The sequence below is a fragment of the Enterobacter sp. MF024 genome, from assembly GCF_005843915.1.
Taxonomy (GTDB): domain Bacteria; phylum Pseudomonadota; class Gammaproteobacteria; order Enterobacterales; family Enterobacteriaceae; genus Enterobacter; species Enterobacter barmai.
In genome coordinates, this window is the sequence record NZ_VCBB01000013.1 from 56,887 (window position 1) to 114,557 (window position 57,671).

The 57,671-nt window shown below is 59.0% G+C and carries 49 protein-coding genes and 1 pseudogene (2 of these 50 only partly in view); 18 read left to right on the plus strand and 32 right to left on the minus strand.

All coding sequences use genetic code 11. The annotated features are described in order from the left end of the window. Window positions 1–702, minus strand: the 5' portion of a protein-coding gene (queA, locus tag FFB58_RS18375; RefSeq protein ID WP_138370631.1) for a tRNA preQ1(34) S-adenosylmethionine ribosyltransferase-isomerase QueA. 369 nt of this gene lie to the left of the window's left edge; 702 of the gene's 1,071 nt are visible here — the first part of the coding sequence; the start codon lies at window positions 700–702; the stop codon falls past the left edge of the window. Between the two features lie 92 nt (window positions 703–794). On the opposite strand from queA, the gene acpH reads away from it, so the two are divergent. Then, entirely contained in the window at window positions 795–1,376 is a 582-nt protein-coding gene (acpH, locus tag FFB58_RS18380; RefSeq protein ID WP_039032352.1) for an ACP phosphodiesterase, read from the plus strand. Between the two features lie 127 nt (window positions 1,377–1,503). After that, window positions 1,504–2,106 carry a peroxiredoxin C gene (locus FFB58_RS18385; protein ID WP_032616797.1) on the plus strand — a complete coding sequence of 201 codons (603 nt, stop codon included), beginning with the start codon at window positions 1,504–1,506 and terminating at the stop codon, window positions 2,104–2,106. 50 nt (window positions 2,107–2,156) lie between these two features. Here FFB58_RS18385 and FFB58_RS18390 read toward each other — a convergent pair whose 3' ends face one another. From FFB58_RS18390 to phoB, 7 genes are all read right to left on the minus strand, one after another. Continuing rightward, complete coding sequence (locus FFB58_RS18390) at window positions 2,157–3,551, minus strand: DUF3999 domain-containing protein (protein WP_138370632.1); 1,395 nt, start codon at window positions 3,549–3,551, stop codon at window positions 2,157–2,159. Further along, window positions 3,548–6,184 (minus strand): DUF2339 domain-containing protein, encoded by a 2,637-nt coding sequence (locus tag FFB58_RS18395; RefSeq protein WP_138370633.1) that lies wholly within the window; start codon window positions 6,182–6,184, stop codon window positions 3,548–3,550. The genes FFB58_RS18390 and FFB58_RS18395 overlap by 4 nt, the downstream gene beginning before the upstream one ends. Before the next feature lie 147 nt (window positions 6,185–6,331). Then, window positions 6,332–8,149 carry a maltodextrin glucosidase gene (malZ, locus tag FFB58_RS18400; protein WP_138370634.1) on the minus strand — a complete coding sequence of 606 codons (1,818 nt, stop codon included), beginning with the start codon at window positions 8,147–8,149 and terminating at the stop codon, window positions 6,332–6,334. Window positions 8,150–8,280: 131 nt separating this feature from the next. Continuing rightward, window positions 8,281–9,654 (minus strand): proline-specific permease ProY, encoded by a 1,374-nt coding sequence (proY, locus tag FFB58_RS18405; protein ID WP_138370635.1) that lies wholly within the window; start codon window positions 9,652–9,654, stop codon window positions 8,281–8,283. Window positions 9,655–9,734: 80 nt separating this feature from the next. After that, window positions 9,735–11,054, minus strand: a complete 1,320-nt coding sequence (gene brnQ / locus FFB58_RS18410; RefSeq protein ID WP_039031481.1) for a branched-chain amino acid transporter carrier protein BrnQ — start codon at window positions 11,052–11,054, stop codon at window positions 9,735–9,737. A gap of 409 nt (window positions 11,055–11,463) precedes the next feature. Continuing rightward, entirely contained in the window at window positions 11,464–12,759 is a 1,296-nt protein-coding gene (gene phoR, locus FFB58_RS18415; RefSeq protein ID WP_039031480.1) for a phosphate regulon sensor histidine kinase PhoR, read from the minus strand. A 21-nt stretch (window positions 12,760–12,780) separates the two neighbouring features. Beyond that, complete coding sequence (gene phoB, locus FFB58_RS18420; RefSeq protein WP_039031479.1) at window positions 12,781–13,470, minus strand: phosphate response regulator transcription factor PhoB; 690 nt, start codon at window positions 13,468–13,470, stop codon at window positions 12,781–12,783. Between the two features lie 194 nt (window positions 13,471–13,664). Here phoB and sbcD point away from each other — a divergent pair, with 194 nt between their 5' ends. Together sbcD and sbcC are read left to right on the plus strand one after the other, a co-directional pair. After that, window positions 13,665–14,870 (plus strand): exonuclease subunit SbcD, encoded by a 1,206-nt coding sequence (gene sbcD / locus FFB58_RS18425; RefSeq protein ID WP_138370636.1) that lies wholly within the window; start codon window positions 13,665–13,667, stop codon window positions 14,868–14,870. Next, the gene (gene sbcC, locus FFB58_RS18430; RefSeq protein ID WP_138370637.1) at window positions 14,867–17,998 is read left to right on the plus strand and encodes an exonuclease subunit SbcC; all 3,132 of its coding nucleotides are present in this window, start codon (window positions 14,867–14,869) and stop codon (window positions 17,996–17,998) included. The genes sbcD and sbcC overlap by 4 nt, the downstream gene beginning before the upstream one ends. 98 nt (window positions 17,999–18,096) lie before the next feature. On the opposite strand, the gene mak is transcribed toward sbcC, so the two are convergent. Further along, window positions 18,097–19,002 carry a fructokinase gene (gene mak, locus FFB58_RS18435; protein WP_171029976.1) on the minus strand — a complete coding sequence of 302 codons (906 nt, stop codon included), beginning with the start codon at window positions 19,000–19,002 and terminating at the stop codon, window positions 18,097–18,099. Window positions 19,003–19,126: 124 nt separating this feature from the next. Here mak and rdgC point away from each other — a divergent pair, with 124 nt between their 5' ends. Beyond that, entirely contained in the window at window positions 19,127–20,038 is a 912-nt protein-coding gene (rdgC, locus tag FFB58_RS18440) for a recombination-associated protein RdgC (protein ID WP_138370639.1), read from the plus strand. Between the two features lie 45 nt (window positions 20,039–20,083). Here the strand turns inward: rdgC and ppnP are convergent, their stop codons facing one another. The 5 genes from ppnP to FFB58_RS18465 form a co-directional block, all read right to left on the minus strand. Continuing rightward, the gene (gene ppnP, locus FFB58_RS18445; RefSeq protein ID WP_039031475.1) at window positions 20,084–20,368 is read right to left on the minus strand and encodes a pyrimidine/purine nucleoside phosphorylase; all 285 of its coding nucleotides are present in this window, start codon (window positions 20,366–20,368) and stop codon (window positions 20,084–20,086) included. Window positions 20,369–20,440: 72 nt separating this feature from the next. Continuing rightward, window positions 20,441–21,118 carry an AroM family protein gene (locus tag FFB58_RS18450; protein ID WP_138370640.1) on the minus strand — a complete coding sequence of 226 codons (678 nt, stop codon included), beginning with the start codon at window positions 21,116–21,118 and terminating at the stop codon, window positions 20,441–20,443. Between the two features lie 225 nt (window positions 21,119–21,343). Further along, window positions 21,344–21,535 (minus strand): protein YaiA, encoded by a 192-nt coding sequence (yaiA, locus tag FFB58_RS18455; protein WP_039031473.1) that lies wholly within the window; start codon window positions 21,533–21,535, stop codon window positions 21,344–21,346. A 46-nt stretch (window positions 21,536–21,581) separates the two neighbouring features. After that, window positions 21,582–22,106: a shikimate kinase AroL gene (aroL, locus tag FFB58_RS18460; protein WP_138370641.1), complete on the minus strand. Its 525-nt coding sequence runs from the start codon at window positions 22,104–22,106 to the stop codon at window positions 21,582–21,584. A gap of 274 nt (window positions 22,107–22,380) precedes the next feature. Next, complete coding sequence (locus FFB58_RS18465) at window positions 22,381–22,839, minus strand: YaiI/YqxD family protein (protein WP_138370642.1); 459 nt, start codon at window positions 22,837–22,839, stop codon at window positions 22,381–22,383. Between the two features lie 86 nt (window positions 22,840–22,925). Here FFB58_RS18465 and proC point away from each other — a divergent pair, with 86 nt between their 5' ends. Then, window positions 22,926–23,735 carry a pyrroline-5-carboxylate reductase gene (proC, locus tag FFB58_RS18470; protein WP_039031470.1) on the plus strand — a complete coding sequence of 270 codons (810 nt, stop codon included), beginning with the start codon at window positions 22,926–22,928 and terminating at the stop codon, window positions 23,733–23,735. 14 nt (window positions 23,736–23,749) lie between these two features. Here the strand turns inward: proC and adrA are convergent, their stop codons facing one another. The 6 genes and pseudogenes from adrA to FFB58_RS18500 all read right to left on the minus strand — a co-directional run bounded on the left by adrA (window position 23,750) and on the right by FFB58_RS18500 (window position 28,379). Then, a complete protein-coding gene (adrA, locus tag FFB58_RS18475; protein WP_138370678.1) occupies window positions 23,750–24,850 on the minus strand; it encodes a diguanylate cyclase AdrA in 1,101 nt (366 codons plus the stop codon). A gap of 105 nt (window positions 24,851–24,955) precedes the next feature. Further along, window positions 24,956–25,276 carry a phosphate starvation-inducible protein PsiF gene (gene psiF / locus FFB58_RS18480; protein ID WP_039031469.1) on the minus strand — a complete coding sequence of 107 codons (321 nt, stop codon included), beginning with the start codon at window positions 25,274–25,276 and terminating at the stop codon, window positions 24,956–24,958. Between the two features lie 153 nt (window positions 25,277–25,429). After that, window positions 25,430–25,704: pseudogene (locus FFB58_RS18485) on the minus strand (alkaline phosphatase); the annotation flags it as partial. Window positions 25,705–25,802: 98 nt separating this feature from the next. Beyond that, window positions 25,803–26,063 (minus strand): anti-adapter protein IraP, encoded by a 261-nt coding sequence (gene iraP, locus FFB58_RS18490; RefSeq protein WP_039031467.1) that lies wholly within the window; start codon window positions 26,061–26,063, stop codon window positions 25,803–25,805. A gap of 239 nt (window positions 26,064–26,302) precedes the next feature. Then, window positions 26,303–27,526 (minus strand): multidrug efflux MFS transporter, encoded by a 1,224-nt coding sequence (locus FFB58_RS18495; protein ID WP_039031466.1) that lies wholly within the window; start codon window positions 27,524–27,526, stop codon window positions 26,303–26,305. 133 nt (window positions 27,527–27,659) lie between these two features. Then, a complete protein-coding gene (locus FFB58_RS18500) occupies window positions 27,660–28,379 on the minus strand; it encodes an extensin family protein (protein ID WP_052246231.1) in 720 nt (239 codons plus the stop codon). 106 nt (window positions 28,380–28,485) lie between these two features. Between FFB58_RS18500 and ddlA the strand changes: the two genes are divergently transcribed. Further along, window positions 28,486–29,586 (plus strand): D-alanine--D-alanine ligase, encoded by a 1,101-nt coding sequence (gene ddlA / locus FFB58_RS18505; protein WP_138370643.1) that lies wholly within the window; start codon window positions 28,486–28,488, stop codon window positions 29,584–29,586. Here the strand turns inward: ddlA and FFB58_RS18510 are convergent. Then, on the minus strand, window positions 29,583–29,801 hold the full coding sequence (locus FFB58_RS18510) for a DUF2754 domain-containing protein (protein ID WP_039031465.1): 219 nt from the start codon (window positions 29,799–29,801) through the stop codon (window positions 29,583–29,585). The genes ddlA and FFB58_RS18510 overlap by 4 nt on opposite strands. A gap of 246 nt (window positions 29,802–30,047) precedes the next feature. Between FFB58_RS18510 and FFB58_RS18515 the strand changes: the two genes are divergently transcribed. Then, window positions 30,048–30,350: a DUF2755 family protein gene (locus FFB58_RS18515; protein WP_039031464.1), complete on the plus strand. Its 303-nt coding sequence runs from the start codon at window positions 30,048–30,050 to the stop codon at window positions 30,348–30,350. Here FFB58_RS18515 and FFB58_RS18520 read toward each other — a convergent pair. Then, window positions 30,347–31,447: a DUF1615 domain-containing protein gene (locus tag FFB58_RS18520; protein ID WP_138370644.1), complete on the minus strand. Its 1,101-nt coding sequence runs from the start codon at window positions 31,445–31,447 to the stop codon at window positions 30,347–30,349. The two genes, FFB58_RS18515 and FFB58_RS18520, sit on opposite strands and share 4 nt — an antisense overlap. 14 nt (window positions 31,448–31,461) lie before the next feature. Then, window positions 31,462–32,682 carry a peptide antibiotic transporter SbmA gene (gene sbmA / locus FFB58_RS18525; protein WP_138370645.1) on the minus strand — a complete coding sequence of 407 codons (1,221 nt, stop codon included), beginning with the start codon at window positions 32,680–32,682 and terminating at the stop codon, window positions 31,462–31,464. A 287-nt stretch (window positions 32,683–32,969) separates the two neighbouring features. Between sbmA and ampH the strand changes: the two genes are divergently transcribed. Next, window positions 32,970–34,127, plus strand: a complete 1,158-nt coding sequence (ampH, locus tag FFB58_RS18530; RefSeq protein ID WP_039031461.1) for a D-alanyl-D-alanine-carboxypeptidase/endopeptidase AmpH — start codon at window positions 32,970–32,972, stop codon at window positions 34,125–34,127. 3 nt (window positions 34,128–34,130) lie between these two features. On the opposite strand, the gene FFB58_RS18535 is transcribed toward ampH, so the two are convergent. Both FFB58_RS18535 and FFB58_RS18540 read right to left on the minus strand, forming a co-directional pair. After that, complete coding sequence (locus FFB58_RS18535) at window positions 34,131–34,757, minus strand: helix-turn-helix domain-containing protein (RefSeq protein WP_039031460.1); 627 nt, start codon at window positions 34,755–34,757, stop codon at window positions 34,131–34,133. Between the two features lie 65 nt (window positions 34,758–34,822). Further along, window positions 34,823–37,597: an autotransporter outer membrane beta-barrel domain-containing protein gene (locus FFB58_RS18540; protein ID WP_138370646.1), complete on the minus strand. Its 2,775-nt coding sequence runs from the start codon at window positions 37,595–37,597 to the stop codon at window positions 34,823–34,825. A 528-nt stretch (window positions 37,598–38,125) separates the two neighbouring features. Here FFB58_RS18540 and hemB point away from each other — a divergent pair. Both hemB and FFB58_RS18550 read left to right on the plus strand, forming a co-directional pair. Further along, window positions 38,126–39,100, plus strand: a complete 975-nt coding sequence (gene hemB / locus FFB58_RS18545; protein ID WP_138370647.1) for a porphobilinogen synthase — start codon at window positions 38,126–38,128, stop codon at window positions 39,098–39,100. Window positions 39,101–39,217: 117 nt separating this feature from the next. After that, window positions 39,218–40,906, plus strand: a complete 1,689-nt coding sequence (locus FFB58_RS18550; protein WP_138370648.1) for a GNAT family N-acyltransferase — start codon at window positions 39,218–39,220, stop codon at window positions 40,904–40,906. A gap of 181 nt (window positions 40,907–41,087) precedes the next feature. On the opposite strand, the gene tauD is transcribed toward FFB58_RS18550, so the two are convergent. The 5 genes from tauD to FFB58_RS18585 all read right to left on the minus strand — a co-directional run bounded on the left by tauD (window position 41,088) and on the right by FFB58_RS18585 (window position 45,473). Next, a complete protein-coding gene (tauD, locus tag FFB58_RS18555; protein WP_138370649.1) occupies window positions 41,088–41,939 on the minus strand; it encodes a taurine dioxygenase in 852 nt (283 codons plus the stop codon). After that, a complete protein-coding gene (tauC, locus tag FFB58_RS18560) occupies window positions 41,936–42,763 on the minus strand; it encodes a taurine ABC transporter permease TauC (protein WP_039032433.1) in 828 nt (275 codons plus the stop codon). Before tauC ends, tauD begins: the two co-directional genes overlap by 4 nt. Next, the gene (gene tauB / locus FFB58_RS18565; protein WP_039032434.1) at window positions 42,760–43,527 is read right to left on the minus strand and encodes a taurine ABC transporter ATP-binding subunit; all 768 of its coding nucleotides are present in this window, start codon (window positions 43,525–43,527) and stop codon (window positions 42,760–42,762) included. Before tauB ends, tauC begins: the two co-directional genes overlap by 4 nt. 10 nt (window positions 43,528–43,537) lie before the next feature. Further along, window positions 43,538–44,500 (minus strand): taurine ABC transporter substrate-binding protein, encoded by a 963-nt coding sequence (gene tauA / locus FFB58_RS18570; RefSeq protein ID WP_138370650.1) that lies wholly within the window; start codon window positions 44,498–44,500, stop codon window positions 43,538–43,540. Between the two features lie 523 nt (window positions 44,501–45,023). Beyond that, the gene (locus tag FFB58_RS18585; protein ID WP_039032436.1) at window positions 45,024–45,473 is read right to left on the minus strand and encodes a hypothetical protein; all 450 of its coding nucleotides are present in this window, start codon (window positions 45,471–45,473) and stop codon (window positions 45,024–45,026) included. A gap of 744 nt (window positions 45,474–46,217) precedes the next feature. Between FFB58_RS18585 and FFB58_RS18590 the strand changes: the two genes are divergently transcribed. The 6 genes from FFB58_RS18590 to fbpC all read left to right on the plus strand — a co-directional run bounded on the left by FFB58_RS18590 (window position 46,218) and on the right by fbpC (window position 54,027). After that, a complete protein-coding gene (locus tag FFB58_RS18590; RefSeq protein ID WP_039032437.1) occupies window positions 46,218–46,847 on the plus strand; it encodes a response regulator transcription factor in 630 nt (209 codons plus the stop codon). Beyond that, window positions 46,847–48,388, plus strand: a complete 1,542-nt coding sequence (locus tag FFB58_RS18595) for an MASE1 domain-containing protein (RefSeq protein WP_138370653.1) — start codon at window positions 46,847–46,849, stop codon at window positions 48,386–48,388. The genes FFB58_RS18590 and FFB58_RS18595 overlap by 1 nt, the downstream gene beginning before the upstream one ends. 67 nt (window positions 48,389–48,455) lie before the next feature. Next, entirely contained in the window at window positions 48,456–49,775 is a 1,320-nt protein-coding gene (gene uhpC / locus FFB58_RS18600) for an MFS transporter family glucose-6-phosphate receptor UhpC (RefSeq protein ID WP_138370654.1), read from the plus strand. 13 nt (window positions 49,776–49,788) lie between these two features. Then, window positions 49,789–50,820, plus strand: a complete 1,032-nt coding sequence (locus FFB58_RS18605) for an ABC transporter substrate-binding protein (protein WP_039032440.1) — start codon at window positions 49,789–49,791, stop codon at window positions 50,818–50,820. A 77-nt stretch (window positions 50,821–50,897) separates the two neighbouring features. Then, a complete protein-coding gene (locus FFB58_RS18610) occupies window positions 50,898–52,976 on the plus strand; it encodes an iron ABC transporter permease (protein ID WP_138370655.1) in 2,079 nt (692 codons plus the stop codon). A 4-nt stretch (window positions 52,977–52,980) separates the two neighbouring features. Then, window positions 52,981–54,027, plus strand: coding sequence for a ferric ABC transporter ATP-binding protein (gene fbpC / locus FFB58_RS18615; RefSeq protein ID WP_138370656.1), 1,047 nt, complete (start codon window positions 52,981–52,983; stop codon window positions 54,025–54,027). Window positions 54,028–54,808: 781 nt separating this feature from the next. Here fbpC and mmuM read toward each other — a convergent pair. Both mmuM and mmuP read right to left on the minus strand, forming a co-directional pair. Beyond that, window positions 54,809–55,741 (minus strand): homocysteine S-methyltransferase, encoded by a 933-nt coding sequence (gene mmuM / locus FFB58_RS18620; RefSeq protein WP_138370657.1) that lies wholly within the window; start codon window positions 55,739–55,741, stop codon window positions 54,809–54,811. Then, window positions 55,728–57,125, minus strand: coding sequence for an S-methylmethionine permease (gene mmuP, locus FFB58_RS18625; RefSeq protein WP_138370658.1), 1,398 nt, complete (start codon window positions 57,123–57,125; stop codon window positions 55,728–55,730). The genes mmuM and mmuP overlap by 14 nt, the downstream gene beginning before the upstream one ends. Window positions 57,126–57,559: 434 nt before the next feature. On the opposite strand from mmuP, the gene FFB58_RS18630 reads away from it, so the two are divergent. Continuing rightward, window positions 57,560–57,671 carry the start of an AI-2E family transporter gene (locus FFB58_RS18630; protein WP_039032445.1) on the plus strand. The gene runs 998 nt beyond the window's last position, so 112 of the gene's 1,110 nt are visible here — the first part of the coding sequence; the start codon lies at window positions 57,560–57,562; its stop codon lies beyond the right edge, outside the window.

Sequence of the window (57,671 nt, forward strand, 5' to 3'; positions counted from 1 at the left end):
CTGCGGTACTTCGGCATATTCGGAGTGCATGATGTGGTCTTCAATGCTGTCAACGCGCACCGGCTGGAAGGTTCCCGCGCCGACGTGCAGCGTCACAAAGGCCATCTCAATGCCCTTCGCACGCAGTTTTTCCAGCAGAGGTTCATCAAAGTGCAGGCCCGCCGTCGGCGCCGCTACGGCACCCGGCTTCTGGCTGTAGACGGTCTGATACAGCTCGCGGTCAGCCTCTTCATCCGGACGTTCGATGTATGGCGGCAGCGGCATGTGGCCGATAGCGTTAAGGATATCCAGCACCGTGCGGTCGTCATCAAACTCGACCTCAAACAGCGCATCGTGACGCGCAGTCATGGTCGCTTTAATGCTCTCGTCATCGCCCAGCAGCAGCTCCGCGCCCGGCTTAGGGGCTTTGGAAGCGCGAATATGTGCCAGAATACGTTTATCATCGAGCATTCTTTCGACCAGCACTTCAATCTTGCCTCCGCTGGCTTTGCGGCCGAACAGACGGGCCGGGATCACGCGGGTGTTGTTGAACACCAGCAGGTCGCCCGGGTTGAGCTTGTCGAGCAGATCGGTGAAAGTACCGTGCGTCAGCGCCCCCGTCGGCCCATCCAGCGACAATAAGCGGCAGCTACTGCGCTCAGGCATAGGATAGTGGGCAATCAGGGACTCGGGTAAATCAAAGGAGAAATCGGCGACGCGCATGGCATATACTCGTGACTTAAAAACAGGCGGCTTAGTCTAGTGCTCACACCTCTTTGCTGCAACAACTAGCCTCGCTTCGGATAACGAATCGCATGAATTTTCTCGCTCACCTGCACCTCGCCCATCTCGCTGACAGCTCCCTTTCCGGCAATTTGCTGGCCGACTTCGTGCGCGGCAACCCTGCTGAGGATTACCCCGCCGACGTCGTGGAGGGCATTTTCATGCATCGCCGGATCGATGTTCTCACCGACAATCTGCCCGAAGTGAAAGAGGCTAAAGAGTGGTTCCGCCCGGAAACCCGCCGGGTAGCACCCATTACGCTGGATGTGATGTGGGATCACTTTGTCTCCCGCCACTGGGCGCAGCTCTCCCCCGAGATGCCGCTGCCGGCGTTCGTGCGCTATGCCCATGCCCAGGTGGCGATTATCCTGCCCGACTCTCCGCCGCGCTTTGTGAATCTGAATGACTACCTGTGGTCAGAGCGCTGGCTGGAGCGCTACAGCGAGATGGATTTCATACAGCGGGTACTTAACGGCATGGCCAGCCGCCGCCCGCGTCTCGACGCCCTGCGCGACTCCTGGCAGGATCTGGACGCCCATTACGACGCGCTGGAGCAGCGCTTCTGGCAGTTCTATCCCCGGATGATGGAGCAGGCGAAGCATAAGCAGCTTTAATATAAATGTGATTGATAGGTAAAAGCTGGGTTAACGATTGTCAGCGCCTCTTTGTCTTTAGGACGAACACTCTCTATACTGGCCCGCGTTGCGTTCTAAATAACCTTAGTAATCACAGGAGAATCATATGGTTCTGGTAACTCGTCCGGCTCCGGATTTTACAGCAGCAGCCGTTCTGGGCAGCGGTGAAATCGTTGAAAACTTCAACTTCAAGCAGCACACCAACGGTAAAGCGACCGTTCTGTTCTTCTGGCCAATGGACTTCACCTTCGTTTGCCCGTCTGAACTGATCGCGTTCGACAAGCGTTACGAAGAATTCCAGAAGCGTGGCGTGGAAGTGGTTGGCGTCTCCTTCGACTCTGAGTTTGTACACAACGCATGGCGTAACACCCCTGTCGACAACGGCGGCATCGGTCCAGTGAAATACGCAATGGTTGCGGACATCAAACGTGAAATCCAGCAGGCTTACGGTATCGAACATCCGGACGCTGGCGTTGCACTGCGTGGCTCCTTCCTGATCGACGCGAACGGCATCGTTCGTCACCAGGTTGTGAACGATCTGCCACTGGGTCGTAACATCGACGAAATGCTGCGTATGGTTGACGCGCTGCAGTTCCACGAAGAGCACGGTGAAGTGTGCCCGGCTCAGTGGGAAAAAGGTAAAGAAGGTATGGCTGCCTCTCCGGCAGGCGTTGCTAAATACCTGACCGAGAACGTATCCAGCCTGTAATCGGCACGGTTTACGAGAAAGGCCCGCAGATGCGGGCCTTTTTTATGGCGTTACGCCGCCCCGTCTTTTTTCACTTCCCGCCAGATCCGCCAGGCCATCAGCGCCAGCGCTCCAACCCCGAGCAGCAGCGCGCCCCACACCAGCAGCGTTTTCCAGCGTGCCTGTTGCTCGGCAGCCGAGGTCGCCGTCAGTCGTTCTTCGCCGCCCAAAGTGACGTCCTCTTGCGCCAGCGCCCACGGCAGCGCGTTTACCGGATGGGTGTTACGCAGCGATGCCGGGATCAGCATATCCAGCCCGATGTCCGCCTTTTTGGCCGCCCGGTTTCCCCAGGCCAGCATATAGGGGCCTTTGCCCTGGGCATTGAACACCAGCTGATAGCTGTCGCGCGCGCCGCTCATTTCAGGCAGCGTCTCGGGCAGGCGGGTATTGATGGTCACCATCCGCACCGCTTCAACCGGCTGACCGGAAAGCAGGATATCGTCCGAACGTTTACCATCCAGCTGGTAGAGCACGGTTTTGCTCAGCGGCTGCCAGGGCTCTTTTTCGCCACTGCGCCAGCTCAACTCCACCGGCAAGACCCCTTCATTTGCCAGGGTGATCCTGAGCGAGCTCAGCGGCTGCGGCTTTTTCCAGCGCCAGACGACCTGGTCATCGCCCGCTTTTTCGGCCCGGGCAGCGATCACCACACGTTCAGGTTCCGGCTCGCGGCTATCGGCAATGGCGCTGACGCCGTTCAGGGCCAGCGCCGGGCTTTGCGAATCGAGGATCACCAGCAGGTATCGCGTCCCTTCCCCGGAGAGCATCAGACGGGCGCTGATGGTATCCATCTTCAGCCGATCGTTGTCACGGGTCAGATCCATCAGAGGCGCATCTTGCTGCACCTGTCGCCAGTAGCGGAGATCCTCGCTGGAATAGACCGACGCTTTCCCCTGCCAGTTACCCGGCGGCGTGTTCCAGTTCAGGCGCAGTTGCGCCAGATAAAGCGGATCTTTTCTCTCCTCGGGCAGCGTCAGTAAATAACTCTGGCCGAACCTTTTTACCTCGTCGCTTTCCAGATGGATTTCAATCCCGCTCCTGGAGCGTAAAACAACGGATGCCGGCCCCTTTTCCTGCTGTTCAGCCGACGAGACCGGCGCCCTGTCCAGCGGGAAAAGCCGCAGATCCAGCGTCTCTGGTGTCACGGGCTGCTGTTTTTGCACCTCGAGGGCAAAGGGCACAGCATCCCCACGATGGTTAAAGACCCGCACATCACGCAGGTCCAGCCATGCCGTGGTCTGATAGACCGCCTGGGGCAGCGCAACGCGATACCAGGGCGATGCGTCAAGCGTTCCAAGTGACATCCCCGTGGCGTAATCCTGCGGCGTTTCCCCTGCCTTATCGTTGCCCGAGGCCGCCCCGGCGGCACTGAACAGCACGCCCCATAACACCGCTCTCATCCATTTCATTTTGCTTCTCCTGCTTTTGGCGGTAACGGGGAGAAATACCCGACGATTAACACCAGAATAGCCACGCCGATAAACGCGATTGCCCGCGCCAGCCCGCCGCCGCCCGCGCTGTCCACCAGCATCAGTTTCACAATTACAATTCCCAGCAGCACCGCGCCGCACAGCCACTGGCGGCGGGAGTGACGCCGGGTGGCATGGAGCATCACCACCAGCGCCGCCAGCATCCAGACCAGCGCAAAGCAGGTCTGCACCAGCCGCGAATGCCATAGCGCGTCCGCATCCCAGGCAATTTCTCCGTACCAGGCCAGGGCCCGCAGCAGCATGCCGTTCAGCCACCAGCAGCTCAGGGCGAGCAAGGCGACAACCGGCCAGGGGCGGGAGACCGCGACATAGACCGGGAAGTAGCGCAACGCCGCGCGATACAGCATCACCAGCCCCAGCAACGCCAGGGCCGCCCCCTCCTCCAGCGGATTGATTAACGGCAACCAGGTCTGACGATAAACCACGCCATCCTGGAAGTTGGTCAGCACTAACAGGCCTGTCAACGCCACCGTAACCGGCAGCATCGCCTGTACCCCATACAGCGCAGGCCAGACGCGGAATGGCCAGATATTCCGCCCCACCGCCTCGTTAATCAGGAAGATTGTCAGGCCACCCGCCGCCATCATCAGGCCGCTTCCCCAGGCCGCCATGCCCCACGGCAGATCGCGTGCAAACCAGAAAAGCTCCATCGCCAGCGCCAGCAGAACCATCCAGAATAGCGACAAATGCGCAATCCTGGACAGCCGCGGCGGCAATGCCGCTCCGTCGCGCCAGAGCAACGCCACCGCCGCGGGTAACGCAACACACCACGCCAGATTCGACCAGCCTGCGGCGAAGATCTGCTGCTGTGATATCTGATACAGCAGCACCACCAGCATCATGGGCCACAGCAGCCATTTACTGTGATCCAGCGCCTGCCATGCCAGCCGCCCCGCAACGCTGCGCCAGCCCCAGACCGAGATCGCCAGCAACCCCAGCACGCCCGCCATCACCCGTGAGTCATTGTTCAGCACCCACTGCGATGCGCCCGCCAGCGCGACCAGCCAGAAAAGTAGTCCGCCTGCGAGAAGCCCCAGGCTGACCTGAAGCTGGACCGCACGCCACAGCCATGCCCCCGCCAGCCAGCACAGGCTGAGAACCGCGAAGATCAGCATCAGAGACAGCGGCACCGTGCCATTTACTTGCGCCCAAAGCGCGCTGCACAGCGCCAGAACCAGCAGCGCCGTGCCGCTGTACGTCATGCGTCGCTGGTGCTGTTGCACCCCCAGCCAGAGGATCCCCAGCCCTTCCAGCGCCCAGGCCATCGATGTCCAGCGCGCCGAGAGCGCCAGCGGGATAGCGAGGGTGATAAAGGCGCCGCCAAGCGCCAGCGCAGCCAGGACCAGCGGTTTCCCCAGCGAAGGGTAGCGACGCAAGGCCAGCCAGGCTAATGCGACATAGAAACCGCCGTACCCCAACGCGCTGAGGGCTGGTCCATACTCCCAGTGCCGGGTAATGGCGTACTGCATGCCAAAGCCCACCAGGGGCGGCGCAAACAGCAGCACGCCATCAATAAGTTGTTTCCCCTTCTCCTGCGCACGCAGCGACAGCGCCACGCTCAACACGCCGAAAAGGATCGTATTTGCGATCAGGAACAGCTGACAGCTCAGGTAGTACGCGGGCTGGTAAGCATTTGCTCCCCATAATCCCCCGACGCCAAAGGTGAAGGCCAGGCCGAGCAGATTCAGCTCCCGCCAGTGCTGCCAGATGCTGATGGCGAGAATGCCCACGGAAAGCAGAAGATAAAACGAGAACAGCGCCACATGATTGCCGCTGCCGCTGGAGAGCAGCAGCGGCGCCAGATAACCGCCGAGGCTTGCCAGCATCGCCAGGCTGAGCGCCTTTTGCAGGATTGCCAGCCCCACGCTCGCGGCGCAAATCACCACCAGCAGCGCAAAAGCCAGGGTCATCGGCAGCATCTGCCACAGGCGGAACGCGCCAAAAACGGTGAGATAGAGCGCCCCTGTCGCGCCCCCCTGTAATATCAGGGCGTAAACCGGCTGTTTATGACGTAATCGCCAACCTGTCGCCAGCAGCACAAGAGCAAATAGCGCGGCCGCGACGAGACGTAATTCCAGAGGGAAGAGTGAATGTTCAACCGTATAGCGCAGCAGGAATGAGAGGCCGAAGAACAGGAGCAAAATACCAAGCTTCGCCAGCGGGTTACCCTGCATAAACCAGCGTACCAGCGAGGTAATCATGCCGCCCAGAGCAGAAGGCTCCCGGTCTTTGGTCGTCGCGTTAACAGGGTCTGGCTCCCGGGCAGCGGGTGCAGGCTTCGCCCGGGAGAGCCAGGGATCGGCGGGCTCAGGCACAACGGCGGCGACCGGTTCCGGGGCCACAAGTGTCGGCGCAGTTGTCACCGCTTCAGCCTGCGGCATGACAGGTTTTTCTGCCACGCCGCGCTTTTCAAGCTCCTCAAGGCGGCGGCGCAGAACCGTTAGCTCAAAGCGAAACGCCGAGGTGCGGTTAAGGGCGACAATCGCGAGGATGAGCACCACCACCCCCACGAACAATAAAACAATGCAGCCAAAGATCAGTAGCTCATCCATGTTTCCACCTTCCACCGTATATGGGTTAAGCAGATTGACACAAATTGTTGCATTTCCGCTATCTCTGACTGTAAAACTAGTCGCTTTTCAGAAATTCTTCCCACCCGGAAGCAGGCGGCAGGCGCTCAGCACCTGCCGTACAGCAAATTAATTACCGAACCAGACGCAAGCCGAGATCGCCGGGAGCGACAGTACGCCGTCCTGCGCCACGCCTTTCCCCTCTTTCAGCTGCCACTGCTTAACGTTGAGCAGCGGCGAATCGTCCATCACCACTTCACAGGCATCGCCCCGGTTAATGGCCACCAGCACCCGCTGCTGGTTGTAGACGCGCATAAACACCACCACGTTGTCGTGGGCGTACACCACCTGACAGCCGCCGTAGCGCAGAGCCTGGTTCTGCTTGCGCAGCCTGATTAACCGCTGGTAGAGCGCCAGCAGGGTTTTGTCCTGTTTTTCATCCTCCCACGGGAAGGTCTTCCGGCAGAACGGATCGTTATTGCCGTCGAGCCCCACCTCATCGCCATAGTAAATACACGGCACCCCAGGCCAGGTGAACAGCCAGGTGATGGCCAGCGGCAGGCGGGCGACATCTTTGCCGAGCAACGACTTAAAGCGGGCGGTGTCGTGACTGTCGAGCTGGTTAAACATGCGCAGCTGCTGCTGATGGGAAAGGCTGGCGCGGTAGTTATCCATCCATCTCATGCAGGTTTCCGCATCAATCTGCTGCGGATCGTAGGAGATATCGGTATTGGCGAGGAAACCCCACAGCGGGAAGGTGAAGCCGCGATAGTTCATCGCCGAATCTTCTGCATCAGCCTGTAACCACTGGCGGGCGTCGCCAAAATGTTCACCAAAGACGAAAGCCTCTGGATTGGCCTCCTTCGCCGAACGGGTGATCCCGGTGACGTGCTGCAGATTATGGCGCGCCCCGCCGCCTTCGCCGAGCATGTGCACCACGTCCAACCGCCAGCCGTCCATGCTCCACGGCGCTTTCAGCCAGTGACGAACAATGCTGTCCTCGCCGCCGTAGATCTCATCCACCACCCCGGACGACTGATAATCCAGCTTCGGCAGGCTGGCGTAGCCCAGCCAGTCGAGGGCGCGGCCCTCGTCGTCAAAGCTGTACCAGTCCCGCTGGGCCGAGTCCGGGTTATGGCAGGCCCCGCCCGTCCCCCGGTTGTGGCGGTCGAACCAGGCGTGGGAATCACCGCTGTGGTTGAACACGCCATCGAGGATCAGGCGCATCCCCTCCCGGTGGGTGTTCTCCCGCAGGCGTAACAGGGCGACGTCGCCGCCAAACCGCTCGTCCACGTGGCGATAATCTTCGGTGTCGTATTTATGCACGCTGGGGGCGACAAAGACCGGGTTGAGGTAGAGCGCCGTGACGCCCAGTTTTTTCAGATAGGGCAGCTTCTCGCTGATGCCGTCGAGATCGCCACCGTAAAACGTCGATCCCCCCGCCTGGGCGGTTACCGGCTCATCCCACTCCCGGAAAAGGGTCTCATGGCCGGCGGCATGGTGATGATAGGTGCGATCCAGTTCCGGGTTGCGCCGCTGGCTGCGGGCAAAGCGGTCCGGGAAGATCTGATAAAAGACCTGGTCGGCCACCCACTGCGGCCCGGCATCGGGGTAATCGACGGCAAACTGCTCCAGCCGCGCCGGTGGAAAACGGCTGAAACCCTGCGGGGTGAACCACAGCTGACGGTTATGCCAGAGCATCTTAAAGCTGTAGCGGCGGCGCGGCTGCCCTTTCTCCACGTCGATGGTGGCCCGCCAGGCCGTCACGCCGGGTTGCGGCTGGCTGCGCTGCTTCTGCATTTTCAGCGACGTCTCTTCATTATCGATTTCAGCGCGCAGCGTCACCCGCTCAGGCAAATTCTCGCCCGTCAGCCACAGCGTGATGACAAGTTTATCGTTGTTTTGCTTAACAAATGGGGCAACCGGCAGGTGCCATGCATTCAACATCTTTTATCCCCTTTCCCAGAAATGAGGTCACCTTGCCACAGGGTAGTTGATGTTCACTCCTCACGGAGAGGTTTATTGGGGGAGGAGGAAGGGGGAGGAGAAAAATGCCCGGCGTTTGCCGGGCATTGCTGTTACTGCACTTGAGCTAGCTGACGCTCGCGGCGGCGTTTAAACACCCAGCCCACCAGCAGCAGCGCAATCCACGCAAAGCCGACATACAGCGAGATGCGGGTTTCCGGATGGTAACCAATCAGTCCGATAATGAAGACCAGGAAGATCAGGCCGGCAACGGTACTTGCCACGCCGCCCGGCACCTTAAACTTCAGCGCTTTTACCTCTTCCGGCGACAGACGGCGGCGGAAGCCAATCTGCGACATCAGAATCATGATCCATACCCAGACGGTGGCAAAGGTTGCCAGCGATGCAATCACCAGGAAGACGTTTTCCGGCATGATGTAGTTGAGGTACACCGACAGCAGCAGCGCCACGGTCATCACCAGCACCGTCACCCACGGCGTACCGCGGCTGGAGGTTTTAGCGAATGCTTTCGGCGCACTGCCCTGCTCGGCCATGCCGTGCAGCATACGCCCCACGCCGAAGACGTCGGCATTGATGGCGGAAAGCGACGCGGTCAGCACCACGAAGTTAAGAATGCTGGCGGCAAAGGTGATCCCCAGATGCTGGAACGTCAGCACGAACGGGCTGCCGTTGGTGCCGACCTGGTTCCACGGGTAGATGGACATGATCACAAACAGCGTGCCCACGTAGAAGACCAGGATACGCATCGGCACCGAGTTGATGGCGCGCGGGATAGACTTCTCAGGATCTTTCGCTTCACCGGCGGTGATACCGATGATTTCGATCCCGCCGTAGGCAAACATCACCATCTGCAGCGACATTACCATGCCTATCCAGCCGTTACTGAAGAAGCCGCCGTTGCTCCACAGATTGTGGATCCCGGTCGGTTGTCCGCCGTTGCCAATCCCCCAGATGATGATGCCGATACCGGCAGCAATCATGATGATAATGGTGGCGACTTTAAAGAAGGAGAACCAGAACTCCAGCTCGCCAAACACCTTCACGCTCATCAGGTTGATGGCGCAGATGATCAGCACCACGCTGAGCACCCAGATCCAGTGCGGCACGGTCGGGAACCAGACGCCCATATAAATGCCGAACGCCGTTACGTCGGCGATAGCGACAATCAGGATTTCGAAGCAGTAGGTCCAGCCGGTGATATAGCCAGCAAGCGGGCCTAAGTTTTCTTGCGCATAGCGGGAGAAGGAGCTGGCTGACGGGTTATGTACCGACATCTCCCCCAGCGCACGCATGATGATGTAAGCGGCAACACCGCCGATAAGATACGCCAGCAGAACGCTGGGACCGGCCATTTTAATGGCATCTGCCGAGCCATAAAAAAGACCAGTACCGATTGCAGAACCCAGCGCCATAAAGCGGATGTGGCGGGCGCTCAATCCACGCTTGAGTTTGTTAGTGCTTTCCATTTGTTGTCATGCCATTTCAGACTAAAAAAAACAAAAAACCACGGGGCATTACGCCCCGTGGTTAAACATTCAGCCGTTGATTAGTGCGCGTTCGATGTAACCTGACGCCCTGCAGCACGATCCCAGATAATTGCCAGTACCAGTGCAACAACGGTAGGCATCAACCACGCCAGACCCTGTTCGGACAGCGGCAGACGCTGTGTCCAGGCAGGCAGAATGGCGCTGATAGCAGATGCCTTAATGCCGTCAAGCATACCAAAAAGCAGACTGATAAACATGGCCGGCGCGATAATTCGTGTGGAATTGTTCCACCAGCCGCGGGTGAAGCTCAGCACGACCAGCACGATGCACGGCGGGTAGATGGTGGTCAGCACCGGAATGGAGACCTGAATCAGGTGGCTCAGACCGAGGTTCGACACCGCCATAGAGAAGCCGCCCAGGATAAACACCAGCGTGCGGTAAGAGAGCGGCACGTACTGGGCAAAGAACTCTGCACAGGCACAGGTCAGGCCAACCGCCGTCACCAGACAGGCCAGGAAGATCAGGATAGCCAGCATCATGCTTCCCGCGCCGCCAAAGGTGTGCTGAACGTAAGCATGCAGGATTGCCGCACCGTTAGCGCCCTGGTCAACCAGCACGCTGCTGTCGGAACCGAGACGGAACAGCGCCAGATAGAGCAGCGCCAGCCCTGCGCCCGCCATCAGGCCAGCCCAGACGGTGTAACGGGTCAGCAGACGCGCTTCGGTCACGCCGCGGGAACGCGCAGCGTTAACGATCACGATACCGAACGCCATCGCGCCCAGCGTATCCATGGTCAGATAGCCGTTCACAAATCCGTTAGAGAATGCCGCATTCTGGTACGCTTCGGTCGCGGAGCTCAGCGGGCCGGCAGGCCAGATAATCGCCGCAACAGCCAGTACCACCAGCGCCAGGATCTTCATCGGTGCCAGGAAGTTACCCACGGTATCCAGCAGCTTGCCCGGATAGAGCGACACCAGAATCACGATGGCGAAGTAAACCAGGCTGTAGATAAACAGCGGCAGCGGGCCGTCGCCGGTCAGCGGGGCAATCCCCACTTCGAAGGAGACGGTCGCGGTACGCGGCGTGGCGAACAGCGGGCCAATCGCCAGGTAGCAGACCACGGCCAGCATCACCCCGGCCACTTTGCCAATCGGCGCGCTGAGGCTGTCAACGCCGCCGCCAACTTTCGCCAGCGCAACGACGGTCAGTACCGGCAGACCTACGGCGGTAATTAAAAAGCCAATAGCCGCCGTCCAGACGTGTTCACCCGCCTGTAAGCCAACCATGGGAGGAAAGATGATGTTGCCAGCGCCAACGAACAGCGCAAATGTCATAAAGCCCAGCGCGATGATATCGCGCGATTTCAATTGATGGGTCATAAAACCTTACTGCCTGTGGATGTGGTGTTGAAAACGTTGAATTTTTCGCTATCCGTTGCGGAACAAAACAGCGGAAAAAATGTGCAACCTCAGCGGGAAATGCTTTCCTACCGGCGTGGAGAAGAATAGTTTTTCGATTTACCACGCAAATACAGTCTGTCCGACGATATCAGGGGGGCAATTTAAACGCTTATAACGTTTAAAGGCAATATGGGATCTGAAAACCAGAACAATATGCCAGCCTGAAAGATGAGAGTGGAACATTACACCATTTATAAGAAAAACTCATGGCTAATAATGCGAACAAAAAAGCAACAGGCGTATAAAATTTACCCGCGCTTCGGTTGACTGCAAAGCAAACAGGCCAGCATACGCTGGCCTGTGGCAATATCTGATTACAGTGACGCCGTCAGGCGCTGTTACTGGCAATTAAACGTTCCGGGATCACGAAGCTGAAACGCGTACTTTTACCCGGCGTACTGACAATATCGAGACGGCTGTCGTGGTGATTGATGGCATGCTTAACAATCGCCAGCCCCAGGCCGCTGCCGCCCGTCTGCCGGGAACGCGCTTTATCCACCCGATAAAAACGCTCGGTCAGACGAGGAATATGCTCCGGACCAATCCCCGGGCCATTGTCCTCAACGCTGAACTCCGCCCCCGTGGGCACATGCTGCCAGCGCACGGTGATGTGGGTCCCGGCGGGGGTATGATTCACCGCGTTATAGACCAGGTTCGAGATCGCGCTGCGCAGCTCGTCGTTACTGCCGCGCACTTTCAGGGTGTTATCCACCTCGAAGGTAAGCTGGTGCTGCTGCTGGCTTAAGGTCTGCGCTTCGCGCTCTAACATCCGCAGCATCATCGGCACATCGATCGTTTCATTCAGCGCCAGGGTCGGAGCCGCCTCAATGCGCGAGAGGGTCAGCAACTGCTTCACCAGGCCTTCCATGCGTTGCGTCTGCTCGCGCATGGTCTGCAGCGCTTTTTCCCGCGGCGCGCCCTCCAGGGTCTGCTCCTGCATCATCTCCAGATAGCCCTGCAGCACCGTCAGCGGGGTGCGTAATTCGTGGCTAACGTTGGCGAAGAAGTTGCGCCGCGCCCCTTCGAGCTGGTGCATTTGCGTCACGTCGCGCGCCACCATCAGCCACTGTTTGTCGCTGTAGGGCATCACGCGGATCTCCAGATGACGACCGTTGTTGAGCACCAGATTATGCGGGCGGGTGAAGTCGCGTTTTTTCAGATACTGCGTGAACTCCGGATAACGCAGCAGGTTGAGAATGTTTTGCCCGTTATCATCCGGCCAGCGCAGGCCCAGCAGCTGTTGTGCCAGACCGTTGCACCAGAACATTGTTCCCTCTTCGGTGGTGAGTATCACCGCATCCGGCAGCGATTCCGCGCCGCTGCGAAAGCGTTTGATCAGACTGCCCAGCTCACGACGGCGTTTTTTATTACGCATCTGCATCTGGTGCAGGCCATACAGAAGAGGTTCCCAGCTTCCGCTGCCGGGCGGCGGCGTCATACTTCTGTCAACCCACAGCCACCATGACAGGCGGAGCAAATTCCAGAAGTGCCAGATCAGCAGTCCTGTGACCGCTGCCAGTAAAAACCAGGGTAAATAACCGATTAAGGCCCCGAGGATCAGGGCCGGGATACAGCAAAGTATCAGTTCAAAACAGAGCCTTTTCCATGACAGACGTTCCAGCACGCGTCACACTCCTGTCATTGTTCAGAAACGGGTGGAGAAACGATAACCCGTGCCGCGGACGGTCTGTACCATGCGATCGTGACCGCTGGTTTCGAGTGCCTTACGCAAACGGCGAATGTGAACATCCACCGTTCGATCTTCAACATAAACGTTAGTGCCCCAGACATTATTGAGCAACTGCTCGCGGCTGTAGACGCGCTCCGGGTGGGTCATGAAGAAGTGCAACAGTTTGAATTCGGTCGGCCCCATATCAAGAGGGTTTTCACCGGTCATCACGCGGTGCGAGGTAGGATCCAGGCTCAGGCCCTGCATCTCAATCACCTCTTCCACCGCCATCGGTGAAATACGGCGCATCACGGCCTTAATGCGTGCCACCAGCTCTTTCGGGGAGAAGGGTTTGGTGATGTAGTCATCCGCGCCGGTCTCCAGGCCTCGAACGCGATCTTCCTCTTCGCCACGGGCGGTTAACATCATCACCGGGATATCGCGGGTTAAGGCTTCACGTTTGATATGTTTGATGAATTGCAGACCAGAGCCGCCAGGCAACATCCAGTCGAGCAGGATCAGATCGGGCCAGGGTTCGTTGAGCTGATTCACCGCGCTGTCGTAATCTTCGGCTTCTATCGGTTGAAAGCCATTTTGTTCGAGCACGAAACAGACCATTTCGCGAATGGGTGCTTCATCTTCTACGACCAGAATACGTCTCGCCATACTTAGCCCTGTCTTATTGAGGTTACATGTTTGTAATACGGCGTCATTATGCGTCAGATTTATGACAGATTTATGAAAAACGTACCCGCTAATAATGGCAAGCCGTTGTTTTATGGCAGCCCCGATTGTAACGGTTATCTTCGTCACCCTGAAAGTTTATAATCCCGCTAACCTTTTTTTGCCACGGATCTGTTATGCGCATACTTCACACCTCGGACTGGCATCTGGGACAAAATTTTTACAGCAAAAGCCGCGCCGCCGAACATGAAGCGTTCCTCAACTGGCTGCTTGAGACTGCGCAATCACAAGACGTCGATGCCATCCTGGTGGCCGGGGATATCTTCGATACCGGCTCGCCGCCGAGCTATGCGCGCGAGCTCTATAACCGCTTCGTGGTGAACCTGCAAAAAACCGGCTGCCATCTGGTGATCGTAGCGGGCAACCATGATTCCGTCGCCACGTTGAATGAATCCCGTGAGATCCTGGCTTTTCTGAATACCACCGTGGTCGCCAGCGCCGGCCACGCGCCGCAAATATTGAACAGACGCGACGGCACGCCCGGGGCGGTGCTGTGCCCGATCCCGTTTTTACGTCCGCGCGACGTGGTGCAGAGCCAGGCGGGTCTGTCCGGGACAGAGAAACAGCAGCAGCTGTTAAAAGCCATCACCCACTATTATGACGATCAATATACCCAGGCCTGCGCCCTTCGCGGCGACAGCGTGCTGCCGATTATCGCGACCGGGCATCTCACCACCGTCGGGGCCAGTAAAAGTGACGCGGTACGTGACATCTATATCGGTACGCTGGATGCCTTTCCCGCCCAGCATTTCCCGGCGGCAGATTATATCGCCCTGGGCCACATCCACCGGGCGCAGATGATTGGCGGCTGCGAGCATATTCGCTACTGCGGCTCCCCTATTCCCCTCAGCTTTGATGAAACCGGCAAAAGCAAATGCGTGCATCTGGTGAGTTTCGACCAGGGTAAGCTCAGCGCCGTCGAATCGCTCGAGGTGCCCATTACCCAGCCGCTGGCGGTGCTGAAGGGCGATCTGGCGGCCATTACCGCCCAGCTTGAGCAGTGGCGCGGCGTGGAACAAACGCCGCCCGTCTGGCTGGATATCGAACTCACCACCGATGAGTATCTGCACGACATGCAGCGCAAGATCCAGCATCTGACGGAAGATCTGCCGGTGGAGGTACTGCTGGTGCGCCGCAGCCGCGAGCAGCGGGAGAAAAGCCTGGCCAGCAGCCTGCGGGAAACCCTCAGCGAGCTGCGGGTGGAGGAGGTTTTTGAGCGCCGCCTCGCACAGGAACCCCTGGATGATGCCCAGCGTGCCCGCCTCAACGAACTGTTCAGCCACACGCTCCACGCCCTCAGCAATGAGGAGGATGACGCATGAAAATTCTCAGCCTGCGCCTGAAAAACCTCAACTCGCTCAAGGGCGAATGGAAAATTGACTTTACCGCCGAGCCTTTCCTCAGCAATGGCCTGTTTGCCATTACCGGCCCGACCGGTGCGGGTAAAACCACCCTGCTGGACGCCATCTGCCTGGCGCTCTATCACGAGACGCCGCGCCTGAATACGGTCTCGCAGTCGCAAAACGACCTGATGACCCGCGACACCGCCGAGTGCCTCGCCGAAGTGGAGTTTGAAGTCAAAGGCATCGCCTATCGTGCCTTCTGGAGCCAGAACCGGGCGCGTAACCAGCCGGACGGCAATCTGCAGGTGCCCCGCGTGGAGCTGGCCCAGTGTGAAGATGGCAAAATTCTGGCGGATAAAGTAAAGGACAAGCTGGAGCTGGTCGCCTCCCTGACCGGGCTCGACTACGACCGCTTTACCCGCTCGATGCTCTTATCTCAGGGACAGTTTGCCGCCTTCCTGAACGCCAAACCGAAAGAGCGCGCCGAACTGCTGGAAGAGCTGACCGGCACGGAAATTTACGGCCAGATTTCCGCTATGGTGTTTGAAAAACATAAGGCGGCGCGCAGCGAGCTGGAGAAGCGCCAGGCCCAGGCCGCCGGGGTGGTGTTGCTCAGTGAAGAACAGCAGCAGCAGCTTCAGCAAGGTTTGCAGGTACTTACTGACGAAGAAACGCAGCTGCTGACCCAGCAGCAGGCGCAACAGAAAGATTTTCAATGGCTTACCCGCCACGATGAGCTTGTGCGCGAGCAACAGCAGTCGATGGCAGCCCAAGAGCAGGCGCAGCAGGCTCTGACCGACGCCATGCCCGAGCTGGAAAAGCTGCATCTGGCCCAGCCTGCGGCCCAGCTGCGTCCGCAGTGGGAGCGGCAGCAGGAGCAGCTTGCCCTTCTGTCGCAAACCGAGCAGCAGATGCAGGAGGTGAATACTCGCTTACAGTCCAGAGTGGAGCTGCGCTCGCGCATTCGCAACGGGGCCCTGCGCGCGCGCGATGAGCTGCAGACCGAACTGACCGCGCTCACCCAGTGGCTCACCGAACACGACCGCTTCCGCCAGTGGAGTCAGGAGATTGCCGGCTGGCGGGCGCACTTTACCCAGCTCAACCGCGACAAAACGCAGATGGCGAACCTGACCCGGCGTATTACGGAGTTACGCCAGAAGCTGGCCAGTTTACCGGTAAGCACGCTGACGCTCAGCGCGGAACAGGCCAACGCTGAGATGGCGCTCCAGACGCAGTCCCGCGGGGCACGCCAGCGCCTGACCACCCTCCATGCCCGCTATCAGCCCCTGCAACAGCGGTTGCGCCAGAATGGCGAAAGCGTGCAAAAGGCGCAGGGTGAGCTGGCAACACTGAACGAAACCCTGACGCTGCGCCGTCAGCAGTACAAAGAGAAAAACCAGCACTATCTCGATCTCAAAACCCTGTGTGAGCAGGAAGAGAAGATCAAAAAGCTGGAGAGCTACCGGGCGGAACTGGAAGCCGGGAAGCCCTGCCCGCTCTGCGGCTCCACCGGGCATCCGGCGATTGCCCAGTACCAGGCCTTAGTGCTCACCGAAAACCAGCGCCGCCGGGACGCGATGGAAAAAGAGGTTGCCGCTCTCAAAGAGGAAGGCCTGCTGGTGCTCGGACAGGTGAATGCGCTCAATACTCAGCTTCAGCGAGAAACAAGCGAAGCGCAGACCCTCTCGCAGGAAGAGCAAGCGCTCACTAAAGAGTGGCAGGCGGTGTGTGGTTCCCTGAACGTTAACCTGAATATTCAGGAAGATATCGCTCCCTGGCTGGCTGAACAGGAGCAGTACGAGCAGCAGCTCCACCAGCTTAGCCAGCGTCTGACCCTGCAAAGCCAGCTGAGCGAAGAGGAAGCGCAGGAACAACTCTACCAGCAGCAGCTTCTGGCAACGCGCACGGCGATGGCGCAAACGCTTGATGCCCTGTCGCTGGCGGTGCCGGAGGACGGCACCGAGGCGGCCTGGCTTGCTGAACGCGAAAAAGAGTCGCTGGCCTGGCAGGAGCGGCAGTCGCAGCATAATGCCCTGCGGGATCGCATCACCGCCCTGGCACCGCTGCTGGATACCCTGCCGGAAACGGATCTCACGGAAGCGGAAAGCACCATCCCGGATAACTGGCGCGAGATCCACACCGAGTGCGTCTCCCTGCAAAGCCAGCTCGCCACGCTGCAACAGCAGCACAAGCTGGAAAGCGAGCGCCTGCAACAATCCCGGGCGCAGTTTACCGCCGCGCTGGCCGCCAGCGTCTTCAGCGATCGGGAGGCGTTTCTCGCGGCCCTGCTGGATGCCGGGACGGTTCAGCGTCTGGAGCAGCTGAAACACAGCCTGGAGAATCAGATTCAGCAGACCACGGCGCTGCTCCAGCAGGCCGGTCAACGGCTGAACGAACATCTGGAACAGCGCCCGGCGGGCCTGACAACGCAAGCCCCGGTTCTGCACGAGCAACTCCAGCAGCTGGCGCTGAAGCTTCGCGAAAACACCACCCGTCAGGGGGAGATCCGCCAGCAGCTTAAGCAGGACAGCGACAATCGCCAGCACCAGCAGACGCTGATGCAGCAGATCGAAGAGGCGGCTCGTCAGGCGGATGACTGGGGTTATCTGAACTCGCTGATCGGTTCTAAAGAGGGGGATCGCTTCCGCAAGTTCGCCCAGGGCTTAACCCTGGACAATCTGGTGTGGCTCGCCAACCAGCAGCTGACCCGCCTGCATGGCCGCTACCTGCTGCAGCGCAAGGCCAGCGACGCGCTGGAGCTGGAAGTGATGGACACCTGGCAGGCGGATGCGGTGCGTGACACCCGCACGCTCTCCGGCGGGGAAAGTTTCCTCGTGAGCCTGGCGCTGGCGCTGGCCCTCTCCGATCTGGTAAGCCACAAAACGCAGATTGACTCGCTGTTCCTCGATGAGGGCTTCGGCACGCTGGACAGCGAAACGCTGGATACCGCCCTGGATGCGCTGGATGCGCTGAACGCCAGCGGTAAAACCATCGGCGTGATCAGCCACGTGGAGGCGATGAAAGAGCGCATTCCGGTGCAGATCAAAGTGAAGAAGATCAACGGGCTGGGGTACAGCAGGCTGGATAAGGTGTTTGCGGTGGAGTAGTTAAGGATGGGTGCTATCTGTACCCCTCACCCTAACCCTCTCCCCATAGGGGTGTACGGTCCGGGGTGAGGGGGGAACAAGCCGCACCAATGGCACTATCAGTTCGGCCACAGCCAGGCCGCGCCGCGCACGCCGCTGGAGTCGCCGTGCACCGCTTTGCGGATCGGGGTTTCGCATTCGCCGCCAAACACCCACTGCTTCACCAGCTGGGGAACGGTGGTATAGAGACGGTCAACGTTACTCATGCCGCCGCCCAGCACGATCACATCCGGGTCGAGAATATTCACCACGTGCGCCAGCGACTTCGCCAGCCGCATCTCGTAACGGCTGAGCGCCAGTTCGGCGACGGCGTCCCGCTCCTCCACCAGCCGCATAATCTCATTGCCTTTCAGCGGATGGCCGCTCAGACGACGGTAGTCGGTGGCAAAACCGGTGCCGGAAATAAAGGTCTCGATGCAGCCCTGTTTGCCGCAGTAGCACGGCACTTCCGCGCGGTACTTCAGTTCATCTTCATCCATCCACGGCAGCGGGTTATGCCCCCACTCGCCTGCCGTGCCGTTGCCGCCGATATGGGAGCGGCCATTGAAGGCCACGCCTGCCCCGCAGCCGGTTCCGATGATCACCGCGAATACAGTCTGTGCGCCCGCCGCCGCGCCGTCGATGGCCTCGGAGACCGCCAGGCAGTTAGCGTCGTTCGCCAGCCGGACTTCGCGGTTCAGGCGCTGGCTTAAGTCACGGTCGAAGGGCTGGCCGTTAAGCCAGGTCGAATTCGCATTTTTCACCACCCCGGTATAGGGCGAAATCGACCCCGGAATGCCCATGCCAACCGTGCCGGTCTGGCCGGTGGCCTTTTCGGCCATCTCCACCAGGTGAGCGATGGTTTCAATGGTCTGCCGGTAGTCGTCACGCGGGGTGGGCAGGCGGTGGCGGAACAGCTGCTCCCCCTGCTCGCCAAGGGCAATGACTTCTGTTTTGGTGCCGCCGAGATCAATACCAATTCGCACAGGACGTTCCTCATTATTTTGATTATCAACAGAGTAGAAGCCTGCTACCCGATTAGCAATGCAAGCGATGCGACAATTCGCTATCATGCCCGCTGAATTAAACGACAAGACCGTGGAAATTATCATGCTGTGGTTCAAAAATTTGATGGTTTACCGTCTCAGCCGCGATATCGAACTGCGCGCAGACGAGATGGAAAAACAGTTAGACCTTTACGCATTTACCCCGTGTGGCAACCAGGACATGGCCAAAACCGGATGGGTTCCGCCTATGGGATCACAGAGCGATGCGCTGACCCACACCACCAATGGTCAAATCATCATCTGCGCACGTAAGGAAGAGAAGATCCTGCCGACGCCGGTGGTGAAGCAGGCGCTGGAAGCCAAAATTTTCAAGCTGGAAGCCGAACAGGGGCGGAAGCTGAAAAAAACGGAAAAAGATTCGCTGAAAGATGAAGTTCTGCACTCCCTGCTGCCGCGCGCCTTCAGCCGCTTCAGCCAGACGATGATGTGGATCGACACGGTAAACGGCCTGATTATGGTCGACTGCGCCAGCGCCAAAAAAGCAGAAGACACCCTGGCGCTGCTGCGTAAAAGCCTCGGCTCGCTGCCGGTGGTGCCGCTGACGATGGAAAACCCGATCGAGCTGACCCTCACCGAGTGGGTACGTGGCAACAACGTCCCGCAGGGGTTCCAGCTGCTGGACGAAGCCGAGCTGAAAGCGATTCTGGAAGATGGCGGCGTGATCCGCGCCAAGAAGCAGGAGCTGGTCAGCGACGAAATCGCCGTACATATCGAAGCCGGCAAGCTGGTGACCAAGCTGGCCCTCGACTGGCAGCAGCGTATTCAGTTCCTGATGTGTGACGATGGCTCAATCAAGCGCCTGAAGTTTTCCGATGAGCTGCGCGATCAGAACGACGATATCGACCGGGACGACTACGCCCAGCGCTTTGATGCTGACTTCATTCTGATGACGGGAGAACTGGCGGCGTTGATTAAAAGCGTGGTGGAAGGATTAGGCGGCGAAGCACAGCGCTGATGCTTAATGCCAGAAATCGGAGCCGGGTTAACCCGGCTCTTTTTTTTACAGATAACGACACAGGTAGGATGAAGGTTCAGCAACCTGCAGATGGAATTCGCTGTGGCCGGGTACGTTGAAAACATCACCCGGATTATAGATTTTCCACTCGGTTTCACCCGGCAATAACACCTTCAGTGAGCCGCTGACTACGGTCATCTCTTCAGGTTGCGCGGTCCCGAAGGCGTACTCCCCTTCTTCCATTACGCCGACACTGGCGCGGCCAGTAATGCTGCTGCTAAAACCGATGGACTTCACTTTACCGGAAAAGTATTCATTACTCTGAAGCATGGACTGGTCCTTATTGTCGTTGGTTGTCAATCCAATATAGGGGTGACACTCCATGCCTGTCACGCAAAATCATCAGACCAGCAATTCCGAGGCCAGCCGGGCTACCAGCACGTTTGACAGCAGCACCGGCACATCCAGATTTTTTTGCAGTAAATCGCGGTGATGCTGATGGAAACCGAGACAATCGAGCATCAGAACGTCCGCGCCGCGATCGAGCAGATCGCGTCCGGCATCGATGAGTCTGTTTTCGCTGTCCCAGAAGGGATTGGCTACGGCGAGGAGCGGCGCGTTGGACAGACCCTGCCATTTTTTCGACTGGTTCTCCAGCAGCTCATCCATCGGGACGATCACCCCCACCTGATGGCTGTCGACAATGGATCCGACCAGCGGGGGAATGATCCGCATCGGCTCAAGCAGGATCGCGTTGCGGGCGACAAGCCCGGTGATGGGGGCCGTGCTCATCAGCAGGATCACCTCATAATCCTGGTTATCGAGCACTTCAATCACGCTTTGCAGGCCTCGCTCGATCTTTGGCAGCGAGACGTGGCCCAGCTTCCCGTCGCTGAGCAGAACTGGCAGCCGCGCCTCACCCCGTTCAGGGGCGTAGTCTTCCATGACCTCTTCCCGGCTCAGCGTACCGAGCAGACTGTAATGCGTAATCTGTTGTTCAGAAATATGCTCTGTTAAGAGCGGTAATATTTCGCTTACCGGGACTACCCCAATCGTGAGGATCGCCAACGTCGCCTTCATTGTTCTCGCCTTTCTTAACCATCACTACCGTGACACAGATACAGGCTCACTTCGCTGTTCAGAAAAAGTGCTGAAAAGCGTAGCAGCACTTTAGGGTGCTGGAATGTAAAGATCCGCGAGCCTGACACAATGTGTCTGTAAACCCTGAACATTACCCTCCGATTGATGTTTACGCTTTGTTAAAAATGTGATTACCGTACGGTTCTTTATGCTTTCAGATTTTTATCAGGACTTATCGGGGTCTTCGTAACGGACTTTGGCATCCTGCGCTTCCTGCTCCGTTTCATGCTCGCTGATGAGCGAATCCGGTTTCGGGTGGTCGGCGCGCAGCTGATACCAGGTTACGGTCTGGCCCGTCGCACCTTTTTCAACGGCAACGATACGGGCTTCACGCGGATAGGGAGGTCTGGTTGGCATAGTTCATCCTTTTTTTGGTTGGCTGAACTATCAGTATAGACATCAGTTAGCTGGCGCATGCCAGATGCAGCGCAGCGACGATATTTTGCACCACGTCTTCAGGCGCAAGCGATGCGTCCACCACATGATGCGCGGCTTCGCGATAGAGCGCGTCACGCTCTGCCAGCACCGCGCTCACCTCTTCGCTGATGGGTTTGCCGGTCAGGGTTGGACGCTGTCCCTCTTCCGGGGAGGCCTCAAGGCGCTCCACCAGCACCGGGACGGGGGCGCAAAGGTAAATCACAATGCCCTTTTCGCGCATAAACTGACGGTTGTAGGCAGACAAAATAATGCCGCCGCCGGTAGCGATAATGCCGGAGCCCGCCGTTACCGCTTCGAGAGTGGCCGTCTCACGGGCGCGAAAACTCTCCCACCCTTCCTGCTCAACAATGTCGGCGATGCTCTGACCGGCCTGGGTCTGCAGCCAGTGGTCGGTATCGACAAATTCACTCTGGCACAGACGAGCCAGTTCAAGACCGACGGTGGTTTTGCCACAGCCGCGGGGGCCAATTAAAAAAATAGGCTGGGTCATGACCAGGTGTTCCCCTTGATGCCGCAGACGTGCGGGACGTGAAGTCGAAAAGAGTGCAATGATACCATTAAGCTAGTACACACGTTAACCGTAAAAAAATTATTACATCAGGCGTGGCTTTTAACTGACATTTCAGTCAACTCCAGAAATATCAAGGAAAGAACCTGTAAAGAAATGATGGCACTAGCCGGTGCGCCCACCTTACCTGAACCCACCCGCCGTTGACAACCCCGGACTGGGGTAATAATGACCAAAACATATGTCGCAGTGATGATTAACCCTGGCGGCGCTTCACTTCCAGCAGCCATTTATCCAGCTCGGCGGCAAACAGCTGCCTGTCGCGCTGGGAGAGGCTATCCGGCCCACCGGTCTGCACGCCGCTGGCGCGCATGGTGTCCATAAAATCACGCATCGTCAGCTTTTCGCGGATGGTGGACGGGGAGTAACGTTCGCCGCGCGGGTTGAGGGCAGCCGCCCCTTTCTCCAGCACTTCCGCCGCCAGCGGAATGTCGGCGGTGATCACCAGATCCTCCGCGCTGCACAGGCGCACGATTTCGTTATCGGCCACGTCAAAACCGGCCGGAACGCGCAGGGAGCGGATAAAGCGGGACGGCGGCACGCGCAGGTTCTGATTCGCCACCAGAGTCAGCGGCATCTGAACGCGCTCGGCGGCGCGAAACAGGATCTCTTTAATCACATTCGGACACGCATCGGCATCCACCCAAATCGCCATCTTCTCTCTCCGGCATATAATGCTGCGTAACAAAACCTGATAGGCTAAAGTTCGACAATCATAACAAAGTTTAAGAGGGAGACGTGATGGAGAAGAAAATCGGTTTTATCGGCTGCGGTAATATGGGCAAAGCCATTCTCGGCGGACTGATTGCCAGCGGTCAGGTGCTGCCGGGTCAGATTTGGGTCTACACCCCGTCGCCGGACAAGGTCGCCGCCCTGCACGACCAGTACGGGATCAACGCTGCGCAGAGCGCCCAGGAAGTGGCGCAGGTGGCCGATATCGTCTTCGGGGCGGTAAAGCCGAACATGATGGTCAAAGTCCTGAGCGACATCACCTCCAGCCTGAATAAAGAGACCCTGGTGGTCTCTATCGCGGCAGGCGTCACCCTCGACCAGCTGGCGCGCGCCCTGGGCCACGACCGTAAAATCGTCCGCGCGATGCCAAACACGCCGTCGCTGGTGAAAGCAGGCATGACCTCCATCACCCCTAACGCGCTGGTGACGACGGAAGAAGTTGCCGATGTGGTCAATATTTTCCGCTGCTTCGGGGAAGCCGAAGTGATTGCCGAGGCGATGATCCACCCGGTGGTGGGCGTCAGCGGTTCGGCGCCCGCCTACGTGTTCATGTTTATCGAAGCGATGGCGGATGCGGCGGTGCTGGGCGGGATGCCGCGCGCGCAGGCTTATAAGTTTGCTGCGCAGGCGGTGATGGGTTCAGCCAAAATGGTGCTGGAGACCGGCAAACATCCCGGCGAACTGAAAGATATGGTCTGCTCACCGGGCGGCACCACCATTGAAGCGGTGCGGGTGCTGGAAGAGCGCGGATTCCGCGCAGCCGTCATTGAAGCCATGAATAAGTGCATGGAAAAATCAGAGCTGCTGAGCAAATCCTGATCCATAGCCGGACGTTATGCGGCCACCTCGGTGCGGTTCCGTCCGGCATTTTTCGCTTTATAGAGTGCGATATCCGCCGCTTTCAGCCACTCCTGGTAATGCACCATCGACGTCGTTAGCGGCGCAACCCCGACGCTGATGCACAGCTTTACCTGCGGCGCACCCGGCAGGCGCAGTTCCGCCAGCCGTTCATGGACCCGCGACATCGCCGCAATGGCGCTTTCCGCAGGCGTCCCGCTCATGATCACCGCGAACTCATCCCCGCCAAAACGGCCGATCATATCGCTGGCGCGTAATGTCAGCTGAAGCTGGCGGGTCACGGCGATAATGGCCTGATCGCCGACGTCGTGGCCCCAGGTGTCGTTAATGCCCTTAAAGTGATCGATGTCGATCAGCAGCATCGTCGCACTCCGGTGGTAGCGACGGCAGTTTTCAAACTCCGTGCGCAGCAGCACTTCCCAGTGGCGACGGTTAAATACCCCTGTCATCCCGTCCAGCGTGCTCATCAGCTCCAGCCGCCGCTTATGCTCCACCAGACTGTTGGTAGTATGGAAACTGACCCAGGCAAACAGCATCGGATAACCCACAATGACCGGCAGCGCGAGCCAGATTTCCAGCGGGGCGCTGACGAAGGCCAGCGGCACGTGCATCATTTGCAGGGTTACCAGCGCCGACAGCGCGGTCATTAACGCGCCTGTGGCGTAAAGCCGGATGCCCCCCACGCCCATCAGGTTCATGCTCATCATCATGATCAGCGCCGCGCTGGGCATGGCGTTGAAGCCCATCAGCCCAATCCACACCCCGGCCATAATGGCGTCAATTTTGAGGTTGAACATCTCATTATGATGAGGATCCGCCGAGCGCATCGCTAATTGCCAGGCCAGGTGCGGCCAGACGAACGCCCACCCCACCAGCAGTAGCCACCAGAGGCCGTTCGCCGGCAGTGCGGCCAGCATGCTGCCAATCGGGAAGAAAAGAATAGCCAGACCCACAGCACGGGGTAAACGTAACCGGCGGGCCAGACGGATGCCTTCGCGGTGATGTTCATCCGCGGATCGCGCCTGGTTTATACCCTCACGGGCATAGGCTTTAGTGTAAAAGTTCTCATCATTCATGGGCATTGGGAATACTCAATAGTATTTTCCCAAATTATAGAAAGGCTTATCTGGCGCTAAGTATGATATTTCGGGTGAGCCAGACGAAGCGCTCACCCTTTTGAACTAGCCGGTTTTCTTCAGGCAGGCGCTCATGAACTTATTACGGTCATCGCCTTTGAGCGATTGTTGCGTCGCCTGGGAGTTACATTCACGCATTCTTTGCTGTTGCGGCGTCAGGCTTTTTTCGTTGGGTTTAGAAGAGGCGTTTTTCAGGCAATCGCTCATGTAGGTCTTACGGGAGTCGCCTTTCAGCGCCTGGGCGGTCGCCTGTTGGTTGCAGGTAGTCATGCGTTGCTGCTGCGGGGTGAGCTGTTTATCCTGCGCCCCCGCCGGGGTGAGAGAAAACAGCCCAAGGAGCAGCGTGACCAGCAGTGTGATTTTCATAGCACTTTCCTTCTGTGAATGATCTCCTTAAGTCTGGTCCGTGTTGATAAAAAAACCACCCGGCGGGATATTTTCCCGTCGGGCAGCCAGTTTATATCAGCCCTGATGCGGCATCGCTCACCAACTGATAGCCACGGGCCTGAGCCTGCACGCGCCTGCCCCTTCGGCATAATTTCGTTCCGCGGTTATTTCGGAATCGACCATTCCGTCGCCAATCAGCAGAATTATATTTTGGGCTGGCTTATCATTTAATGACGCGCGAATTACGGCGGTCTCAACTTCCGTCAAACGACGAGCCCCGCCGGGCCAGGTGATATCCCCTGGGCAGCACGATTATCAAGTACCGTAGTGGATGCAACATTTTCAGCATAAATAGTGGGGGTAAACAGCAGAGGGTGTAATGCAATATAAAATGCGCTCTGTTTCACTTATTTTCTCCATGGAGAAATACATGAAAAATAAAACAGAGCGACTACAGGCAACCGACGTGACGTTTCTATGACAATAACTTAAGTCAGATAACCGTTCAGCTGCGCGGGTGCCGTAGCAGCTTTTTTACGTATTGCTGCAGCATCTCGCTATCCTGGGCCGGTACCTCCGCATCTGGTCGGGCCTCATCCAGCGCGCCTTCAACGCTTTTGATCAACGCCTGCTGATCGCTTTGCGCCATCTGGCGTAACAGTGCGGTGACCACAATTTCCAGTGCCTCAACCTGAGCCACCAGCTCTTTTGACTCTTCTTCCTTTTCTGCCAGCTTCACCAACAACTCTGCAATGAGATTTTTCACAGCGCTATTTCCTTATCAGTTTTTTTCGACGTTATCATTATGTCTGATGCTTGCAAAGTGGGTAAAAGTACTATTTTTAAGCAAACCCCACATGCATCATAAAATAGTATCTCTGGGTGCGTGATAAGACGTGCTTTAAATTAAATTTAATTCTTTCTTAGCAGAATAATTAAAATGAAGAACCGCCATTTCACATTTATGATAATGGCGGTCAGATCACACTATATTATACAACAACATTAAAGACGCTTTGCCGCCTGAGTCCGGGCTTCCCGCAGGCGGCGCTGGCGCATCGCCCATGCCAGTTGCAGAATATTCACCAGCACCACCACCGCGGTGGCGGCAAATACCCAGCGGAATCCGGCCATCGCCGAAACCGCGGCCCCCATCAGCGGACCGGCCACGTTCCCCAGATACATAAACGACTGGTTATAGCCGAAGATGCGCCCGGTGACCCGATCGCTGGAGTACTTGATCAGCAGGGTCTGCACGGCGGGCAGCATGGCGCCATCAGCAAAGCCGAGTAAAAAGCGCAGCACGCCAAGCTGCAACGGGGTGGTGACAAAGGACATGGCGAAAAAGAGCACCACCGCCACGATAAGCGTCGCCATCAGAATACGGCCCGTGCCGATGCGATCCCCGAGTTTGCCGAGCCGTGGAGCGGACATTAACGCAGAAATCCCCGGCACGGCGGCAATCATCCCGCTGAGGAAGGCAATATTGTTACTCTCGGGCGCCATCGACTGAATAAACAGGGCGAGGATCGGCCCCACCGAGCCGTTGCAGAGCTGGATCACCATGGTGGTGACGAACAGGCTGATCATCAGCCCCGGATAAGGGAGCGAGGCAAATACCGCCTTGCCGCTCAGCCGCTCCGCCTTGCTCACGGTCGGGCGCGCCCCCTCTTTAATCAGAAACAGCGTCACCAGAAAACTGATCACCAGCAGGACGGCGGTGATGACGAACACCGCGCGCAGCCCCACGTGGTCAGCCAGGAATCCGCCCATCAGCGGACCGCCAATCACCCCGCTGATCTGCGCCGTCGACAGAGTGCTGATGGCCCAGCCGCTACGCTCCCGGGGCACCTGGGAGGCCACCAGCGCCATCGCATTCGGAATATAGCCGGAGGTGAGCCCCATCAGGGCGCGCAGCAGGAACAGTTGCCAGACGTTGGTGGCAAACGCCTGCAGCAGGATGGCAATCGCCATCCCCAGCGAGGCGCGCAGCAGCATCAGCTTGCGCCCTTTGCGGTCCGCCAGGCTGCCCCACATGGGCGAGACGATGGCCGACACCAGAAACGTGACGCTGAAGACCAGCCCTGACCACATCGACAGCGCCTCGTGGGACGAGACGCCAAGCTGAGACACATACAGCGGCAAAAACGGCAAAATCTGACTGATGGCAAGGCCGGTGAAAAAACAACCAAACCAGACCGAGATGAGGTTAACCTTCCACGATTCCATAGGCGGGTACTGTCTTCATATTACGTAAATTCGTTATCAGATTAGCAAGTTACGTTGCGCCGTTAGTTGTCAGAGATGCGCCTGACGCGACTTCGGTGTTTTATCTTCCCAGTCATCATATTTGTGAAATATGTCACATATTTTCGCCTTTTTGCTGGTGATTTATGCTTTGCGGGCAGTAGCCAAAACCGCGCATTCCCAGGTGAAAATGGTTGGCGTGGGCGGCGTTGTAATCCGGGCCGAGGGCATTGCCGAAGTAGCCGCAGCTGGCGCTGAGCAGCGCCCGCAGCCAGGGTTCGGTTCGGGCGTTCTTCCAGCCGCGCAGGACCGAAATTCGCTGACCGTTTTCCAGGGTAAATCCGCTGATGTCCAGCGCCTCGGCGGTGGCATGCTCGCTGCGCCGGGCGTTGGGACGGTGATAAATGTTCCGGCAGGCAAAACTGCCGAAATGGTCGATGCGCGAAAGGCTGCTTCCCATCAGGCTTTGGGTCAGCGGTCGGGCCTGTTGATCAACGAACAGCGCCGTACTGAGCGCCAGCGGGCAGCTGGCGATAAAGCTGCTGCTGAGGCTGACGTGACCAAAACTGCGCACCCGCACCACGTCGCTCAACGGACACTCTCCCGTGCTGTCGGCCACCGCCTGGGTGCGGATCAGCTGCCGCGCATTGGCCTGGGCCAGCAGCACGTCACAATGCTCAGGCGTCAGGCGACGGAGCTTAAACTGGGTCAGGGTGCCGGGGGGATCGTCGAGGGTGAGCGGCGCGAAAGGATTGTAATAAGACGGCAGCCAGCGATAGCCCGCCACAGCCGCAACAATCAGTATCAGACAGATAATCAGGCTTTTTCCTTTCACTCACCCCCCTTTGCGATGTGTCAAAAACATTATGGCAGAAGGCGGCGAATCCCGCCGGGCATCGTGATATGGTAAGCGTTTTGAGTCAGAGTGGATGAACGAAGTGATGGCGAAGTTGCGGGTAGGTATTGTCTTTGGGGGAAAATCAGCAGAGCACGAAGTGTCGCTGCAATCGGCCAAAAATATCGTTAACGCGATTGATAAGAGCCGCTTTGAAGTCGTGCTGTTGGGTATTGATAAACAGGGCCAGTGGCACATTAACGACGAGCAGGGCTATCTGCTCAACGCTGACGATCCGGCGCACATTGCGCTGAACCCGTCTGAAATCAGCGTTGCCACCGTACCGGGCGTAGTACAGGGCCAACTGATCGACGCCGGCACCGGCCAGACGCTTTCACAGCTCGACGTTATCTTCCCGATTGTCCACGGCACGCTGGGCGAAGATGGCTCCCTGCAGGGGATGCTGCGCATGGCCAACCTGCCGTTCGTCGGCTCCGATGTGCTCGGTTCCGCCGCCTGTATGGATAAAGACGTCACCAAACGCCTGCTGCGCGATGCCGGGCTGAACGTGGCGCCGTTTGTCACCCTCACCCGCGCCAACCGCGAGCAACACACCTTTGCCGATCTCAGCGCCCGCTTTGGCCTGCCGCTGTTCGTCAAGCCGGCTAACCAGGGCTCTTCCGTTGGCGTCAGCAAGGTGAACAGCGAAGCGCAGTTCAGCGAAGCGGTGCGTCTGGCGTTCACCTTCGATCACAAAGTGGTGGTTGAGCAGGGAATTAAAGGGCGTGAGATTGAGTGTGCGGTGCTGGGCAATGATTTTCCGCAGGCCAGCACCTGCGGCGAAGTGGTGCTGAACAGCGAGTTCTACTCTTACGACACCAAATACATCGATGACAAGGGCGCACAGGTGGTGGTCCCTGCGGCGCTGGATGCTGAGGTTAACGACGCGATCCGCGCGATTGCCATCGAAGCCTATCAGGCGCTGGGCTGCCGCGGCATGGCGCGCGTCGACGTCTTCTTAACGGCGGATAACAGCGTGGTGATCAACGAGATCAACACCCTGCCCGGCTTCACCAACATCAGCATGTACCCGAAACTGTGGCAGGCCAGCGGCCTGAGCTATCCGGATTTAATCACCCGCCTGATTGAACTGGCGCTGGAGCGGCATGCCGCTGACAGCGCGCTGCAGATATCAGTGAGCGGTTAATCCGCGTCGTTCGCCGTCGTCTCTTCCGGGCGGCGGCGAATGATAAACCCCGCCAGCCAGAAGCTGACCACCCAGGTCACCAGCCCCACCGCATAGGTTTGCCAGCCCTTTGCTTCGAAGCCCAGCAGTCCTACCACCCCATTCAGAATAAAGATCAGCCCAATAGCAAAAGCATAGAAGTGCCAGTCACGGCGAATTTTGGCAGGCAGTTTCATGGTCGCTCCAGAAGAAAAAATCTATCCTCGCACAGTTTTGTCGCCAGGTCTGCGGCGTATGCGGAAAATCTGAAATGAGAGTGAATTTCACTTAAGTAAAAAATCTGTGATGCGCGGCAGAAATTGGTAAACCAGGAGAATTCCCCAGGCCAAATTACCATCATTCCGATATTGACAACGGCAATGTGCTGTCAAACTTGGCGTGTACAACAGGCACATAGCCAGGCAGAACACTCGGAGGTATTTATGGCAGACTTCACTATGCCGAAGCCCATCTTCAGCACCAGACAACCCAAAACCTCCACGGCGGGTAATATTGCTTACGCGCTGTTCGTGCTGTTCTGCTTCTGGGCAGGTTCGCAATTGCTGAACATTCTGGTGCATGCACCAGGGGTCTACGAACATCTGATGCAGGTCGAAGACAGCGGCCGTCCGCGGGTTGAAATTGGCCTGGGCGTCGGCACCGTCTTCGGACTGATCCCCTTCCTTGTCGGTCTGGTAGTGTTAGGCGCCGTTGCCGTCGTGGTGCGCTGGCGCCGCTACCGTTAATTCAGCGCCATACATTTCGCCCGGCGATCGTCAACGCGCTGGGCAAACCAGGCCGTGGTCAGATTGCGGGTGATTTTCGGACTCTCAAGCTGGATCCCCGGCAGCATCGCCCTCGGTAACGTCTTTCCGCTCTTCTGCTCCGCCAGTTTATACACCCGCTCATACAGTTCAGTTTTCTCAAACGCCAGGCTGTCGCCCTTTCTCAGCTGCTGACGAATTTCGCTCTCGCTCATATCCAGCTTGCTGGCCAGCTTGCGCACCGCCAGCTCCGTTTTGCCTGCCTCGTTGCTGCCATAGACAATCAGGTCGCCATCCAGCGCCAGCTTCACGCCGCTGGCGCGGCTGACGGCATTCTGGAACGCTGCATTGCGGCTGGCATACCAGCCAGCGTTAAAGTCAGCAAAGCGGTAGAGCGGCACCGTATAGCTGGTGGGGTAGTTCAGCAGATGGTAGGTGCCAAACCAGAGTCCGCCGCGCAGGGAGAAGACCTCCTGGCGAACCGTGTTTTCGATTTTCCACGGATAGCCGTCGGTATGCTTTTCAGCAAAGGCGATACTCACCTGCATTGGCCCGCCGGTATGCACCGGGTTAAGCGAGCCAAACAGGGTCTGCCCCATTGGCACCGTACCGATCATGTCATCGAAGATGGCGCTCAGCTGCTTCTCGGTTTTCACCGCATCCAGCCGCTCGCTGTAGCTTTTGCCGTTCGGGGAGGTGATTTTCAATGCGGTATGCACCAGGAACGTCGGGATGTGCAGCTTTTCGGCGCGCCGGTCGATCTCTTTCCAGGCGATTTTGTTCAGCCCCGGCACCGCCGGGTCGGACTGATACAGGGACTCCTGCTGCGCCACCGCCAGCACCGAGCAGATGTTCTCCTCGGTGGGGGCGATCTTCTGGCTCTCAAAGGTTTTCGCCAGCGCCGAGGCCCACTGGTCCCGGTCTTTTACCGTGGCAGGCATTTTTTGCCGCACCACGCTTGCCACGTCGACGGGCTTTTCGCCCTTTTTCAGCGGCGCCGCCCCTTTCTCAGCACACCCGGCCAGCACCAGGACGGCAAGCAGTGAAAGGGGTAACGCGCGCGGTACGGTAAAAGACATAGACACTCCCTGTATTAACCTAACGTATGGGTAACTTCCTGTAGATCCTGACCGTCCAGCTCACGTTCAAAACTGCGCAAACGTTTATAGATGGACATCAGCTCCACCAGCGTGGTCCACGAGCTGATCAGATACTGGAACGAGCCGCGTACCTGACCGAACACGTTAGTGATTTGCGTCATCAGACCGAGCGTAATGGTACCGGCCACAATCGACGGGAACAGCAGGAACAAACCGAAAACGTTATCCACCTGCAGGTAGAGGATGCGGGCAATGTTGAAGTACATGTAGTGGAAATAGAGACGGAAGTAGTTCCGGCGCACCGCGCCGAACAGCTCGCGCACCGTCGGCGGCGAGGCGCGGCTGGCATCGTCTTCGCCATAGACCAGCTCTTTACGGTAGGCCGCTTCGACGCGCTGGTTTTTAAACTCCAGCCCCGGCAGCTTGATCCCGACCACCGCCAGCAGACCGGTCCCCATCAGCGACCAGACAATCGCGGCGATCACCAGGCCATACGGCAGATGGCCGACAATCGGCAGATCCGGCACGTGTGCCGACAGGGTCACCAGCACCGGCAGGAAGGCGATCAGGGTCATGATAGCGTTGATAAAACTCACGCCCATATCCTCCAGGGTGGAGGCAAAGCGCATGGTGTCTTCCTGCACACGCTGGGCGGCACCTTCGATATGGCGCAGCTGCTGCCAGTGGGCCATATAGTGTTCGTTCATCGCGGTACGCCAGCGGAACACGTAGTGGCTGACGAAGAAGTTATTCATCACGCCGATAATTACAGCGATCAGCGCGATGCCAAGGAAAATGCCTACCTCGTGATAAAACTGGTTGATGGTGACCTTATGCGGCGAGCTGAGCGCGGTCTGGATCAGATCATAGAACGGCGCGTACCAGGCGTTGACCGCCACCCCCACTTCCACCAGAAACCAGGTGACGAAGATAATCAGCGCGGTGCCAAGAATCGACCAGTACTGCCAGCGGTGCGGTGAGTAGACAAACCAGAACAGGGCAAACGCCCCGACGCAGATCGCATAGTAAGCATAAAAGAGCAGGTAGCTGCGCGACCAGAAACGCGCCGCGCTGATGGGTACATCGCCGGTAGCGCCGACCAGACGCTCAATCCAGGCCCCACCACCCGCCTGCCAGAAAATGACTGCGATCAGAGCCCAAATAAAGGCCGAGAGAAAAAAGGGTCCCGGTTTTGGGAAAAACGACTTAAACATAACGCTTCCTTCTGGTTGTTATCTTTACTGCTGTGCACGACGGATTATCAGACCTGTCGGCCTGGTTTTAGTTCGCCGTCACCCGCCACCCGCGCGGAAAAGTGAATGAATCTGACAGGTATCATAAGCGCAATGTCACAAAACATGAGATCGGTAATCACGAAATTGTTCGTATTTACCCATGGTTACGTTTTTCACGCTATCGTTATGCTGTTCAGGCCTTTGCAATACGCCGATTAGTAGTATAAATACGCATACTTTTTTCATTCACTTCATGGATACTTTCGTTGAAACGTTGTCTGTTCCTCTCCGCCGCGCTGTATGCGGCCAGCCTCACCAGCGTGCAGGCTGTCGAGCCGATCGCCGATCCGGCTTTTGCCTCTGATGTGGTTGATCGCTACGCAAATCATATTTTTTACGGCAGTGGCGCAACGGGGATGGCTCTGGTAGCGATTGACGGCAACCAGCGCGTGTTCCGCAGCTTTGGCGAAACGCGCCCGGGCAACAACGTTCACCCGCAGCTGGATTCGGTGGTGCGCATCGCCTCCCTGACCAAATTAATGACCAGCGAGATGCTGGTAAAACTGCTCGATCAGGGCGTGGTCAGGCTCAACGATCCGTTAAGTAAATATGCCCCGCCGGGGGCTCGCGTGCCGACCTATCAGGGCGCGCCGATTACGCTCGTCAACCTCGCCACCCACACCAGCGCCCTGCCGCGCGAACAGCCGGGCGGCGCGGCGCATCGTCCGGTCTTCGTCTGGCCAACCCGGGATCAGCGCTGGAACTGGCTGTCGACGGCGACCCTGAAATCGACGCCGGGCACGCAGGCCGCCTACTCCAACCTGGCGTTTGACCTGCTGGCCGACGCGCTGGGCAACGCCGCCGGCAAGCCCTATGCGCAGCTGTTCGAAGAGCAGATCACCCGTCCGCTGGGGATGAAAGACACCACCTTTACCCCCTCCCCCGATCAGTGCAAACGCCTGATGGTGGCGGAAAAAGGGGCCAGCCCGTGTAACAACACTCTGGCGGCAGTGGGCAGCGGCGGGGTTTACTCCACGCCGGGTGACATGATGCGCTGGATGCAGCAGTTCCTCTCCTCGGATTTCTATTCGCGCAGCAACCAGGCCGACAGAATGCAGACCCTGATCTATCAGCGCAGCCAGTTAACGCGGGTGATCGGGATGGATGTGCCGGGCCGCGCGGACGCGCTGGGCCTTGGCTGGGTCTATATGTCGCCGAAAAATGGTCGTCCGGGAATTATCCAGAAAACCGGCGGTGGCGGCGGATTCATCACCTATATGGCGATGATCCCGCAGTCTAACGTGGGGGTATTCGTGGTGGTGACGCGCTCGCCGCTCACGCGTTTCGTCAACATGAGCGACGGCGTTAACCAGCTGGTGGTGGAGCTGAGCGAGAACAAACCGCAGGTTATTCCGGCATCCTGAGGCTTAATATTCAGCGGGCAAATGGTTGATACCGATCAGTTTGCCCCTTTCCATCATGATGTAGTTCCCCTGCCGCAGCGCCGCCAGCACTTCTGCCACCACCGAACGCGAAATGCGCGTGCGGCGCTGAATGTAGTTCATCACCCCCACCCGCATCCGCAGTCCCTCGTCCCACTGGGCCATGTCCAGCAGCGTGGAGCGGATCTGGCTGTAGGAGTTATTGCCTACCAGCTGTTTATCGCGGATCTCCATCATGCGGTGGTGCCAGGAGAGCCAGCAGAAGGCGTCGGACCACAGTCCGGCCTGTTGAATCAGCTGGCGGGCACTCGCCGCAGGCAGCCAGAAACCGGTACAGGGCGATTGCGTCACCAGCAGATATTCGGTGCTGCAGCCCATCATGCCGGCATTGAGCCCGAAGATATAAGGCGCGGCAACAATCTCTATCAGCAGGTCGTCCTGCTGACGATGAATACTGAGCGTGCCCGACTGCAGCACCACTGCGTTGTCATTTTCTCGATCGCCCTCCCCGAAGAGAGGATGCATTGCGGGAAGTTTGAATGGCGTGCTGTGCGACGCCAGGCAATGTTCAAGTCGGGAGAACTCAGAAATGGGTTTTGCATAACGGTTCATGAGGCCTCAGGTCATCCTTAACTGAGCTAAAAAACGGGGAGGCAAGCCTCCCCGCATCAGACGTATTACCAGGTGTATTTCACACCCAGGTTTGCGCCCCAGTTCTGATCGACATCACCCCCACCCAGGTAAGTCGCATCAGTGTAAGCACTGAAGTGTTTGGTGAAGCTGAACTGCGTCCCCAGCCCCACGCGAACCGCAGAGCCTTTCACGCCGTTGTCGATGTTGTCGCCGTTCACGCGCGCATCTTCACCGGCATCATCATAGACGTACGCCAGTTTGAAGAACGGCGTCAGCGCCTGATCGTCGCCATAACCGAAGGTGTAACCCGCGTCGAAACCGGCCTCATAACGCATGCTGTCGTAAGACTGGCTGCCCACGCGCATATCGTTGCTCAGACGGTAGTCGTCGCCAGACTGGAACAGCCCGGAGATAGCCGCGTACGGGGTCAGGTAACCGGCATTGTTCGGTTTCCAGTCGTAGCCCAGCTTCAGGCCAAAGCCCCAGGCATCGGTCGTGGTGTTGCCATCGACGTACTTGCCATCACTCATGGTCGCAGAGAGATCGTTATTGAAGCGCGAGTAGCTCAGGGAGCTGTCGAGGAAGATAGCGTTCTCAAAGCGCGCCGCGGAGTAGACCATGGCGGTCTGGCTGTCCTGATCCACCTGGCCGGTACGATCGCTCATATCGCCTTTGGCAAAGCCCGCTGCCGCACCGAAGATCCAGTCGGCGTTGTTGCCATCAATCCAGGTATCGAGACCCACCATGATGCCGCTGACGTCCTGATCGTAGTGGATCGTGCCGTTATCGCCGTCGAAGTTACCGCCGACAAGGCTTACCCACGCGCCGCCGTTATCCTTCAGGCCGTGACGGCTGTTGGTCAGACGGGTAGAGAGCGCATCCTGCTGCAGATGCCAGATATTGGTGTTGGCTGATGGAATGCTCAGGGCCATGTTGGCGTAATCGGTCAGACGCTCCTGATGCAGCACCACGGTGTCGCCCTGCTGCTGCGCCTGGTAAGTGTAAGCACCGAGATCCGCTTTATTGGCCGCGGTAAAGCTAAACCGGGTATCCGCGTTGTTGTCGTAAACGCGAACGATCTCATTATTGTTATAGTCGGCAACTGAACCTGCCCCGGTCGCGTTATCCAGACGCACGTTGTAGTTACCGGAGACTTCACCGTTCACCGCCAGATGCCCGTCGGAATTGAGGGCAATCACCCCGTAATCGTACTCAGCATGGTGGATATCGTCAGAGACATAGCGGGCGTTGTTCAGATCGGAATTGAACACGTAATCGCGGCTGGCAACGTTGAGCACGCCGCCGTCGGTCAGCACCATTCTGTGGGTATCCACCTGGCCCAGACCCAGCGCCAGTTCAGCCTGGTTATCAACGGTAATGGTGTTGGCGTACAGCCCGGCGGTTTCCTGAGTCAGGGTGAGCCGGCTGGCGCTGTCGAGATAGAGGCTGTCGGTCGCCACGTCACCGGAATCGCCGATGTTCATCGACGAGCGGTTGGTCAGGGTGATGCTGTCAGCCAGCAGGCCGGAGCTCTCGACGTTAACCTGCGAGCGGTTGTTAACGGTCAGGGTATCGATGTTGGACTGCTTACGGGTATCCCACTCTGAGCCATTATCCAGCGCGACGTTGAACAGACCGCTCTGGTAAACCTGATTACCCACCAGATGGCCGTTGCTGTTGAACGTTGAGGCTGGCCAGACGCTGTTTGGCGACAGCGCACGCCAGTCGACGCTGCTGTAGCCCTGACCGTACATCTGACCCGGCCCGATCGCCTCCACGCTGGAGACTGCCGCGCCGACCCATTTGCTGCCGTTGGTCAGGGTCAGATCCAGTTTGTCGGTACCGTCCCAGCCGTTGGTGGTCGGGTTGTAGACGCCGTCAGCGGTGGTATCGGTGGCCGGATCGCCATTCGGATAGAAGTTGTTGTCGAAGGTGCTGGTGAACAGCACATCGCCGGTCAGGGTGGAGCGATCGAAGTTCGCCGTGGTGCGCATGGCGTTATCCGCGCTGCTGGCGGTGACGATCAGCGCCGCATCATCCGAGGCCGTGGCGTTGTTTTCGCCATAATCGCTCGGTTTTGCCGACTGACCATAAAAACCGCTGGTGCCCAGATCGCTGTAGGCGCCTGAAGTGACGACAGAATCTTTCACCTGCAGGGTGTTGGTAAAGACGTGGCCGTTGTCCTCAATGCCGGTGACCGCGTCATACGGGGTGTTATCGAGCTGGTGATAGCCCTGGGTCAGGGTGATACCGGCCACGCGGGAGTTGTTCTGAATAACAATGTCCGACTCCACGTCGAGGGTGATGGCATTCCCCAGCGCGTAGGTATCCCAGTAGGTGGTGGTCGTGCTGCTGCCGCTTACCACGTCGTAAGCGTAATGCTCATAGGTATCGTTGATGGTGGTATTGTCCACCGTCAGCGCAAAACGGTCGTACTGCTGGTGCGTCGTGCCGTCTGAATTCAGGCCGCTGGCACATTCAGTGGTCATGCACTTCGAGGTGATCATCCCGTTAATGGTGCTGTTGGAGACAGACAGCGCGTTGGCACGACCGCCCGCGCCGTCGTCCAGGTAGTACGTTGAAATCACGCCGTTCACCGTGGACTTGTTGATGACAGGATAGATATCGCCATCGTGTGCCGCGGAAGAGTCATTCCAGTCGGAATATCCATTATACCAGGCCGAGGTGGCGGTATTATCGTAACCAAAGGTGTTGTAAGTGGTACCAGAAATATCCTTTGCATTGGCCTGAGAAGCGATAGCCAGCGTGCAGGCTAATGCAAGTTGAGATACAACAAATTTCTTTTTCCATGTTTGCATTGGGTCATCCCTCCTCAGGGACGTAAGCAAGTTTGTCCGTAAATACAGTGCAAATATATTGCGAGGCGAATTATGCAGTCTCGAAAGAAAATAGTTCAATGAATGCGGCAATTAAGTCCGGAAACAGACAAAATAAAAGAGTCACTTTTTAAAATATAAAAAATAATAATAAAAACGTTTAATAACAGGATATTAACCACATTCGAAAGGAAAATATTAGCAGGCGAAAGATCATTGGCAATTATAAAATAAAAGCCAATCAGATATAAAATAAATAAATAACAATGGGCAATTAAGAGCATCAACAAGATAAGCTGAGATATTACCTGGGCTCGCTATATCCAGGGCGATGGAATTATCTTTCGTCAATAAAGCGTAAACTTATTTCAGCCAGAAAAATGTTTAAAGCAAAAATAATGCCGATTTTACCGCTGCGCACTCTGTGGCCAAAACGACAACTTTAGTAAAACAGTCTGCGCGCATTTCGGTTACACTGCCTCTCTTTGATTCACCGACTTCAGGCATATCATGACCGATTTAATTGCTCGTCCCCGTCGCCTGCGCAAAACCCCGGCGTTGCGCGCATTATTTGAAGAGACAACCCTGTCCTTAAACGATCTGGTGTTGCCAATTTTTGTTGAAGAAGAGATCGACGACTACAAAGCCATCGATGCCATGCCGGGCGTGATGCGCATTCCTGAGAAGCACCTGGCGCGCGAAATTGAACGCATTGCCAACGCGGGCATCCGCTCAATCATGACCTTCGGTATCTCCCACCATACCGACGCCACCGGCAGCGATGCCTGGAAAGAGGACGGTCTGGTGGCGCGTATGTCGCGCATCGCCAAACAGACCGTACCGGAAATGATCGTCATGTCCGATACCTGCTTCTGCGAATACACCTCCCACGGCCACTGCGGCGTGCTGTGCGATCATGGCGTGGATAACGACGCGACCCTGCTCAACCTGGGCAAACAGGCGGTCGTGGCAGCCGCAGCGGGTGCTGACTTTATCGCCCCCTCCGCGGCGATGGACGGCCAGGTGCAGGCCATTCGCCAGGCGCTGGACGCGGCGGGCTTCATCGATACCGCCATCATGTCCTACTCCACCAAATTCGCCTCCTCCTTCTACGGCCCGTTCCGTGAAGCAGCCGGTACCGCGCTGAAGGGCGATCGCAAAACCTACCAGATGAACCCGCTGAACCGCCGGGAAGCGATCCGTGAATCGCTCCTCGACGAAGCCCAGGGCGCTGACTGCCTGATGGTTAAACCGGCTGGTGCCTATCTGGACATCCTGCGCGATATCCGCGAGCGCACCGAACTGCCGCTGGGCGCGTATCAGGTGAGCGGTGAGTACGCGATGATCAAGTTCGCCGCGAAGGCGGGTGCGATCGACGAAGAGAAAGTGATCCTCGAAAGCCTGGGTGCGATCAAACGCGCGGGCGCGGATCTGATCTTCAGCTACTTCGCGCTGGATCTGGCCGAGAAGAAAATTCTGCGTTAACCGCCAGTGCCGGGTGGGGCTTCGCCCTGCCCGGCCTGCGACAAACCTTCACCACACTGCAATACAACCGACATCTGGCGCTTCTACTGTCTTCGCAGAACAGGAGGAGGAGCCACCATGTTTAGTCTCGACAGCGTTCTCGATGACCTTTGGCCGCAGGCGAAACCTGCACCCTGGCAAAAAAGCCTGTTAAAGAAGCTCTTACACGAAGAGGAGTTTCAGCAGTTTGCCGCCGACCACCGTCACCTGAAAGGGCTCGATATGGTGGAACAGGTTCTGGAACATCTTGATATCCTCTGCGCCATTCCCGCTCACGACCTCGAACAAATTCCCGCTCACGGTCCGCTGATTGTTATCGCTAACCACCCCACCGGGACGCTGGACGGCCTGGCGCTGCTGTATGCCATCTCCCGGGTGCGCCGGGACGTCAAAGTGGTCACTAACCGTATGCTGAGCCACCTGGAGCCGCTGAGCTCGCTGTTTATCCCGGTGGATAATATGGGCGGACGCACGGCGAAGTCGTCGTTCACCCTGATGGAACAGCACCTGCAAAACGCCGGGGTGCTGATCTTCTTCCCGGCCGGGGAAGTCTCCCGCCCGACGCGCACCGGGATCCGCGATAAAAAGTGGCACCCCGGCTTTATCAAGCTGGCGGGCAAATTCCGCGCGCCGCTGCTGCCGGTGAACATCCACGCCCGCAACAGCCTGCTGTTTTATGCCAGCACCCTGCTCTCGCCGCAGCTGTCGATGCTTCTGCTGATGCAGCAGATGTTTCGCCGTCGCCACAGTCGCCTGCCGGTGAAAATCGGCCAGCAGATCGGCTGGAGCCACTGGTACAGCCCGACCCTTTCAGCCCGGGAGATGGCCGAACAGTGCCGCCAGCACGTGTTGCGTCTCGGCAAGGGACTGTCAGGCGTGTTCAAAACCGAATCCGCCATTGCCCGCCCGGAAGACCGGGCCACCCTGAAGCGCGCCCTGACGCAGGCGGAGTGTCTGGGGACAACCGCCGATGGCAAAACCATCTATCTGTGGCAGCGCAACGGCCAGGAAGAGGCGCCGATCCTGCGCGAGCTGGGTCGCCTGCGGGAGATCGCTTTTCGCGCGGTGGGGGAAGGCAGCGGAAAGCGGCGCGATACCGATCGCTATGACGATGATTATCTGCACCTGATTTTATGGGATGACGAGGATCTGGAGATTGTCGGCGCCTACCGCTTTATGCCGGGTGCCTTAAAGGGACGGGAGGCGCTCTACAGCCACAGCCTGTTTCACTACGATGACGAGATGCAGGCGATCCTCGAGCACGGGATTGAACTGGGGCGCAGCTTTATTCAGCCGCGCTACTGGGGACGTCGCGGCCTCGACTATCTGTGGTCAGGAATTGGGGCCTATCTGGCGCGCTATCCGCACTATCGCTACCTGTTCGGGCCGGTCTCTATCTCCGGCGGATTGCCCCCTGCCGCGCGGGATCTGCTGGTGGCCTTTTACCGGCTGTGGTTCCCGGCAACCCATCCGCTGGCGACCTCCCGCCGCCCGTATCCCGCCTCGTTGCCCGACGTGCTGGCGCAGTTTGGCGGCGAAGATTACGTGGAAGACCTCACCCGCCTGAAATCGCTGCTGGGTAATCTGGGATGCGGCATTCCGCCGCTCTACAAACAGTATTCCGAGCTGTGCGAGCCCGGCGGCGTGCAGTTTATCGATTTTGGCAGCGACCCGGCGTTCAACAACTGCATCGACGGCCTGGTGCTGGTGGATCTCTGTTACCTGAAAGCCAGCCGGTACCAGCGGTATATTGGGGCACATTTGTAGGTGTTGATGTCTCGTAGGCCGGGTAAGCGCAGCGCCACCCGGCAAAAAAAGCGCACATTTGTCACGCCCGGTGGCGGCGACGCCTTACCGGGCCTACGGGAACTGGAAGGGAGAGGGGACAGTCAGGTGCCGTACAGGTTTTCTCCCTCGCCCCTTTGGGGAGAGGGTCGGGGTGAGGGGATCAGCCCGCACGGAAGAAAGGCTTATCCCCTAAAATCGTCGCCCGGTGCATAATCCGCCGCTGCGGCAAATAATCGGCATTGGCGTAATGCTGCGTCACCCGATTATCCCAGATCGCCAGATCGTTCTGCTGCCAGCGCCAGCGCACCTGGAATTCCGGCTTAGTGACATGCGCAAACAGGAAGGTTAGCAGCGCATCGCTCTCTTTCTCGCTCAGATCCACAATCCGCGTGGTGAAGCCTTCGTTGACGAACAGCGCCTGCTTGCCGCTCACCGGATGGGTGCGCACCACCGGGTGCAGCAGGGGCGGGTGTTTGGCCACTGCCTCCCGCCAGCGCTGATGCTCCTCTTCGGTTTTACGGTACTTATACTCCTGGAACGATTTCTTAAAATCGTGCTCCGCCCGCAGGCCGCTCAGCAGCAGGCGGAACGGCGCGGATAACGCCTCAAACGCCGCAATCCCGCTGGTCCACAGGGTATCGCCCCCGCTCTCCGGCAGCAGTTTTGCCGCCAGAATCGCCCCGGCGGGCGGGGTCTCGATAAAGGTGACATCGGTGTGCCAGTTGTCGTTGTCCGGCGGATTATCGTTGTGGGTATCCAGGACGATAATCTCCTCTACCCCCTCGGCATGGGGATAGACCGGGTGGATATGCAGATCGCCAAACCGCTGCGCCAGCGCCCGCTGCTGCTGAGGCGTCACCGCCTGCTCGCGCAGGAACACCACCTGATGGCGCAGCACCGCGTGATACAACTGCTCAAACTGGTTATCGCTTAATGGCCGGGTCACATCCAGGCCGGAAATCTGCGCCCCAATGTACGGCCCCAGCGGGGTAATGGTCAGACGTTCACTCATTGTATCTCTCCATGCCAGGGCGTCAGGCGGCGCTGAAGCGCGCGCAGCCCCAGTTCTAATCCGAAGGCGATCACGGCGATCGCCGCGATCCCTGCCAGCACCACGTCCGTCGCCAGGAACTCCCCCGCCGACTGGACCATAAACCCTAACCCGCGGGTGGCGGCGATGAGCTCAGCCGCCACCAGCGTCGACCAGCCAACCCCAAGGCCGATGCGCAGACCGGTAAGAATTTCCGGCAGCGCGCCGGGCAAAATCACAAACCACAGCACCTGGGCACGGCTGGCTCCCAGCGACTGCGCCGCACGGATCCGCACCTGCTGGGCGCTTTTGACCCCGGCCACCGCCGACATCGCCACCGGGGCAAAAATCGCCAGGTAGATGAGCAGGATCTTCGAGGTCTCGCCGATGCCAAACCAGATCACCATCAGCGGCAGATAGGCCAGCGGCGGCACAGGGCGGTATAGCTCAATCAGCGGATCGAGAATGCCGCGCACCGTCGGGCTTAAGCCCATCGCAATGCCCACCGGGATCCCGACGATCACCGCCGCCAGCAGGGCCACCAGAATGCGCCCCAGGCTGGCCGCCAGATGCTGCCACAGGGTGGCATCCATAAAACCTTGCGGACCGGCGATGGTGAACAGCTTCACCAGCACCTGGCCCGGCGGCGGCAGGAACAGCGGGCTGACCCACTGGGCCGCCGCCACCGCCCACCACACCGCCAGCAGCACCAGCAGGGTGCTGAGGCTGAGGGTCAACTGGCGGGAAAGGGGCCAGCGCAGGGTCAGGCGTTTGCGCGCCGTTTTGTCATTCACCACAATGCTCATGAGAAGGCCTCCCGCTGCTCAAAGACGCGGCTCAGCACGTATTCGCGCCGGGCAATAAAATCGGGATCGGACTTGATGCTGCGCACCGGCTCCCCCGCCACAAAGCGGCGGGCAAAATTGAGCGGCAGGCGCTCCAGCACCCTTCCAGGCCCCGGCGACAGCAGCACCAGTTCGGTAGCCATAAACACCGCTTCTTCGATGTCATGGGTGATGAGCAGCACCTGCTTGCCGGTCTCGTGCCACAGGCGCAGGAGCAGGGTTTGCATCTGTTCCCGGGTGAAGGCATCCAGCGCCCCGAAGGGTTCATCCAGCAGCAACAGCTGCGGATTAGCCGCCAGCGCCCGGGCAATACCGACGCGCTGACGTTGTCCGCCGGAGAGCTGCCAGATAAAGCGTTTTTCCGCCCCTTCCAGCCCCACCTTTTTCAGCATGTCCCGGGCGATCGCCAGCCGCTCTTCCCGTCCGGTGCCCGCCAGCTGCAGGCCAAAGGCGACGTTCTCCTGCACGTTACGCCACGGCAGCAGCCCTTCGTTCTGGAAGACCACGCCGCGCTCCGCGCCGGGGCCCTCCACCTTTTTTCCTTCCAGCTGAATGGTGCCGTGCTGATAAGGTACAAACCCGGCGATCAGATTCAGCAGCGTGGTCTTGCCGCAGCCGGACGGGCCGAGCACCACCAGCAGCTCGCCGCTATCCAGCGTCAGGTTGATATCCTCCAGCGCAGGCTTGCCAGCGTAATCGGCAGACAGATTTGTAATATTCAGCATCCGGCCCCCCTTATTTCACGAAGCGATCGGTCACGTACTGGCTGTAATCCGCCGCCACCGCGGGCACTTTGCCCTGCTCTTTCAGGAACCCGGCGGTATCGACAATCGCTTTATTCACCGGGCCTGACAGCTGCTGCACCTGCTGAGCAGGCGTCAGATAGGTGTTGCCTTTCACCAGGCCCGGCACGTCGGCCTCCGGCACGCCGCTCAGACGGGCGAGCTTCTCCAGGTTGGCGGGCTGCTTCAGCCACTTATCCGGGTTAGCAATGTAGGGCTGCTGGGCGTCGATGGCGCTTTTGGCGAAGGCTTTCACCACCTCCGGGTGCTTCTCGGCGAAGTCTTTACGCACCACCCACACATCGAGGGTTGGCGAGCCCCACTGGCCGACCTGGGCGGAGTCGGTCAGCACGCTGCCGTCTTTCTCCAGCTCGTTAACCGCAGGGGACCAGACATACGCCCCGTCAATATCGCCACGCTGCCAGGCGGCAATAATCGCTGGCGGTTGCAGGTTGATGATTTCCACCTGTCCCGGCTTGATCCCCCAGTGTTTCAGGGCGGCGAGCAGGCTGTAATGGGTGGTGGAGATAAACGGCACCGCGATGCGTTTGCCGATCAGATCTTCGGGCTTGGTGATGTTTTTCTTCACTACCAGCGCTTCGGAATTCCCGAGCTGCGAGGCGAGGAGGAAAACTTCAATCGGCACCTGCTGGCTGGCGGCGACCGCCAGCGGGCTGGAGCCGAGGTTGCCAATCTGCACGTCGCCTGAGGCCAGGGCCCGCACGATGGCTGCGCCGCTATCGAACTTACGCCAGTCCACTTTGGCGCCGCTGGTTTTCTCGAATGTCTTGTCCGCCTGGGCCACTTTGGCGGGCTCAGCGGAGGTTTGATACGCGACGGTGACGTCCACCGCCTGCGCCTGAAATGCCCACAGTGCAAGGGCGCCAAGTAAGGTGATACGCGATGAAATTGCCATGGTGTCTGCTCCCGTAGTTGTTATGGAGGCAGTATTTCCGGCGGCGGTATTTTGATAAAGGAATTAAAAAGCATCGTTAATGCCGAATCGTTTTTAGAAAAAAAGTGGCAATAGATAGTGAATTTTGTGCGGTCTGCATTGCCCGGCGGCGCGGTCGGCCCCCTCTCCCTTGAGGGAGAGGGTTGGGGTGAGGGGTAGCATGCTACACCGGTGGTGGTTCCGTTCACTTCCAGTCCATTGCTTCTCTGTTACAACCGAACCCGTGAACGTGCCAGGGTGGCTCAATCGCCACCACCCTGGCTACCCGGGCTACCGGCAAGAAAATCGCCGCTTCGCGATTCCCTCAGCTTATTCCCTCCGGCTATCGGGTCGGGCACCAGCCTGCATCCCTGCAGGCTATGCCCTCTCGGCGCGTCCATGCGCCTCGCCCCGGCCTGCGGGAAACGCTTCGGCGATTTTCAGCCGGACCAGGTGTTGCTGTGAGTCGGTAAATGACTCAAGCATTTTCATCGCTTTTCGTGGGTTAATTTAAGGGGATTGTTCCCTCGTCTGTTCTGAGCCAGCGTGGCATTTTTAGCGTATCGGCATAGAAGCTGACCAGCTCATAAAGCAGATCCTTGATGACTCTTTCGGCTTCAGGTGGGAATGCACCGCTCATCAGATGCCGAGTCAGCTCCTGACAGTAACGGCCCAGTTGATCGGGTTCAGGGTCGAAGGCGGGCAGGCGTGTCGGTAAATCGTCTACGGTCAGGCTCGCTTTTAAATAGTCCGGCACGGGCTCCAGCAGCGTGGGTTGCAGCAGGGCCAGACAGGCGGAAAGTCGTCCGTAAAGGGCGAGTTTTTCAGTGGGAAGATCACATTCAACCAGCGCATCCATAAAGCGTTCGCAGTTGTCCGCCAGTTCGGTAAAAGACGTGCTGTGATTGAAGGGCAGGGTAAGTAATGCGTGAGTGTGGTTTAGGGTCGTAGCCATAAAGGCAGCCTCCGATGAATGATTTAATTAACCACCACCAGAGAGGTCAATCTCATGGGTGGCGGACTAAGCAGAGTTGACCTTACCGGCTTCATCGGATACCGGCGCACCTTGCGATGCCCCTACTCAGCCCACCATTGAGATGTAGCAGAGCGTACGACGCATCATTATACGTCGCCGATGAAGAAAGCAGGAGGTCAATCCCGACGCCTGATTTTGCAGACGCGTAAAAAAGATACCGCCATATCCATTCTATGTGAAGGGCTATTCCCGGAAGCAGCCTCGCAAAACAAGAAATTACCGCGATGAAAATGCCTCTCAGGCACAGATGTCCCAGCGGCACCCTGGTCCGGCTGAAAATCGCTGAGGCGTTGACTGGAGGCCGGGGCGAGGCGCATGGATGCGCCGAGAGGGGGCGACCTACAGGGATGTAGGATCGACCCCGACCCGACAGCCGCAAGTCATTAGCCGAAGGGACCGCGAAGCGGCGATTTTCTTTGCCGGGAGCCGGGGTGGTCAGGGGGGCGGCGGCGAGCCCCCCTGACACGTTCACGTGTTCTGGGGCTACAGAGAAGCAAGAAACATAAAGTGAACGGAACCACCACAGCCCTCAGCATATTCCTCCCCCCCCACCCCAAACCTTTATTGCAATTTTGTTACATTCGTTACATAACCACAGGCATCTCATTGCCAGCCAAACGCGGACAGGCATCATAGGCAAACTATTCAGCAAAGGTATGCAAGATGATCAAAGTGGTGCTGGTGGACGACCACGTAGTGGTGCGTTCCGGGTTCGCCCAGCTGTTAAATCTGGAAGACGATCTGGTGGTGGAAGGCCAGTACAGCAGCGCCGCCGAGGCCTGGCCCGCGCTCAGCCGCGAACAGATCGACGTGGCGGTGCTCGACGTCGCCATGCCCGATGAGAACGGCCTGAGCCTGCTCAAACGCCTGCGCCAGCAGCGCCCCGGATTTCGCGCCATTATCCTCAGCATCTACGACACCCCTGCCTTTGTGCAGAGCGCGCTGGACGCCGGGGCCAGCGGCTATCTCACCAAGCGCTGCGGCCCGGAGGAGCTGGTGCAGGCCGTGCGCTCCGTCGGCATGGGCGGTCATTACCTCTGTGCCGATGCGGTCAAAGCCCTGCGCGGCGGCGAGCCGGTGTCCCGGGCCCTGGCGGTGCTGACTCCGCGCGAGAAAGAGGTGTTCGAGCTGCTGGTTCACGGCAAAAGCGTCAAGGAGATTGCGTTCCAGCTGGAACTCAGCCACAAAACCGTCCACGTGCATCGCGCCAACGTGCTCGGCAAACTCCAGTGCAACAGCACCATCGAGCTGGTGCATTTTGCCCTCGACCACCAGCTGCTGACCGGCCACTGATGCGGCGCTCCCTGCGACACACTATCCTCTCGCTGTTTATCATGCTGGCGTGGGGCACCGGCTGGCTGATGCTTTGGACGCTGAGCTTTTACCTCACCCAGAACGGCCAGCAGGCGGCGCTTTTTTTACCTCAGGGCGTCTATCTGGCGCTGCTGATCCTGCTCTCGCGCCGCTTCTGGCCGGCGCTGATCCTGCCCACCCTGGCGGCGATGCTCTGGCTGCACGGCGAACAGCTGCTTACCCGCCCGCTGATGCTGATGGTGCCGCTGGTGGGCACCCTCTGCGCCTGGCTGGCGCAGCGCTACTGGCACCGCTATCCCCTTTACTGGCAGCGTCTGTCGCTGCTGATCGCCGCGGTGACCCTCAACGCCCTGCTCCAGACCCTGATCCTGGCGCCGTTCCTCGACAGCCCGCCCACCCTGCTGGTGCTGGCCTCCTTTACCGGCGGGGTGCTGCTGACCCCGTTTGTCTACCTGGTGTTTGAGTTTTTACGCCAGCAGCACCGCTATCATCTGCTGGGGCTCGATACCAGCAATCCGCCCCTGCGCACGTCGCTGATCATCTGGTGCAGCCTGTTCTTTATAATCGGCATCGGCACCCAGATGGTGCTCTCCCCGGCCCTTGAGCGGCTGCTGCTGATCGTGGTGTTTCTGCCAAACGTAGTGATGGCGTGGAAGTTCGGCTGGCAGGGCGGCGTGCTCTCCGGGCTGCTGGGCAGCATGATGATCACCATCGCCCGTCAGGTTGGGGTGGGGTTCAGCGATCTGCTGGAGCTGGAGATTTTCCTCGCCACCCAGTCGCTGCTGGGGATTGGGCTTGGGATCGCCATCAGCCGCCAGCAGCATCTGGCGATGAACCTCGATCACTATCGCCGTCGGCTGGAGGCGGAGCTGCAGGCCCGGCGCGAGCTGACGGAGAAGCTGATCCATACCGAAGAGGACACCCGCAAACACCTGGCCCGGGAGCTGCACGACGAGATCGGCCAGAACATCACCGCCATTCAGATCCAGTCCCAGCTGGTGAAACGGGCCGGGGATACGCCCCAGGCGCTGGAAGCCGCCGGGCAGATCAACGAGCTGGCGCGGCGCATTCACCACTCCACCCGCCAGCTGCTGCGCCAGCTTCGCCCCCCGGTGCTGGACGAACTCTCCTTAAACGAGGCGCTGCACCACCTGGTGAACGAGTTCGCCTTTGCCGAGCGCGGCATTCAGTGCCGGTTCGATTACCGGCTCAGCGCCCCGCCCCAGAGCGAAACCCTGGTGTTCACTCTCTATCGATTACTCCAGGAACTGCTGAATAACGTCAGCAAACACGCCAACGCCAGCGAGGTCAGCGTCCTGCTCTGCGAGCACGATAACCAGCTGCGCCTGGAGGTAAAAGATAACGGCAGCGGCATCAGCACGCAGCAGATCCCCGGCTTCGGCATCCAGGGGATGCGCGAGCGGGTGCATGCCCTGGGCGGGGAGTTCACCCTCGAGTCGCAGGGCGGCACGCGCGTAATTGTTAACCTGCCCACAGTTTTGCAACAAACACACCGCTAACCAGGAAAAAGTCTTAGTCACGCCAGACTTTCTCTCATCCCTTTTTCGTCGCGCTTTCATACAGTCAATGCAAACGGAGAACGCCATGTCCGCACTGTCAGCTGAACAGGTTACACAACGCTACCGGGCACTGCGCCCGCGACTGCTGCTCTGCATGGTCATTGGCTACGCCGCGTTCTACCTGACGCGTAAAAGCCTCAACTATATCCTGCCCGCGTTGCAGCTGGATCTGGGGCTGAGCAAGAGCGATATCGGCCTGATCGGATCGCTGTTTTACCTGAGCTACGGCCTGTCGAAATTTGCCGCCGGGCTGTGGCATGACAGCAAAGGCCAGCGGGCCTTTATGGGCATCGGCCTGATGGCGACCGGGGTGCTGAACGTGCTGTTCGCCTTCGGGGATTCCCTGCCGCTGCTGCTGTTTATCTGGACGCTGAACGGCTTCTTTCAGGGATGGGGATGGCCGCCCTGCGCCAGGTTGCTCACCCACTGGTACTCGCGCAACGAGCGCGGCTTCTGGTGGGGATGCTGGAACACCTCTATCAACATCGGCGGAGCCATTATTCCGCTGATCTGTGCCTTCGCCGCCCATCGCTGGGGCTGGCAGGCAGCGATGCTGACACCGGGGATCATCAGTATCGTGCTCGGCCTGTGGCTGACCACACAACTGCGGGGCACACCGCAGGAAGAGGGTCTGCCGACGGTCGGGGAGTGGCGCAGCGATCCGCTGGAGCTGCGCCAGGAGCAGCAAAGCCCGCCGATGGGGCTGTGGCAGATGTTACGCACCACCATGCTGCAAAACCCGATGATCTGGCTGCTCGGGGCGTCCTATGTGCTGGTGTATCTCATCCGCATCGCCCTCAACGACTGGGGCAACATCTGGCTGGCGGAGAGCCACGGGGTAAACCTGCTGAGCGCCAACGCCACGGTGATGCTGTTTGAGGTCGGCGGCCTGCTCGGGGCGCTGTTCGCCGGATGGGGTTCGGATCTGCTGTTCAGCGGCCAGCGGGCGCCGATGATTTTGCTGTTCACGCTGGGGCTGATGGTATCGGTCGCCGCCCTGTGGCTGGCCCCGGTTCACCACTACGCCCTGCTGGCGATGTGCTTTTTTACGGTGGGATTTTTTGTCTTTGGTCCGCAGATGCTCATCGGCCTTGCCGCCGTGGAGTGCGGGCACAAGCAGGCAGCAGGCTCAATTACCGGTTTTCTCGGCGTGTTCGCTTATCTGGGGGCGGCGCTGGCCGGGTGGCCGCTGTCGCAGGTTATCGAACGCTACGGCTGGTCGGGGATGTTCAGTTTGCTCTCCATCGCCGCCGTACTGATGGGTTTACTCCTGATGCCCCTGCTGATGGCGGGCATCACCGCTTCTCGCAGTCACATAACGTCATAACAAGGGCTGAATAATGAAAACAACGCTTCTCTCTACCCTCATTGCTTCCGGGATCGCGCTGGCGACCTTAACCGGTGCCGCACAGGCCAAAGGCCGTCTGGTGGTCTACTGCAGCGCCACCAACGAAATGTGCGAAGCCGAAACCAAAGCGTTTGGCGATAAGTACGACGTCAAAACCTCGTTTATCCGCAACGGCTCCGGCAGCACGCTGGCGAAAGTGGATGCCGAGAAGAAAAACCCGCAGGCCGACGTCTGGTACGGCGGCACCCTGGATCCGCAGTCTCAGGCCGGTGAAATGGGGCTGCTGCAGCCGTACAAATCGAAGAACCTCGAGCAGATCATGGAGAAATTCCGCGATCCGGCGAAGGTGAAAGGCAACCTCTCCTCCGCAGTATACGTGGGCATTCTGGGCTTTGGCGTCAACACCCAGCGCCTGAAAGAGAAGAACCTGCCGGTGCCGAAGTGCTGGAAAGATCTGACCAAACCGGAATACAAGGGCGAGATCCAGATTGCCGATCCGCAAAGCTCCGGCACCGCCTACACCGCGCTGGCGACCTTCGTCCAGCTGTGGGGGGAAGACCAGGCCTTCGACTACCTGAAGCAGCTGAACGGCAACGTCTCCCAGTACACCAAATCGGGCATCGCTCCGGCGCGTAACGCCGCGCGCGGTGAAACGGCCATCGGCATCGGCTTCCTGCACGACTACTCGCTGGAAAAAGAGCAGGGCGCCCCGCTGGAGCTGATCTCTCCGTGCGAAGGCACCGGGTATGAGATTGGCGGCGTCAGCATCCTGAAGGGCGCGCGTAACGAAGAGAACGCGAAGCTGTTCGTCGACTGGGTGCTGTCGAAAGAGGCTCAGGAGCTGGCGTGGAAGCAGGGCAAGTCCTATCAGATCCTGACCAACACCACCGCCGAGACCTCCCCGAACTCGCTGAAGCTGGATGACCTGAAGCTGATCAGTTACGACATGGACAAGTACGGCTCAACGGACGTGCGCAAAGCGCTGATCAACAAGTGGGTCAGCGACGTGAAGATGGGTAAATAAGCCCACTCGTGCGGTAAATGCCGGGTGGCGGCTACGCCTTACCCGGCCTACAACATTCATCAACACCCGGAACACCTATGTCACAGACACTCGCTCTTCATCCCGTGAAAAAACGGGATGCGGTCTTCCTTTGGGTTTTCGTCGGCTGGCTGGCCTTTGCCCTGCTGCCGAGCTGGAGCCTGGATTACGGCCTGCTGGAGTCCACCGGGGACGAGATCCTCGACGCCTACAGCTGGTCGCACTTCAACATCAGCTGGCTGTGGTATCTGCTCCCCACCCTGCTGCTGGTGCGCCCGTTCAGTGAAGCGAAGCGCGAGAAGCGCAGCCGCCACTACCTCGACGCCGGCTGGGCCCTGCTGTGCATGGCCTTTGTGGTCATCAGCGCCACCCTCGAAGGGCGCGGTTTAGGCTACGCCACCATCGTGCTGTTTGTGGCGCTGGGTTCGATCATGACCCTGGCTCTGACCCGCCTCGAATGGCTGGGCGGCGACCGCTTTGTCATCGGCTCGCTGATCGCCATCGTCGCGCTGATCGGCGTCTTTATCGTCTGGCCGAGCATCGCCATCTTTATTCCGATGTTCACCAATGACGCAGGCGAGTTCGCCCCGCTGGCGTTTATGAACGTGCTGTCGCAGTCGCACATTATTCAGGTGATCATCAACTCGATCCTGCTCTGCGTGGCGGTCGGGATCGGCTGCACCTTCTTCGGCCTGGTGCTGGCGATCTACACCACCCGCATCGCCAGACGCAGCGCCATCATCGGGCGCATCTTCTCGATCCTGCCGATCGTCACCCCGCCGTTCGTGGTGGGCCTCGGCGTGACGCTAATGATGGGCCGCTCGGGCTACATCACCGAGCTGATGGTCGACTGGTTCGGGCTGACCAACACCAACTGGCTGTACGGCTTCACCGGCATCTGGCTGGCGCAGGTGCTGGCCTTCACCCCGATGGCATTTATGATCCTCGACGGGGCGATCAAGACCATTCATCCGTCGCTGGAAGAGGCGTCCTACACCCTGCGCGCCAGCCGCTGGCAGACCTTTAACGGCGTCTTTGTGCCGCTGCTGAAACCGGCCCTGGCCAACGCCTTCCTGATCGTCATCGTCCAGTCGCTGGCGGACTTCAGTAACCCGCTGGTGCTGGGGGGCAACTTCGACGTGCTGGCGACGCAGATCTACTTCTACATCACCGGATCGCAGCTCGACTACCAGGCGGCCAGCACCCTCGGCGCGTTCCTGCTGCTCTTCTCGCTGCTGGTGTTCTGCATTCAGTACATGTGGATCGGCAAGCGCTCCTACGTCACCGTCTCCGGCAAGTCCTATCGCGGCGACGTCCAGCCTCTGCCGGTGACTCTGGTGTGGAGCGTGATCGCCCTGCTGGCGGTGTGGATCGCCTTTAACGCCCTGCTCTACGGCAGCATTTTCTACGGCAGCTTTACCGTCAACTGGGGGGTGGATTACACCCTGACGCTGGATAACTTTATCAAGCTGTTCGGCCAGGGGATGAGCGACGGCGCATGGCCTTCGCTGCTGGATACCCTGCTGTACGCCGGGATCGCCGCGCCGATCACCGCCGCCTTCGGGTTGCTGATCGCCTGGATCGTGGTGCGCCAGCAGTTCAAAGGCAAAAAGACCATCGAGTTCACCACCATGCTGTGCTTTGCCGTCCCGGGCACCGTGGCTGGCGTCTCCTATATCCTGGCCTTTAACAGCGCCCCGGTGTACCTCACCGGCACCGCCGCTATCGTCATTATCTCGATGGTAATGCGTAACGTCCCGGTGGGTATTCGCGCCGGGATCGCGGGGCTGGGCCAGATCGACAAGTCGCTGGACGAGGCGTCACTGAGCCTGCGCGCCGGTTCGCTACGCACCATTACGCACATCCTGCTGCCGCTGCTGCGCCCGGCCATTCTGTCGGCGCTGATCTACAGCTTTGTGCGCGCCATTACCACCGTCAGCGCCATTGTGTTCCTCGTCACGCCGGATACCCGCGTGGCCACCGCCTACATCCTGAACCGCGTGGAAGACGGCGAATACGGCGTGGCGATTGCCTACGGCTCGATCCTGATTGTGGTCATGCTGGCGATCATTTTCCTCTTTGACTGGCTGATCGGTGAGGCACGAATCTCCCGCTCAAAAGCCAAAAACCAGGCGTAACACTATGACTCAGAAACATTTCGTTGAACTGCGTAACGTGACCAAGCGCTTTGGCGCGAACACGGTAATTGAAAATATCAACCTGGCGATCCCCCAGGGGCAGATGGTGACTCTGCTTGGCCCGTCCGGCTGCGGTAAAACTACGGTGCTGCGCCTGGTGGCCGGGCTGGAGAAACCCACCGACGGGCAGATCCTCATCGACGGCGAGGACGTGACCCACCGCTCCATTCAGCAGCGTGACATCTGCATGGTGTTCCAGTCCTACGCCCTCTTCCCGCACATGTCGCTGGGCGAGAACGTCGGCTACGGCCTGAAGATGCTCGGCGTGTCGCGCAGTGAGATCAAAGCCCGCGTCAAAGAGGCGCTGGCGATGGTGGATCTGGAGGGCTTTGAAGATCGCTACGTGGACCAGATCTCCGGCGGCCAGCAGCAGCGTGTGGCCCTGGCGCGCGCCCTGATCCTCAAGCCGAAAGTGCTGCTTTTCGATGAGCCGTTGAGTAACCTCGATGCCAACCTGCGTCGGAGCATGCGGGATAAGATCCGCGAGCTGCAAAAGCAGTTCAATATTACCTCTCTGTACGTGACTCACGATCAGAGCGAGGCCTTTGCGGTGTCGGATACGGTGCTGGTGATGAACAAGGGCAACATCATGCAGATTGGCTCCCCGCAGGATCTCTATCGCCAGCCCGCGTCGCGCTTTATGGCGAGCTTTATGGGCGATGCCAACCTGTTCCCGGCGAGCTTCACCCAGGACTACGTGGCGATCCACGGCTATCGCCTGCCCCGCCCGCTGCACTTTGCCGCCATGGGCGCGGGCACCGTCGGGGTGCGCCCGGAGGCGATCACCTTAAGCCAGCACGGCGAGGCCAGCCAGCGCTGCGTGATCCGCCACGTCGCCTACATGGGCCCGCAGTACGAGGTGATTGTGGAGTGGCACGGGCAAGAGATTTTGCTGCAGGTGAACGCCACCCGACTGCAGCCGGATGTGGGGGAGGAGTATTTCCTGGAGATCCACCCGTACGGGATGTTTGTGTTGGCGGATGTGGCATAGGTAAAAGCAAAACGGCACGAACCGTAGGCCGGGTAAGCGCAGCGCCACCCGGCAGGGTTGCAGCGGTGCGGCCTGTTCCCCTCACCCTAACCCTCTCCCCAAAGGGGAGAGGGAATAGTCTGGCGCGCTCATGTAGGCCGGTTAAGCGCAGCGCCACCCGGCAGGGTTACAGCGGTGCGGCCTGTTCCCCTCACCCTGACCCTCTCCCCAAAGGGGCGAGGGAATAGTCTGGCGCGCTCATGTAGGCCGGGTAAGCGTAGCGCCACCCGGCAGTGGTTGCAGCGGTGCGGCCTGTTCCCCTCACCCTGACCCTCTCCCCAAAGGGGCGAGGGAAGAGTCTGGCACGAACCGTAGGCCGGGTAAGCGCAGCGCCACCCGGCAATGGTTACAGCGGTGCGGCCTGTTCCCCTCACCCTGACCCTCTCCCCAAAGGGGCGAGGGAATAGTCTGGCGCGCTCATGTAGGCCGGGTAAGCGTAGCGCCACCCGGCAGTGGTTGCAGCGGTGCGGCCTGTTCCCCTCACCCTGACCCTCTCCCCAAAGGGGCGAGGGAAGAGTCTGGCACGAACCGTAGGCCGGGTAAGCGCAGCGCCACCCGGCAATGGTTACAGCGGTGCGGCCTGTTCCCCTCACCCTGACCCTCTCCCCAAAGGGGCGAGGGAAAAGTCTGGCGCGCTCATGTAGGCCGGGTAAGCGTAGCGCCACCCGGCAGTGGTTGCAGCGGTGCGGCCTGTTCCCCTCACCCTGACCCTCTCCCCAAAGGGGCGAGGGAAAAAACACGGTTACCTTTGGGCGTGAAGATCCGCAATATCCTTCGGCGTCGTTCGACAGCATCCGCCAATCAGCTTCGCCCCTGCCGCCAGCCACTGCGGCAGATACCCCACCAGCGTCTCGCACGTCTCGCCGTGGTGGTGCCAGGTTTTGGTCGTCGCGTCGTAATGCTCCCCCGAGTTCGGGTAGACCACCAGCGGCAGCGCGGTCAGGCTCTGCAGATGCTGCAGCGCGGCGGTGGTGTTCTCCAGCGCGATGCAGTTAATGCCCAGGGCAATCACCTGCGGTGAGTTCGCCAGCACCGACACCACCTCGCGCAGCGGCGTGCCGTCGCTCAGGTGTTCGCTGTCGCGAAGCGTAAACGAGAACCACGCCCGGGCGCGGGGATAGTCCGTCAGCAACGCCGCCAGGGCTTTTATTTCCGCAAACGATGGCAGGGTTTCGCAGGCCAGCAGGTCAGCCCCGGCATCCAGCAACGCCTCCACGCGCGGGCGGTGAAAGGCGCTGAATTCCTCTGCGCTGCGCACGTAGTCGCCGCGATATTCCGACCCGTCCGCCAGGAACGCGCCGTACGGCCCGATGGACCCGGCCACCAGCAGCGCGCCCGCCTGCGGGTTTTCCGCCAGATACGCTTCCCGCGCCTTACGCGCCAGCTCAACGCTTTTGCTAATCAGCGCCCGGGACTGCGCCTCGTCCAGCCCGCGGGCGGCAAAGCCGTCCGGCGTGGCCTGGTAGCTGGCGGTGATCGCCACCTGCGCCCCGGCGCGGAAGTAATCGAGATGCACGTCGCGGATCAGCTCCGGATTCTCCATTAATACCTTCGCCGACCACAGGCTGTCGGCCAGGTTGCAGCCGCGCGCTTCCAGTTCCGTTGCCATCGCCCCGTCCAGCACCACAAACGGCTGGGTTTCAAGGATGGCGGTAAGCGGATTATTCTGCGACATGTTCAGGCTCCTGGGTTTTCAGATTTTGGGTAAGGTAGTACGCCCCATAGCAGAGCGCCACAAACGGCAACCCACAGTAAAGGGCAATGCGCTGGCTCGGGTCAAACGCCAGGCCGACGCAGGCCACCAGGCAGAGGATAAAGCCCAGCACCGGCACCAGCGGATACCACGGGGCGCGATACTGTAACGCGCTCAAGGGTTTGCCCGCCTGCAGATGACGGCGGCGGAAGACAAAGTGCGAGGCGCAGATGCTGATCCACACCGCCACCACCGCAAAGCCGGAAATGGCCGACAGCGCGACAAACACCGTGTCCGGGGCCACCACGCTTGAGAAGAGCGCCAGCACGCCGCCGAGCATCGACACCGACAACGCGGTGAGCGGCACGCCGTTTTTATTCACTCTGGCAAAGCAGCGCGGCAGGGTTTTCTCGTTCGACAGCGACCACAGCATGCGTCCGGAGGCGTAGAGCCCGGAGTTGGCCGCCGAGAGGATCGCCGTCAGGATGACAAAGTTGACGATATCCGCGGCATACGGAATGCCGACCTTCTCAAACACCAGCACGAACGGGCTTTTCTCCACCCCGGCCTGCTGCATCGGGATCAGCGCCGCCAGCACAAACACGGTGCCGATAAAGAAGATAATCAGGCGGGCAATGGTAGTGCGAATGGCGACCGGAATCACCTTGTGCGGGTTCTCGGTCTCCCCGGCGGCAATGCCGATAAGCTCGGTGCCGGAGAAAGCAAAGTTAACCGCCACCATGGTCATCAGGATCGGCAGGCCGCCGTGCGGGAACCAGCCTTCGGCGGTGATGTTGCTGAGCCCCGGCGCGGGAGAACCGTCCTGCATCGGGATAAAGCCAAAGATGGCCGCTCCGCCCAGAATAATAAAGGCGATGATGGTGATCACTTTCACCAGCGAGAACCAGAACTCCCCTTCGGCGAAGAAGCGGGTCGAGATGACGTTGAGGGCGAAGATCACCGCGCAGAAGACCACGCACCACACCCAGACCGGCACCTGCGGGAACCAGTACTGCATGCAGAACCCGGCGGCGGTAAAGCTCGACCCGAGCGCCACCGTCCAGGTGAGCCAGTAGAGCCACGCCACGGTGTAGCCGGTTGCCGGGCCAAGATAGCGCGCGGCATAGACGTGAAAGGCGCCGGTTTCCGGCATCGCCACGGAGAGTTCGCCGAGACACTGCATCACCAGCCAGACCACCAGCGCGCCGATCAGATAGGCCAGCAGCGTGCCCGCCGCCCCGGTGGTTGAAATGATGTAACCCGTATTAAAAAACAGCCCTGTGCCAATCACGCCGCCGAGCGACAGCATGATTAAGTGGCGAGTCTTCATGGTGCGCTGAAGCTGCCCATTTTGTTGTGTTTGCATATCACCTTCTATACGTATGGACATCTAAACATCCAAAAGAAGGTGTTTTTATACCGCGATTGTTAACAAATTGCTAGCCATGCACCAGACGAAGACATCCTCGACGGGCGCTCAGCCGGGGATGAACCGTATAAATGACGTAGAGAAAGGGTCGCCATGCCATCTGATACCTCCTGCAAGCCGATACTTAAAGCATGTACCGCCCCACTCCCCCCGTCGGTCAGACGAAAGTGGGATCTGTTTTGGGCCGCTAAACTTTAGGGGGAGTGCGGAGCGCCCGGCGGCGCTCCGCTTGCGCGGGCCTACAAAACCACGAAACGTAGGCCGGGTAAGGCATCGCCGCCACCCGGCAACAGGCCGCACGCAATCATGAGAATGTTAAATCATATAAAACATCCTATAGTCGTAGTGTTTATATAAAAAAGGATGATCCAATGCGATTTAACGGACTGACCAAGGGTTTCTTCATACTTATTCTCCTGTTGGTTACCTGGGCGTTTTTTGATGTGCTGTCGCCCTACTTCTCGGCGATCCTGTGGGCCGCTA

Excerpts from the sequence above, each read along its gene's own strand:
- acpH (WP_039032352.1), top strand. The coding sequence starts at position 795 with ATGAATTTTCTCGCTCACCTGCACCTCGCCCATCTCGCTGACAGCTCC.
- FFB58_RS18385 (WP_032616797.1), top strand. The coding sequence starts at position 1,504 with ATGGTTCTGGTAACTCGTCCGGCTCCGGATTTTACAGCAGCAGCCGTT.
- FFB58_RS18390 (WP_138370632.1), bottom strand. The coding sequence starts at position 3,551 with ATGAAATGGATGAGAGCGGTGTTATGGGGCGTGCTGTTCAGTGCCGCC.
- FFB58_RS18395 (WP_138370633.1), bottom strand. The coding sequence starts at position 6,184 with ATGGATGAGCTACTGATCTTTGGCTGCATTGTTTTATTGTTCGTGGGG.
- malZ (WP_138370634.1), bottom strand. The coding sequence starts at position 8,149 with ATGTTGAATGCATGGCACCTGCCGGTTGCCCCATTTGTTAAGCAAAAC.
- proY (WP_138370635.1), bottom strand. The coding sequence starts at position 9,654 with ATGGAAAGCACTAACAAACTCAAGCGTGGATTGAGCGCCCGCCACATC.
- brnQ (WP_039031481.1), bottom strand. The coding sequence starts at position 11,054 with ATGACCCATCAATTGAAATCGCGCGATATCATCGCGCTGGGCTTTATG.
- phoB (WP_039031479.1), bottom strand. The coding sequence starts at position 13,470 with ATGGCGAGACGTATTCTGGTCGTAGAAGATGAAGCACCCATTCGCGAA.
- sbcD (WP_138370636.1), top strand. The coding sequence starts at position 13,665 with ATGCGCATACTTCACACCTCGGACTGGCATCTGGGACAAAATTTTTAC.
- sbcC (WP_138370637.1), top strand. The coding sequence starts at position 14,867 with ATGAAAATTCTCAGCCTGCGCCTGAAAAACCTCAACTCGCTCAAGGGC.
- rdgC (WP_138370639.1), top strand. The coding sequence starts at position 19,127 with ATGCTGTGGTTCAAAAATTTGATGGTTTACCGTCTCAGCCGCGATATC.
- ppnP (WP_039031475.1), bottom strand. The coding sequence starts at position 20,368 with ATGCTTCAGAGTAATGAATACTTTTCCGGTAAAGTGAAGTCCATCGGT.
- FFB58_RS18450 (WP_138370640.1), bottom strand. The coding sequence starts at position 21,118 with ATGAAGGCGACGTTGGCGATCCTCACGATTGGGGTAGTCCCGGTAAGC.
- yaiA (WP_039031473.1), bottom strand. The coding sequence starts at position 21,535 with ATGCCAACCAGACCTCCCTATCCGCGTGAAGCCCGTATCGTTGCCGTT.
- aroL (WP_138370641.1), bottom strand. The coding sequence starts at position 22,106 with ATGACCCAGCCTATTTTTTTAATTGGCCCCCGCGGCTGTGGCAAAACC.
- FFB58_RS18465 (WP_138370642.1), bottom strand. The coding sequence starts at position 22,839 with ATGGCGATTTGGGTGGATGCCGATGCGTGTCCGAATGTGATTAAAGAG.
- proC (WP_039031470.1), top strand. The coding sequence starts at position 22,926 with ATGGAGAAGAAAATCGGTTTTATCGGCTGCGGTAATATGGGCAAAGCC.
- adrA (WP_138370678.1), bottom strand. The coding sequence starts at position 24,850 with ATGAATGATGAGAACTTTTACACTAAAGCCTATGCCCGTGAGGGTATA.
- psiF (WP_039031469.1), bottom strand. The coding sequence starts at position 25,276 with ATGAAAATCACACTGCTGGTCACGCTGCTCCTTGGGCTGTTTTCTCTC.
- FFB58_RS18495 (WP_039031466.1), bottom strand. The coding sequence starts at position 27,526 with ATGGAATCGTGGAAGGTTAACCTCATCTCGGTCTGGTTTGGTTGTTTT.
- ddlA (WP_138370643.1), top strand. The coding sequence starts at position 28,486 with ATGGCGAAGTTGCGGGTAGGTATTGTCTTTGGGGGAAAATCAGCAGAG.
- FFB58_RS18510 (WP_039031465.1), bottom strand. The coding sequence starts at position 29,801 with ATGAAACTGCCTGCCAAAATTCGCCGTGACTGGCACTTCTATGCTTTT.
- FFB58_RS18515 (WP_039031464.1), top strand. The coding sequence starts at position 30,048 with ATGGCAGACTTCACTATGCCGAAGCCCATCTTCAGCACCAGACAACCC.
- FFB58_RS18520 (WP_138370644.1), bottom strand. The coding sequence starts at position 31,447 with ATGTCTTTTACCGTACCGCGCGCGTTACCCCTTTCACTGCTTGCCGTC.
- sbmA (WP_138370645.1), bottom strand. The coding sequence starts at position 32,682 with ATGTTTAAGTCGTTTTTCCCAAAACCGGGACCCTTTTTTCTCTCGGCC.
- FFB58_RS18535 (WP_039031460.1), bottom strand. The coding sequence starts at position 34,757 with ATGAACCGTTATGCAAAACCCATTTCTGAGTTCTCCCGACTTGAACAT.
- FFB58_RS18540 (WP_138370646.1), bottom strand. The coding sequence starts at position 37,597 with ATGCAAACATGGAAAAAGAAATTTGTTGTATCTCAACTTGCATTAGCC.
- hemB (WP_138370647.1), top strand. The coding sequence starts at position 38,126 with ATGACCGATTTAATTGCTCGTCCCCGTCGCCTGCGCAAAACCCCGGCG.
- FFB58_RS18550 (WP_138370648.1), top strand. The coding sequence starts at position 39,218 with ATGTTTAGTCTCGACAGCGTTCTCGATGACCTTTGGCCGCAGGCGAAA.
- tauD (WP_138370649.1), bottom strand. The coding sequence starts at position 41,939 with ATGAGTGAACGTCTGACCATTACCCCGCTGGGGCCGTACATTGGGGCG.
- tauC (WP_039032433.1), bottom strand. The coding sequence starts at position 42,763 with ATGAGCATTGTGGTGAATGACAAAACGGCGCGCAAACGCCTGACCCTG.
- tauB (WP_039032434.1), bottom strand. The coding sequence starts at position 43,527 with ATGCTGAATATTACAAATCTGTCTGCCGATTACGCTGGCAAGCCTGCG.
- tauA (WP_138370650.1), bottom strand. The coding sequence starts at position 44,500 with ATGGCAATTTCATCGCGTATCACCTTACTTGGCGCCCTTGCACTGTGG.
- FFB58_RS18585 (WP_039032436.1), bottom strand. The coding sequence starts at position 45,473 with ATGGCTACGACCCTAAACCACACTCACGCATTACTTACCCTGCCCTTC.
- FFB58_RS18590 (WP_039032437.1), top strand. The coding sequence starts at position 46,218 with ATGATCAAAGTGGTGCTGGTGGACGACCACGTAGTGGTGCGTTCCGGG.
- FFB58_RS18595 (WP_138370653.1), top strand. The coding sequence starts at position 46,847 with ATGCGGCGCTCCCTGCGACACACTATCCTCTCGCTGTTTATCATGCTG.
- uhpC (WP_138370654.1), top strand. The coding sequence starts at position 48,456 with ATGCAAACGGAGAACGCCATGTCCGCACTGTCAGCTGAACAGGTTACA.
- FFB58_RS18605 (WP_039032440.1), top strand. The coding sequence starts at position 49,789 with ATGAAAACAACGCTTCTCTCTACCCTCATTGCTTCCGGGATCGCGCTG.
- FFB58_RS18610 (WP_138370655.1), top strand. The coding sequence starts at position 50,898 with ATGTCACAGACACTCGCTCTTCATCCCGTGAAAAAACGGGATGCGGTC.
- fbpC (WP_138370656.1), top strand. The coding sequence starts at position 52,981 with ATGACTCAGAAACATTTCGTTGAACTGCGTAACGTGACCAAGCGCTTT.
- mmuM (WP_138370657.1), bottom strand. The coding sequence starts at position 55,741 with ATGTCGCAGAATAATCCGCTTACCGCCATCCTTGAAACCCAGCCGTTT.
- mmuP (WP_138370658.1), bottom strand. The coding sequence starts at position 57,125 with ATGCAAACACAACAAAATGGGCAGCTTCAGCGCACCATGAAGACTCGC.